This window comes from Sulfitobacter sp. JL08, assembly GCF_003352045.1.
Taxonomy (GTDB): Bacteria; Pseudomonadota; Alphaproteobacteria; order Rhodobacterales; family Rhodobacteraceae; genus JL08.
The window spans coordinates 1,125,530-1,182,244 of the sequence record NZ_CP025815.1 but is presented as its reverse complement, the minus strand read 5'-3'; the positions used below and the strand labels follow the sequence as shown (position 1 = coordinate 1,182,244).

The window sequence follows — 56,715 nt, the reverse complement described above, 5'->3', positions numbered from 1 at the left end:
CCTTTACGCCCAAGATTCTCCGCTTTCATGCCTACGGGCTCTACAAGTGGTTTATAGGTCGTGAGGCACGGCAGATCGGGAAGGCGATTGGAGTAGATGGCAAACCTGATCTCCTCTGGTGCTTTGATTTCAACACCTTCCCCGATCTAAGAGCTTTCGGTGCAACCCGCGTGATCTACCACCCTGTAGACCCACTCAGCGATCATAAACAGGCCAGAATTGGTAAGACGGCTGACCTAATCTTGAGTGTATCTAACCGGATTCTGACTAGTTTCGATGGTATGCTTGACCTGCCCCCACGCCATCTTGTCAACCACGGGATTGGCTCGGCCTTTACCAACCTTGCACGATCGCCAGCATTTCCTCGCAAAGATGGCCCGATCCGCTGTGGCTACTTTGGCAACATGGATCGAGCGGTAATTGACGGCAACCTAATAGCGGCGACAGTCGCAGCCCAAAATGGCGTAGAGTTCCACTTCTGGGGCCCGATCACTAAGATCTCCCCACTGGCTCCTCTCCGCTCCGCTCCGAACTGCATCTTCCATGGCACGGTTCCGAAGGATGCCCTTGCCCGTGCCGCCGCCGATATGGATTGCTTCCTAGTTGCCTACCGCGCCGACGCCCGCGAATCCGATCTCTCCAACGCCCACAAACTTCTCGAATACTTTGCCACAGGCCGTACAGTGATAGCCACACCAATGGACTGCTACCGCGACGATCCAGAGCTTCTAGCGATGTCCTCTAGCAGTGACCTAGAGACTTTCATAACCCACGTTGCAGAAACCTTCGCCAGTCTCAGCACCCTAAACGCTGACACCCCAGCGGCACGCCGCAAAGCCGTCGCGCTTGAGCATACTTATGAACGCAACATTGCCCGCATCGATGCGCTTCTAGCCGTGCGAGATGCATAGGAGCCTACTTGATGAGCCTTGTCCGCATCCTAGCCCGCAGCGTGGACTTGATTCCCTGGCGGCTGCGCAACCGCATCAAATCGATTCCCGGTGTGGCCTCATTCCAGCGTTGTCTGGTAAATCGGGTCATGGTGGATAAGGAGTTTGTCCACACGATCAGCGCCGGTCCCGCGAGCGGTCTCAACTTTCGGGTCCGCCTGCCAGACGACAAGCTGTACTGGACCGGCACCTGGGAACACGACATTACCACCACGATCGCGGCGCAGGTACGCCCCGGCTTGACCTGCCTCGATGTTGGAGCCCATCGCGGTTTCATGGCCGGTGTCATGGCCCGCAACGGCGCGTCTCGCGTGATCTGCTTCGAACCAAACCCCGATAACGCCGCCGCCATCGCAGATCTGGTGTCCCTCAACCCCAACCTCCCGATCGAGGTAATGGCCCTCGCGGTCGGCGCCGAGGACGCGCTGGCACAATTCGAGATCATGCCCGAATCCAGCATGGGCAAGCTCTCTACGTCCACCTTTCAAAACGAGGAAACCGGCGCGCGGACAATCGACGTGACGATCAGAACACTCGACGGTCTCGTGGCCGAGGGTGCCCTCCCGATTCCCGGCTTTCTCAAGATCGACATCGAAGGCGCGGAACTCGATGCGCTTTATGGTGCCGCTGGCCTGATCGAGAGCCACCACCCGACCCTACTGATCGAAGCGCACTCCTATGATCTGCTCCACGGGTGTGCCGATTGGCTGCGCGACCGCGGGTATTCTCTTTCGGTGATCCAAACGCCGCTGGAAGGGATCACACCCGAGACGTTCAAAGTATGCCACCTTCTCGCGCAACCAGCTTGATGCCCATGCACATCGCTATCGTCTCGGGCTTTCAGGTCATCAATAATCCACGTGTCGTCAAAGAGGCGGACGCGCTGGCCGAGATGGGGTACCGTGTGACTGTCTTAGCCGCGATCACCCGCCGCGAGGATGCCCCCCGGATCGAGGCCCTCGTTGCAGGACGCGATTGGACACATGTGCCTGTCATAGATACCACCAGGACCGACGCCCTATCGAAAGCAAAGGGACTCCTAAGGCGCGGCGCGGCGCGCTTCTCCCGCGAGATAGCGCCCCGGCTCAATGTCGAGCATCCCTTCCAACTGGGTCCCGAGGTATATGCTCTACTGGGCGCGGCCCGTCGCACCCGAGCCGACCTTTATAGCCTCCACCTTGAAAAGGCGCTCTGGGTTGGCCTCAAACTCGCCGAGGCTAATCGCCCCTATCGGTTAGATATCGAAGACTGGTATTCCGAGGATGGCCTGGCAAAGGATCGCGCGGCTCGCCCCCAACGGCTGATCCGCGAAGCCGAGCACCGCCTCTTGCACGGCGCGGTCCACACCACGGCGACGAGTGACGCGATGGCCGATGCGCTGATCGAAGCCTATGGCTGCCCCCGCCCGGCGGTGGTGCACAACAGCTTTCCCACGACGGTGCGTGATGCGCCCGATGGCAAGACACTGGATCGCAAACGGCACGATATACCGTCGATCACCTGGTTCTCGCAAACCATCGGACCGGGGCGCGGTCTGGAGGCCTTGATCAAGGCCTACGCGGGGCTCGAGCGCCCCGTGGAACTCCACCTGCGCGGCACTGCACGGTCTGGATTTATAGAGTCGCTGCTCGCCCCGCTGGAACCCGCGCATCGCGCGCGAGTCTATCTGCACGAACAAGTCCCGCAAGACGAACTACTGTCTCGGCTTAGGGAACATGACATTGGCTATTGCGGTGAACTGAGCGACTGTCGGAGCCGCGACGTGACGATAACCAACAAGGCGTTCGAGTACATGCGGGCGGGCCTCGCGATTGTCGCGAGTGATACAACCGGACAACGCGAAATCGCAGCCGCCGCGCCCAACGCGCTTGCCCTCTTCAAACAGGGCGACCCAGCCTCCCTTGCCGCTGCGCTAACCCCACTGATCGAAAACCCCGCAGCGCTCAACGCGGCACGAGATGCCTCTGTCGATGCCTTGCTGGATCATTTCTCATGGGATCGCTCCAAGCGCGTGATTCAGGAACAGGTTGCCAACTACTTTGAAAACTGCACATGAAGCGCGTCCTGTGCATCTCTCCCCATTTTCCGCCCGTCAATGGGCCGGACATGCACCGGTTGCGCCATATGCTGCCCCATTTGCCAGCTCTTGGCTGGGATCCTGTAGTTTTTTCGGTGGCACCCCAGCATGTCGAAGGGGCGCAAGATCCACTGCTGACCAGCACTTTGCCCGATGGTCTGGAACAGCATGTCGTCGGAGCCCTGAGCCCGCGCCTGACCCGCAAGGTTGGTCTTGGGAACATCGGATTTAGGAGTTGGTTTCAATTGCGCCGCGCGGTAGACCACTATTTGAGCGGCCATACAATCGACTTGATCTTTTTCACCACTACAGTCTTTACCGCGATTGCCCATGGCCCGCACTGGCACCGAAGATACGGCGTGCCTTTTGTGGTGGACCTTCAGGACCCGTGGCGAAACGACTACTACCTGTCCCTGCCTAAGCAGGACCGCCCGCGGAAATTCTGGTTTGACCACTGGCAGAAAACCAAGCTCGAAGCTGCGACTATGCCCCATGCCGCGGGTCTCCTCTCGGTGAGTGACGCCTATGTCGAAACCATGCAAGACCGATATCCGGCTCTTCGGAACCGCCCGGCACTGACCCAACCCTTCGGTGCTGCCGCGAGCGATTTCGATGTGGCCGCAACGCTGCCTGCTCCCGCTAAAGCCGTCCCGGGCACCGTCACGCTGCGCTACATTGGACGCGGCGGGCGCGACATGAAAACTGCCCTCACGATCCTTTTTCACGCTGTTCGAAAGGGCCTTGAGACAGAGCCCGACCTCTTTTATTCTCTCCGCCTCAGTTTTCAAGGGACGAGCTACGCAGCCACTGGGAGGGGAGAAAAGACTGTCGAACCCATCGCAGAGGCTTGCGGTGTGGCGGATCTGGTGCAGGAAGAAACTGACCGCCTGCCCTATTTCGAAACGCTGCGCAGCCTGATGGCTGCGGATATCCTCCTCGTTCCGGGCTCCGATGATGCGGGCTACACGGCATCCAAGCTATACCCCTACATTCTCGCCCGCCGCCCCCTTGTCGCGCTGTTCCATGAGCAAAGCAGCGCGGTTGAGGTGCTGATCCGGACTAAGGCGGCGGCCCCGATCACCTTCGATGAAACAGGCGTGACGGACGACGCGATCAGCCGCGCCTGTGACCAACTCCGCGCGCATCTCACCGGCACACGCCCCGCGCCGCAGACCGATTGGGCAGCCTTCGAACCCTACACAGCGAGCGCTACGACGGCCCGGATTGCCGCGCTCTTCAACCGCTCCCTCGCGACCTGACAAGGGACGCCCCCATGCCCCTCTACGTTCAATACGGATGCGGCCACTCCTGCCCCGACAACTGGCACAACTACGATGCGTCCCCGACGTTGCGATATGAACGTTTGCCCGTTGTTGGCAAGCTTTACACCCGAAATGCCTCGCGCTTTCCCGACGGTGTCCGGCATGGCGATATCGTGACAGGCTTGCCCGAACCGCGCGGTGGCGTAGACGGGATTTATTGCTCACATATCCTTGAGCACCTTGCACTGGAGGATTGCCGCCGGGCGCTGCGCAATACTCTGACCCTCCTGCGCCCTGGTGGCGTCTTCCGTATGGTCGTGCCAGACATGGGATTCGAAGCGCGCCGCAACCTCGATGACCCGGCTCCCGACGCGGTGAGCAAGTTCATGGCAGCGACCTATCTCGGTCAACGCACCCGTCCACGGGGGGTCTCGGGCGCAGTAAAAAGCTGGCTGGGAAACTCCGCGCATCTCTGGATGTGGGACTACAAGGGTTTGGCGAGCGAACTGGCAGATGCGAGCTTCACCGATATTCGTCGTGCCAAGGTTGGCGACGCAACCGATCACGGTGAAGCCTTTGCAGCAGTGGAGGACGCTGGCCGCTGGACCAATGCACTCGGGATTGAGTGCCGCCGTCCAGCATGTTGACCAAATTTCCTAACAAAATGCCAGCTATGCGCATTGCAATCCTAGCTACGCACCCAATCCAGTACAATGCGCCCCTCTTTCGAGAACTCGCATCGAGGCAAAGCGTCGACCCAAGAGTATTCTATTCTTGGAAAGGAACAGAAACCAGCATCGATCCGGAATTCGGGCGCACTATCAAGTGGGACATTCCACTTCTTGAGGGATACCCGTGGGAAATGGTTCCGAACGTTTCTAGGGACGAGGGCACTCATCACTTTGGCGGCCTCAACAACCCTGATATGAACCGGCGTGTTGAGGAGTGGAACCCAGACGCTCTGCTTGTATATGGCTGGGCATGGCGCACGCATTTGAAAGCTATGAGGTACTTCAAGGGGCGCGTTCCAGTAATCTTACGAGGCGACTCAACCCTGATGACAAGTAACAAAGCTTGGTGGAAACGGCTCTTTCGAAAGCCGGCGCTTCAATGGGTTTACAGCAATGTCGATTTTGCTCTGTCCCCAGGTCAACAAAATCACGCCTATCTGCGCGCGATGGGAATGCCCGAGAACCGCATTAGATGGATGCCGCACGCGATTGACACCCAACGGTTCTCACCAAACATCGATGTCTATCAAGCAGGCGCAGACCAGATCAGACGCGACAACGGTATAGCAAGCGATGCTCATACTTACCTATTCGCAGGCAAACTGGTATTACGTAAGGATGTGGACACTCTGCTTGTTGCCTTCAGGAAGCTTGTTGCGAAGTATCCGCGCGCACGCTTGCTTATCGCTGGTGACGGTCCGGAACGGCAACGCCTACAGGCGATTACAGCTGATCTTCCTCAAGTCACATTTCTTGGATTTCGGAACCAAGCCGAGATGCCAGCGGTTTACTTGGCCGGCGATACTGTTGTTCTGCCGTCCAGAAACGAAACTTGGGGGTTGGCGGTAAATGAAGCGCTGTCACTCGCGCGCACCGTGGTGGCAAGCGATCGTGTTGGTGCTGCTCCGGATTTACTGGCTGGAAAGCCATATGCCAGAGTATTCGCTTGTGGACAGGCGAGCGGACTAGAGAATGCGCTACAAGAGTTTCTGGTGGACAGAAGCACACTGGTTAAACTTGGCTCCTTGGCGCGTGAAGATAGCGCGGCGTGGTCTATACCAGCAGCCGCGGATTCAGTCCTCGAACTACTCTGGGAGATCGCCGATCTAAGATGCCCTCCCGCTCGCGACGGGTACTCTTCATGACGGTCGCGAGCCGCGCCAATAAAACGAGAACCAATTTCGGCGTTGGTATTGTGGCATCTCTGGGAGCCTTTGTTGCTACGATTTTGCTCGGCGGCAGCGAACTCTCTGCAGTTTCCACTGCTATATTCTTTTACACTCTTGTCTGGTACGTTGACGCGCTTGGAAAAGAGATAGCGATCGTACCAGCAGTTGCGCTTATCGCTTCATCCCAATGGCTACTGGGGCCGGCAATCTACTACACATTTGAAGGTGTGTCTCACTATAAATACGACATGTACGTCCCTGAAGGGCGTTACTTCTCCTACGTCTTACCAGCGACAATTGCTCTCATTTTCGGACTCTGGAAGTTCTCGCCTATCATTTCGACCAATCATCTTCGTGGATATTTTAAACACCAAATCAGACTGAAAACCAAAACTGCCCAGGTAGTGTTCTTTTTTGGCTTAGCCTTTGGTGTATTTGAATCCTATGTACCCACATCTTTCCGATTTTTGTTTTTTATAGGATCGCAGACGGTTTTCATCTCGGTTCTCTATTTCTTTGTCCTGAAATCGCGATGGCGCTGGCTCGCACTTGCTGCCGTTTTCGGCATGCAATTGGCGACGTCTGCTGAACGAGGGCTGTTTCACGATCTTTTACTCTGGTCAGCTCTGACTTTATCCTTTGTTTTTTCCGAGCTTCGTTCTCGGTTTTTCGTAAAGTTAATCGTAATATTGATCGGGGCTCTTTTGATCGCGCAATTGCAACTGGCAAAATCGCATTATCGGACGGAAATCAGACTGAATCCCGAGCAAGCTGGAATTACAACGCTAGTCAATTCAGTTTTGGAACAATCAGTTTTCTCCTCAACTCAACAATCCGACACTGAAAACAATTGGAGCGAGCTCAATGCGCGACTGAACCAAGGATGGATTATTAGCGCGGTAATGAACCACGTGCCCTCGAAACAAGATTTTGAACATGGCGAAACCATTACGCTAGCTGTTCGAGATGCGTTGGTTCCTCGCTTTCTTGTTGCAAAAAGATCTGTCCGTGTATCTGACTACTTCAGAAAATACACAGGGTTGCAGGTAAACCGGAACACATCCTTTGGCATCAGTGTTTTGGGTGAGGCATGGGTAAATTTTGGTTATTTCGGTATAATTTTTATGCTGTTGTTTGGTGCATTCTACGGATTAGTCTTTCGCGCCATTCTGAGACTTCAAAAATTTTTCCCCTCGATAGTTCTCTGGACACCATTAGTGTTTTTCCAGGCAATTAAAGCTGAGACAGAATTCGTTGTTGTTCTGAATCACATCATCAAAACTGGTGTCTTCATTATTTTGTTTTACATATTGGTCCGTCAGTGGCTCCGAATTAAAATATGACAACGAACGTTTAGAAATGAAAATTTTTCTTTGCTCTGCAAGCTTCAAAAGGGACTATGGGGGGCCTGCCTATTCGGTTTCACGCCTCGGTCTCGCACTGGCAGAGAATGGTGCCACGGTAGGGCTTTGGGCACCAGATGGCAGCGCGGAGACAGCACAATTTCTCTGGACTAAGAAGTCGCATGGTCCTGTGCCGCGGACTTTCAACTGCACCCTTGATCCTGCACTGGAAGAGTTTGGCACGGCGGACGTGGTACATGACAGTGGCATTTGGCTGCCCCATAATCACGCGCTGGCTCGTTTGACTAACCGTCGCCGCATAGCTCGTGTCGTCAGCACGCGCGGCATGCTTGACCCATGGGCGCTCAGCCACAAACGGATTAAAAAAGCGATAGCTTGGCGACTGTACCAGCGGTCAGATCTCAGGTCGGCTGACGCGCTGCATGTCACGTCGGACACAGAGGTCACCAGTGTACGCACGCGATCTCTGGACGTACCGGTCTGGCGTATTCCCAATGGTGTCGATTTGCCGCCAAACGAGCAAGTTGCTTTCCAACACAATTCTTTGTCTCCCCGGCGCGCGGTATTTCTCGGACGGCTACATCCCGTGAAAGGGCTTCAAGACTTGCTTGAAGCCTGGGCGCGGGTCCGGCCAACGGATTGGGAACTGATCTTAGCTGGGCCTGATGAGGACGGGCATCGCTCACAATTGGAAGCGAGCGTTGACCAATACCAATTAAAAGACGGGGTACGCTTTATTGGTCAGGTTTCTGGTCCGGAGAAAGTAGACCTCTTCCGTTGCGCTGAACTCTTTGTCCTACCCAGCAAATCTGAAAGTTTCGGCATGGTGGTTGCTGAGGCGCTATCGTACGGCCTTCCTGTTCTGACCACCACAAATGTACCTTGGCCTCAACTTGAAGAGAGCCACTGCGGTTGGCGGGTCGATCCGAACACGACGCAGCTAAGCGAGGCGCTTGCGCGGATCTTAGCACAACCGCGACGGCAGTTGTATGAAGCGGGACTGCGTGGGCGAACGCTCGTTTCCGATGGATTTGGCTGGACGGCCATCGCAAATGAGTTTGTCAAGCGATACGAAGTACTCCTGACGAAAAGGGGCTAGGCGCGACGCCCTCAAAAAAGGTTCGATTACAATGATAAAATCCACGCAATTGTTTCAGCTATTAAAAGTTGAAAGGTAGCCCGCATGGTTGCGCGCCAAAGCTGGTCTTCTAAGCAAACGCGGAAAAATTCATCCATCACATGCTAAACCGCGATTACGAATGGGCTCTACGGAATCGTTCTGAACACAAGCTTCAACGAGAACGAGCCTGTTGTTGACACACCGGAACAGGCGATTGCTTGCTTTGAACGCACTCTTAAGTGTGTGACCTTTTACGGACCCGTACATGGTGTCGCGAAGGACGCGCTGTATCGTGCATCAGATCTTTTTGTTTTACCGACCCATACCGAAAATTTCGGGCTCGTGGTCGCAGAGGCACTAGCGTAGGAAGTGCCGGTGATTACCACCACGAATGCCCCTTGGTCAGGGCTGAACGAAAAGCAGTGCGGTTGGTGGATTCCGCTGGATCAGGCACAATTGACCACGACCATGGAGCTTGCGATGACACGTCCGCGGCTGGATCTTTAGGCAATGGGAGCCCGCGGGCGGGCGTGGATAAAGGCGGATTTTGCTCCGGAACGGATTGCTGCAAGAATGCGCGACGTGTATTTGTGTTGTGCTAAGCGCACAGAAAGGTCTGATCATGTCTACGAATGAACATGAAGTCGACAAAGGCGTTAGGCTCGACCTATTCGCGAATCCAGAATTTGTGCGCGGAGCGTCACGCCTGAAGGAGATTTGCTGGATGGCTGTTTCGGGGCTTCTGGTAGAGAGCTGGCTGCCAGGGTCAGGCTGGAGACGGCAGCTTTTGCGCGCCTTTGGTGCGCAGATTGGGGTGGGAGTGATCATCAAACCACGTGTTCGGGTAAAGTTTCCCTGGCGTTTAGCAGTTGGCGATCATTCCTGGATTGGAGAAGAAGTCTGGATTGACAATCTTTGTGACGTGACGGTGGGTACGCATTGTTGCCTGTCTCAGGGGGCTTATCTTTGCACAGGCAGACATGATTGGACTGATCCAAGCTTCGAGTTGATAACCGCTCCAATCGAACTAGGCCACGGGTGTTGGGTGGGCGCTAAGGCGTCAATTGCCCCCGGGACCAAGGGAGGTCCTGGCGCCGTGGTTACGATGGGCAGCGTCGCAAGTGGGCGTCTCAAGGCTTGGTACGTGCATATTGGCGTCCCGGCAGAAGCCCAAAAACAGCGTCAGCTGCGCATTGGCTAAGAGTTTGGATAGTTAGTATGGCATTTGGTTGCCCCATATTGGTCAATTGGCCCGCGCTCCTGCTATGATGAGGGCAAGCGCTGCGCCGAGACCTTGTTTTTTGACTATCACCGTCAGCACGGGGTGGAGATCAAGGTGGCGCGGATCTTCAACACCTACGGGCCGCGCATGCATCACGCAGATGGCCGCGTTGTGTCGAACTTCATTGTACAGGCGATCTCGGGCCAGCCCATTACGATCTATGGCGAGGGCAACCAGACACGATCTTTCTGCTATGTGGATGATCTGGTGGATGGGTTCATCAAGCTGATGAACTCCGGCACCGATGTCATTGGCCCGATCAATCTCGGCAATCCCGGAGAGTTCACGATCCGGGAACTCGCGGAAAAGATAATCGAGATAACGGGCTCCAAATCTGAGCTGGTGTTCGAAGCCCTGCCCGCAGATGATCCAAAGCAGCGCCAACCCGACATCGCCCGCGCCAAAACGATTTTGGACTGGGAACCGGGCATCCCGCTTTATGACGGCTTGCGCAAAACGGTGGCATATTTCGACAAACTCCTGCCCGAACTGGAGCTTCCCTGAGCCAATGCATGTCGCCTCTCCGATCCAGCGCTGACCATATTCACGCCCAGACATTGTGCTCTGCCATCTCCAGATAGCGCGCCAAAATATTAACCGACTTCCAGCCCCCTGCCCGCATGATGGCAGCCGCGTCGTATCCGGCGCAAAGCAGGTCTTGCGCCGCGCCCACGCGCAGGGAGTGTCCGCTGAAGGCGTCAATGATCTCCTGGTCAAACCCCGCCGTTCTGGCAGCCGTTTTGACCAGGCGCTTGACCGTCGTCGTACTGAGATCCCGGTCCACCGCCCTGCCCTGATAGATCGGGCAGAAGAGGAATGTGATGTCGGGGCCTCTCCACGTCAGCCAGTCACGAACAGCGACCGTTGTTTCCCGCGACGTAAAGGCAATCCTGCCCTGACCGAAGGGGTCCGCCTTGCTGCGCCGGATAATGACCCGCATGGTGCCGTCGCTCAGAAACTCAAGATCATCTGTCGTTAACGCCACCAGTTCGGACCGCCGCGACAGCAACTCATAGCCCAAAGACAGCATGGCGCGGTTGCGCAGCCCCCAAGGACCGTCGGGCTGCACCGCGAGAAACTGGTCGAGGTATTTCCGGGTCAGGCCTTTGGCCTGTTTCGGGCGGGTGTGCTTCGCGCGCCGGATCCGCCGGAACGTGAGATTGATATCTTCATCATACGTCGGGTCGGCAAGACGCAGCAGTCTGTGTGCTTTGCGGATGGCGTAGAGCCGCCTGCGGACCGTCGAAGGGGCGCGATCCGGGGCCTGGTCTTCGAGAAAGCGACACACGGATGTGACGCTTGCCGGGAACGGCGCGATGCCCTGTTCTTCACACCAGCGCACAAAGATTTCCACGTCGGAATAGTAGGACCGCATGGTTGACGGCGCATAGGCCCCCTCAAGACGCTTGAATTCTCTTCGCCAGTCATGGATGCTAGGGAGAGGCATTTTAAATGTCATTATTGGCACTTTAAGTGCCGATTAACGGAGTGTCAATGATTACTGGTGCACAAATTCGTATTGCGCGCACTGCCCTAAGATGGACAGCTGAAGATTTGGCTAAGGACAGTGGTGTAGGCGCACGAACGATAAAGCGAATTGAAATGACTGACGGTTTACCTGACTCAACTATTTCCACGGTTTCTAAATTAAAACTTGCCCTCGAAGCCGCTGGCATCGAATTCATTGGCACGCCCGACGATGGCCCCGGCATTCGCATCTATGACGGGTCGCCAAAATAATGACCAAGACCGCCAACAAAAACCCGGTCGTCGGCATGAACCTGTCCACGCGTCGCACCCTCGCACTGACCGCGACAGCCATTCTAACCTTTGTAATCGCCTATCTGACACTGTCGCCGTCACCACCGCACGTCGGCCTAGAAGAGCTTCTCTCTGATAAAGCCTACCATGTCATCGCGTTTGCGGCTTTGATCTTTCCAAGTGCGCTGCTTTACGCGCGCAGTTTGATCTGGGTGATCCCGGCGGCACTCCTGTTTGGCGGCGCGATTGAGCTCATCCAGCCCTACGTGGGCCGTGAAGCCGAGGTCGCAGATTTTCTGGCGGATGCGGTTGGGCTCAGTGTCGGGATTGTCTCTGGCTTGTTCTTGCGCATGCTCCTGACCAAACTTCTCCCAGCCCCGGCTGTACCCAGCAATTAGGTCAGAGCGGCCTCAATACTGGGTGCGCAGCCTGCCCGCTCCGCCCTGCGCTAAAGAAAAATCCAAAAAAGTGACACGAGTGTGACCTGCTTCACAGTCAGACGGCGCAGCACGGGGTAATGTGAAACGCATCAGGGAGGATATGAGACATGCAGTCCAGTATCAAAACAATCCGCAAGATCAGTGCTGAAGTTGTGAAATTCATCACGATGTGCCACTTCATCCAGACACGCGTGAACGAGTACCACTAGAGAAAGACCAGCACCTCGTAAGACCGCGAGGCACCGGGTGCAAAACTGCACCGGTGCCTTTTTTGTTTCAGGAGGGGCGCACGGACCTGGACGCCGGCATCCGATCCGAACTTCCTGAGAAAGACCGACTGGCGCTGTTCTCCGGTCACAGCTTGCGCGCCGGTCTCGCCAGTTCGGCAGAAGTCGACGAGCGCTATGTCCAGAAGCAGCTTGGCCATGCAAGCGCCGAAATGACCCGCCGTTACCAGCGCCGCCGAGACAGGTTCCGCCTGAACCTGACGAAGGCAGCCGGGTTGTGACGTGGATCAGGAGTTTTCCGACTTCAAAGCCGAAAGTGAGGCAACATGGCGAGGGAGATCGCTGCGGGAATGTAGGATATCCACGATGATGACCTCGTCCGATCGATCCAGAAAGACCAGGAAATGCTCCCCTGCCCTTATGAACCGCAGGTCTTCGACATCATCAACGAGAACTGCGCAACTCCGGCTATGGGCCTGGCCATTCATAATACTTTCACAGCGGTTGAGCAATTCGGCCTCGTAAAGCTCTGCTTGGCGCAGCCCGAAATTTTCGATCGTCCATCTGGCGATTTCAGTGAGGCTGGCTTCCGCACGACGGGTCAGCCGGAAGGATCGGCTCATGAACGCGCGCGCGCAGTCGCAAAGGCCCTACGGATCGCATCTTTGCCACTGCCGTCCGCAATATCACCCGCCTTGGCCTGCGCCAGACCTTCAAGGAGACCCTTCCGGATCCCGGCCAGCTGTGCTTCTTCCTGCTCGAGCAGCCTCAGGCCAGCGCGCATGGCTTCACTCACATTCTGGTAGCGCCCAGACGCCACCAGTGCTTGAACCAGATGGTCTTGGGTCTCGGTCAGGACAACGTTGCGTGTCACCATGGGCCGGGTCTCCTTTATTGGCAATATATGCCAATGCTCAGTTTTGGTCAATGGAAGCTGATCTTGGGCGACGAACAGCCATCATGTGACCTCTCCTCCCGTCGCTATCAATCGGTCGTTTAGTGGCGATACCTTAAATTGCAAACGGCCCGATTTCATGCCCCTGATAGGCTATGCGCGCGTATCAACAGAGGATCAGACCCCCCTGCCCCAGTCTGAGGCCCTTCAATCTGCGGGTTGCGCCGAAATCATCGAAGAACACGCCTCCGGCGGCAACCCGTCAGAGATACTTACGGCCCGTGTTCCCGAAAGCAGACGTTCGCTGTGTACCGCATCAATGACTGAGTTGCGGGACCTTGCAGCCGTTCGCTGCACACGCGAAATCGTTCAGAGGCCAGCGCTCGCGTTACCCGGTCAAGAACTCCGCGAGCGTGTAATTGTAGCTCTCCCAGCATGCGCTGCCGTGCAAGGGAACGTGGTTGGCGGTCTCAAGCACCACCAGTTCGGCCCTCGGAATGCCCGCCGCTAGCTTCTGCGCCTGCGACAAAGGATGCACGGCATCGTCGCGTGCATGCAGGATCAACACCGGGCAGCGCACTTGGTCTAGCAGAGGCGCGACTGTCGCATCGTTGATCACGTCCCGGTCGCGCAGCATAGTCTCGGGCGGGCAAGCGGCTTGCATCTCGCGCAGGACCTCGCGCGCTTCTTCAGCCGGCCCTTCGGGAAAGTAAGACATCGCGAAGGCACTCGCGAAGGCGCTTTCGGGGCGCGCCCAGCCCTCGGCGATCATGCCCTTCAACGCGTCGGGCGACGCATCCGCGCTGCGACGCGACCGCCCATCGACATATCCACCCACGATCGCCAAACGCGTAAGCCGCTCGGGATAGAGCGCCGCGAAGTTGAGCGCTGCAAGGCATCCGCCTGAAAATGACACCGCAGCGAAGCGGTCGAAGCCCGCCGCGTCCGACACCGCGGCCGCATCACGCGCCTCGGTCTCAAAGTCGATTTCTCGCTGGACCCGTTCTGATTGGCCGCTCCCCACATTGTCGAAGCGCAGATATCGGGTGTGGAGTGCCATCGACGAGATGCAAGAGCGATGGAGCCCGTATGCCCATTCCAGTTCCAGGTCGGTGGTTTGCAGTGGACCGAACCGCAGAACGGGCGGCCCCTCGCCGCTGATAGCATAAGCGACTGCACAGCCATCTTCGTTCTTGCAATAGCGGATGCGCTGAGCCGTGGCGGCGGGAGCCTGAGCGGGGACCGAAGGCCTAGCATCCGCCTCCCTCGACACTTTGGCCACCAACATCAATCCCCGCCGCGCCACGGTGCGGATTACCGCCTGTGCCTTGCCATTGTCGCCCACAGCCTTGCGCGCTGCCGCGATGCAAGCGGAAATCGCAGACTCGGACACGATCCGCCCGCCCCAAATCTCTTCCACCATTCGGTCGCGCGTCACCAGGTCTCCAGCATTGCGCAGCAGAAGATGGATCAGGTCGAATACCTTGGGTTCCACGGCCACCGCGCTACCACCACGAGTTAGCGTCAGACGGGCGTCATCCAGCGTGCAATCGGCGAAATGGTGCTCCATGTCCCGCAACTTACACCGATTTTTCCGTCGTGACCCAAAAAATTCAGCCGGCCCCAAGGTTTCCAAAGGCAATCCTAAAGTTTTCCAAGCCTCCCCCTCAAGCAGAGGCGCACGGGATCGGGCACCTTTGGGTCATCAACCAAGGAGACACGCCATGATGACCCCCATGCAGACTGACTTAATTAAGTACAGCACTCCCGCCGCCCCGACCTCGCATGAGCGTCAGGCGCTGCGTGCCCGCCGTCAGGCCCGTCGCGCCACGTTCCTCGCCTTCATCGAAAAGGTCTTCACCCGTAGCGGGCATGGTGACCTGAATATGCGCCGCTGTAGGAAAACATTTCTGTATTGATTGGAATACCCATGCCGCGCAGTTCGTGGACAGTATACTATTGATAGGTCGTGACGGCGGTGGTGCCAGCGAGACAACACCCAAGTTCACTGCTCATGCCCACTGGACTGCCGCGCGTAAAGGCCCCGCTTTCTTTGCGTATTCAGACAATTACCTGATCGACACAGATCACGGGATCATCATGGATGTGGACGCCAGCCGGTCGATCCGGCAGGCAGAGGTCGGCGCGATGCGCAAAATGATTGATCGCACCGAAGACCGCTTTGGCCTAAAGCCTGATTGGGGGGCGGCGGATACGGCTTATGGCTCATCTGACAATCTCGCTTGGCTAACGTTCAAACGGAAAATCCTTCCGTTTATCCCTGTCTTTGATCATTCAAAGCGCAAGGACGGCACCTGGTCGCGATCCGACTTCACTTGGGACGAAGACAGTGATCGATACATTTGCCCGGAAGGAAAAGAGCTGCGTCATACTCGGCGAAATTACTCTGACCCCAAAAGGCACAAAGCCAAGGCCGGCCTAAAGCCGCCGCTGGCCGATGTGTTGAATGCTGCACATCAGTGTTACCATACCGGCTGTTCATGCACTGCGTAGCAATCCTGGCTAGGCAAGACCGTGCACAGCAATCCGCGCCAATGTCGCATATGCGTGATCAAAACTTCGCCCGACAAGTTAACTTGTTTATAGAGACTTCTTTGATTGGAATTAGATGACGTCCATATCGCCCCCTTCCTCAAATGCGGATACCCACAAGCACGGTGTGCTTTTCGTCTTTGCGGCTGGGGTTCTGTGGTCAACGGTCGGTCTTGGTATTCGCTTGATCGACGATGCCGTCGTGTGGCAGATTCTGCTGTATCGGTCGATCAGCATGTCGCTGTTTCTTTATGTGCTTATTCGAATACGGTCGGGCGAAAGCCCCTTTGTTCAAATCCGCCGCATTGGTTCCCCGGTTGTTATCGCAGGACTTTCATTGGTTGCAGCCTATAGCGGTGGGATCTACTCAATTCAGAACACTTCGGTCGCGAATGCGATGCTGCTTTTTGCAACAGCACCTTTTATGGCTGCGGTTCTGGGATGGATTGTTCTGCGTGAACGCGTGCGCTTTGCAACCTGGATTGCGATTGTTGTTGCCATTGGCGGGATCGCGATCATGGTTGCAGACAAGTCCGGCAGCGTCGCTCTTAAGGGCAGTCTTGCGGCCCTTGGATCAGCGTTCGGTTTCGCCGTCTTCACTGTGGCGTTACGTTGGGGTCGAACAGGCGAGATGCTACCGGCGGTCTTCCTTTCGGGTCTCTTCGCAATCGCTATCACCTTGGTGATCTGTCTCGGGCTCGGGCTTCCGCTCGTTCTGAGCTCAAATGACAGCTTCATTTCGATGGGAATGGGGGTTTTCCAAGCCGGTGCCGGTCTGATCCTATACACGTTGGGCTCGCGTAGCCTCCCCGCGGCAGAGCTTGCCTTGCTATCTCTGGCCGAAGTCCTGCTCGGTCCACTTTGGGTCTGGCTCTTTCTGGGCGAAACGGCGAGCGTGAATACTTTGATTGGCGGCGTGGTTCTGCTTGCGGCCATCGCTGGGAATGCGGTGTCAGGTAAGCGACGAAAGCCTCCGCCCATCACCGCACCATAGCGACAACAGCAAGGGCGCCCATTGCAGCCATCTGGAATTACGTTCGCAAAGGTCCGCTTCCGACATCTAATATTCTCAAGCCTTGCCAAAGCGGTCCAGAACGTTTTCGGTGATCTTCTCAACTTGGCAGTCACCTCGCGTCAGACCCACGATCCATTCACATGTTGCAGCGGTGAAAATCTCGCCTTTTCCGCGCTTCCAGGACACGATCATGCCGTTGAAGAGTGGCCCGCCATCAGGACGTGAGAAAATTGCACATTTCGTTTCCTACAGGGTTCTTTCAGAAAGAATACTCTGATCATTATAGCTACGGGCTGTAACCGGGCCTGTGCAAGCTTGAAAGGCTCGATCGGGATGAAGGCCAACGCGCCGCGCGCTTGGACCGCCGCCGGATGTAGTTGACCTAAGTCAAAGTAACATGCGCGTGGGTGTATAGCCTGATCAAAGGGAGATAATCATGACTTGGCCGATAATACCCAAGGACGATGCAACGCGCGCTGCCGCAAATCTGACAGATGCGGTCCGCGCCGGGTTTGGCTGGGACGACGCGCGCGACATGCTGGACGGATTGCCGGGTGGCGGGCTCAACATCACGCATGAGGCGCTTGATCGTCATGTCGCTTCGGGCCATGGCGATCAGGTCGCGATCCGATGGATCAGCAAGGACGGTGGGCGGCGCGATTTCAGCTATGCAGCACTAGTCGGTGAGGCCGCGCGCTTTGCCAATGTGTTGGCTGGACATGGGCTGAAACCCGGCGCGCGGGTCTATTCGCTGATGGGGCGGGTGCCGGAGCTGTATTCCGCGGCCCTTGGCACCCTAAAGGCCGGCATGACATTCACCCCACTTTTTGCCGCATTTGGACCAGAGCCGATCAGATCCCGGATGGAGATCGGCGAAGGCAACGTTCTTGTTACCACCGAGACTTTGTATCGCAAGAAGGTCGCGAGCTGGCGAAAGGAGCTTGGCTCGTTGAAGCTTGTACTGATCCTGAGTGATAATGTCGTGCCCGAGGACTGCGTCGCCTTGCGCCCTGCGATGGATGCCGCCGCCGACACGTTCGTAACGGCGAAAACCACTTCGAATGATATGGCGCTGATCCATTTCACCTCTGGCACCACTGGCAAGCCCAAGGGTGCCGTCCACGTGCACGGTGCGGTCATCGCCCATGCGGCTACGGGGCGCTTTGCGCTGGATCTGAGACCCGGCGATATCTACTGGTGCACGGCTGATCCTGGCTGGGTCACGGGCACTTCGTATGGCATTATTGCGCCGCTGGTGAACCGGGTGACGATGATCGTCGACGAAGCGGAATTCGACCTGGACCGTTGGTACGGCATCCTTCAGGCTGAGAGCGTGCAGGTCTGGTACACCGCACCCACCGCGATCCGCATGCTGATGCGGGCGGGAAAGGACGCCGCAAAGCCCTATGATTTCCGCAAGCTGCGGTTTCTCGCCAGTGTCGGAGAGCCCTTGAACCCCGAAGGCGTGGTCTGGGGGCAAGAGGTGTTAGGCCAGCCGTTCCACGACAATTGGTGGCAGACCGAAACCGGTGGCATCATGATCGCCAATACCGCCGGAATGGACATTCGTCCCGGCTCGATGGGCAAGCCCTTGCCCGGCATTGAGGCTGGAATAGTCAATGTCGAAGACGGCGCCGTGCATGCGTGCAAGCCGGGCGAAATTGGCGAACTGGCGCTGCGCCCCGGCTGGCCGTCGATGATGCGCGCTTATCTCAACGAACAGGCTCGTTATGATAAATGTTTTGTTGGCGGCTGGTATCTGTCGGGCGACCTCGCCATGCGGGACAAGGACGGGTATTTCTGGTTTGTCGGCCGCGCGAATGACCTGATCAAATCCTCTGGTCATCTGGTCGGCCCTTTCGAGGTCGAAAGCGCGCTGATTGAACATCACGCCGTCGCCGAGGCCGCCGTGATCGGCATTCCGGACGAGACCGCAGGCGAAATCGTCAAGGCCTATGTCGCGCTGAACCCTAGATTTGAGCCGTCCGAGGCGCTGGAACGCGAGATCCGGGGCTTTGCGCGCAAACGGCTTGGCGCCGCGGTGGCCCCACGTGAAATTGTGTTTCGCAACCAACTGCCCAAGACGCGATCGGGCAAGATAATGCGCCGTCTTCTCAAGGCGCGCGAACTTGGCCTACCCGAAGGGGATATTTCCACATTGGAGGCGGACGAGAAATGACATCCCAGACAAAACCGCACCTGAACCGCGCTCACGTGCAGGACCTGCTGCGCGGAATGATGCGTATCCGTCGGTTCGAGGACAAATGCGCCGAGCTTTACACGCGCGAAAAGATCCGCGGCTTTCTGCATCTGTACGATGGCGAAGAAGCGGTGGCGATGGGCGTGATCCCGGTGCTTGAGCCAGATGACCGCATCGTCGCCACCTACCGCGAGCACGGGCATGCCTTGGCGCGCGGCGTAGCGATGGGCCCCATTTTGGCGGAGATGTATGGCAAGGCTAACGGATGTTCGGGCGGGCGCGGCGGGTCAATGCATCTGTTCGACGCGAGCACCAATTTCTATGGGGGCAACGCGATTGTCGGCGGTGGCCTGCCGCTTGCGGCGGGTCTGGGCCTGGCGGACCGGATGCGGGGCGAAAAGAACGTCACGGCCTGTTTCTTTGGCGAAGGTGCTGTGGCCGAGGGCGAGTTCCACGAGGCGTTGAACCTGGCCGAGCTTTGGGATCTGCCGGTGCTTTGGATCTGCGAAAACAACGGCTATGCAATGGGGTCCGCCTTGGCGCGCACAGAATCGCAGACCGACATTCATGCAAAGGCCACAGCCTATGGCATCGAAAGCGAAGTGGTCGATGGCATGGATGTGGTCGCCGTCGAAGCCGCCGCGCGCCGTGTGGTCGCGAACATCCGGGAAACCGGCCGCCCGTATCTGCTGGAGGCGCGCACTTACCGCTTTCGTCCACATTCGATGTTCGATGCGCAGTTGTATCGCGATAAAGCTGAAATCGCCGAGTGGCGCGAAAAGGGCCCGATTGTGCGGTTTCAGGGCTGGTTGCTGGAAAACGGCCTGATCCACGAGGCCGATATCGCCAAGATGACCACCGAGATCGACGCTGAGATCGCCGAGGCGGTGGCCTTTGCAGAAGCCGGTGTGTGGGAGCCGGTCGAGACCCTGACCAAACATGTAATGTCCGTTGAGCCCGCGTCTCCGCAAGTCGCAGCCGAACCTGCGGGTGAAAGGATCGAGACCACCTATCGCGAGGCCGTCAAACAGGCGATCCGTGGAGCGATGACAGGGGATGAGCGCGTTTTTCTTATGGGCGAGGACGTTGGTGCCTATGGCGGCTGTTATGCGGTGTCCAAGGGGTTGATGGCGGAGTTCGGAGAAGACCGTATCCGCGACACCCCGCTGTCGGAATCTGGCTTTACCGGTGCGGGCATTGGGGCTGCGGCAGCGGGTATGCGGCCGATTGTCGAACTGATGACCGTGAATTTCTCTATGCTGGCGCTGGATCAGATCCTGAACACGGCCGCCACGATCCGGCACATGTCGGGTGGACAGTTCGGCTGCCCACTGGTGATCCGCATGGCGACCGGTGCCGGCAAGCAACTGGCCGCGCAGCATTCGCATTCGCTGGAAGGCTGGTACGCGCATATCCCGGGACTTAAGGTTCTGGCGCCCGCGACGCTGGAGGATGCGCGGGGCATGTTGCTGACAGCGCTTGAAGATCCTGACCCGGTTCTGATCTTTGAAAATGTCATGCTGTACAACATGTCCGGGCAGATCGCCGCAAACGCGGGCTCTGTCGACATCGATAAGGCCGCGATCCGAAGGCCAGGCAAGGATGTGTCGCTGATCACCTATGGCGGATCTCTGTTCAAGACACTGGAGGCGGCAGAGGAACTGGCCAAAGAGGGGATCAAGGCCGAGGTGATAGACCTGCGCACCTTGCGCCCGCTTGATACTGAAACCATCCTCGCCTCGGTTGCGCGCACGCGCCGCGCAGTGGTCGTGGATGAGGGGTGGCGTACCGGTTCGCTGGCTGCCGAGGTATCGGCGCAGATCACCGAAGGGGCTTTCTGGCGGCTGGATGCACCGGTTGGGCGGGTCTGTTCGGCCGAAGTGCCGATCCCCTACGCCGCACATCTGGAACAGGCGGCGATTCCCCAGGTTGCCGGTATCGTCGCCGCCGCGCGCGCGGCGATGGTCAAGGGGTGATCCGATGGCCGTGTTCGCCATGCCCTCGTTGGGTGCAGACATGGAAGCGGGCACTTTGGTGGAGTGGATGATCAAGCCGGGGGACATCGTTACCCGCGGCGATGTGGTCGCGGTCGTCGAAACCCAGAAGGGTGCAATTGAAATCGAGTGCTTTGAGGAGGGCACTGTCGAAACGCTTGACGCAGAGATCGGGGCCACGCTTGCCGTCGGCACCGCATTGGCCACGATCCGCGCGCCCTGCGAAGATGGTGCAACCGCAGTCAGACCCGCAGTTGATCCCGAGGCGCCCGCCAAACCGGAGGCGGCAGCATCATCGCCTACCCAGCCTGAGAAATCTACCGAAGTCCCCTTAGCGGTGGTCCCTGCGTCATTGCCTATGCCCTCATCGCCACCCGTTATACCCCAGGCTGGTGAAGCGCCAACTGCCTCTCCCGCCGCGCGGGTACGTGCCGCCGAGCGTGGGATCGACCTTGCGGCGCTTTTAGGAACAGGCCCCGGCGGCGCGGTTATTCTGGCGGATGTCGAAGCCGTTGAACCTACCCCGATCAGGGAGGGGCCAGCAAAAACCAGCGCCAAGCCGGGGCTCGATATGGCCGCAATGCGCACTGCGATTGCCAATGCCATGGCCCGCTCCAAACGCGAGATCCCACATTACTACCTAACCCAGACTATTGATCTGCAAGCCGCCACTGACTGGCTTGCCATGACCAATGCGACGCGCCCATCTGATACACGCCTGTTGATGGTCGCACTGTTCATCAAGGCCGCGGCCCTTGCGGTCGCGCAGGTTCCGCAGATCAACGGCCACTTTGATGGCGAGGGGTTTCATCCGGCGCGGGCCGTTCATGCGGGTGTGGCGGTGGCGCTGCGCGGTGGCGGACTTGTGGCACCTGCATTGCACGATGCCGAAACCCTGCCGCTTAACAATCTGATGGCACAGATGCGCGACCTGGTTTTACGGGCCCGCAGCGGGCGGTTGCGCTCTTCGGAAATGACCGATGCTACGATCACCATTTCGGCGATGGGCGACACCGGCGCCGATGCGATGGCGGGCGTGATCTACCCGCCGCAGGTCGCTATCGTCGGCTTTGGCGCACCGGTGGCCCGGCCATGGATCATTGGTGACAAGATCACCCCGCGTATGACCGTTACCGTTACGCTGTCCGCCGACCACCGAGTCAGCGACGGACGTCGCGGTGCCAAGTTTCTGGCCGCGCTCGACGCCGCACTTCAGACTCCGGAGGCCCTATGACCGAAGCCGACATCCGCACAGCCTTTCTGGAAGAGCTTACCCAAATCGCCCCGGACATCGATCCGGACGAGGTTGGCGAAGAGGATCACCTGCAAGATGATCTGGAACTCGACTCGATGGATTTCTTAAACCTTGTTACAGCGCTTCACCAACGGCTCGATATCGATATACCTGAGATCGACTATCCGAAGATCGCAAATCTGGCGCTCGCGGTTGTATACCTGAAAGGGCGGATCGGTTGTCCGACTAGGGCCTGACGCGATCTTGTGGCAGAATGGCGCAAGATCTTGATTGCCCACTCTGCCGACATTCACCCCTCAAAAAGGCTGAGCGGTCCACCCCGTGCCCGACGACACGAACACGCGAAGGATCGAGGCCGTATTCTTTTAGCAATAACCTGCGAACGAGGTCGGACGGGGCAACGATCAGCATTGCGTGAACGCAGACGTGGCATCCTCTCTAACTTGAAAAGCTGAATGGGCAAGCTGACCAGGGACAGAGTCTCCCGACCAGCCGACGCGCTTTATTCAGGCATCATCGCGCCAATTGCATACATGCCGTCGTCGCCCTTGATCAGCATCAACGTGACGGAATCTCCGACTGCGATATCGCCCATCATTTCCGCGCCGGGCATCATCGCCAGATCCATCGTCATGGCAGGCCAGCCGATTTCAGGAATGGGTTCGTGACTGACATTGGCAGTGCCTTCGCTGATGGAATTCACCACCGCCTTGGTATGCACAGCACCTTCCATCATTTCGTCACTCATCGGCATGTTCGAATGGTCCATGTCCGAGTGGTTCATTTGCGCAAACGCCAGTGGCGCGCTCAGAACAAGAACAGAGAGGGCAAGAGAGAGAGTTTTCATGGGTCATCCTTTCAGGTTGAGTTGATTGGCAGGTCCTATTCTGCCGGTACAGGTGCTACGGGTTCTTGGACTGGTTGCAGCAATTCTCTGTTGACCCGTTTCAGGGCCAGCCTTTTCCAGATCACGAAGATCGACGGAATGACAAAGAGCGTCAGAAGGGTCGCGGTCGCCATGCCACCGATCATCGGAGCCGCGATCCGCTGCATGATCTCGGACCCGGTTCCGGTACCATACATGATCGGAATGAGTGCTGCGAAGATGGTTGCGACTGTCATGACTTTGGGGCGCACGCGCAGGAGCGCGCCTTCGAAAACCACCTCTTCCACATCCAGTGGGGTCATTTCACGCCGCTCAGTCGCGGCTTCTTTCTTTCGTTTTTCCCATGCCAGATTGAGATACAGCAGCATCACGATGGCCGTTTCGACCGCCACGCCCGCCAGAGCGATGAAGCCCACAAGCACCGCCACCGAGATATCGAAGCTGAGATACCACAGGAACCAGACTCCGCCCGCCAGAGCGACCGGCAAGGCCGCGAGAATGATTCCCACCTCAATCACCCGATTGAAGGCCATAAACAGCATCAAAGTGATAATCAGCAAGGTCGCCGGAGCCACGAGCTTGAGCCGTTCCTGCATACGCTCGATGTATTCGTATTGCCCTGACCAGGTGATCGAATACCCCGGCGGCAAGGAGACTTGATCAGCCACAACTTGACGCGCCTCTTGCACGTATCCCCCAAGATCGCGCCCAGTGATGTCGATGAAGACAAAACCGGTGCGGCGGGCATTTTCGGATCGGATCATGCCGGGCCCATCGACGACCTTGATCTCGGCAAGAGACCCCAGCGGGATATGTGCACCCGAGGGCGTCACAACCGGCAGATCGCGCAGCCTTTCGGGGCTGTTGCGCCATTCCTGCGGGTAGCGCAGGTTGATCGGGAAACGCTCCAGCCCCTCTACGGATTCCGACACCTGCATGCCGCCAATCGCCGTCTGCACAACATCCTGAATATCGCGCACCGACATCATGTATCGTGCAGCGGCATCGCGATCGACGTTGATCTCGATAAACCGCCCTCCGATGGGGCGCTCGGCATAGGCAGAGGCGGTGCCTTTAATGTCCGCCACCACGCGCTCCACCTCGATCCCGATCTGTTCGATCACGCTAAGGTCTGCTCCGGATATCTTGACGCCGACCGGCGTCTTGATGCCTGTGGCCAACATGTCGATGCGGTTCTTGATCGGTTGAATCCAGACGTTGGTCACACCCGGGATCTGCACCACGCGGTCCAGCTCGTTGCGGATCATTTCCATTGTCATGCCGGGACGCCACTCGGCCTCGGGCTTCAATTGAATGGTCGTTTCGATCATCGTGAGCGGAGCTGGATCGGTGGCTGTGTCCGCGCGGCCCAGTTTGCCATGTACGGTCAAGACCTCAGGCACAGTCGCGATCAGGCGGTCGGTCTGTTGCAAGACCTCGCGCGCCTTGCCGATAGACACACCGGGATAGAGCGATGGCATATAGAGAAAATCGCCCTCGTTCAACTCGGGCATGAATTCGGTTCCGATCCGCTGAAGCGGCCACATCATAGAGGCGACCAGCGCCCCGGCCAGTAGCGTCGTGGCCCATGGCCATGCTACGGCGGCGTCCAGAAACGGGCGGTAGATCCAGATCACGATCCGGTTCAGCGGGTTCTTTCGTTCAGGCAGAATGCGCCCGCGCACGAAGTAAGACATGCAATTGAACACTTGCGAACAGCAGCCGGTACATACATCGGGGCTCGATGCAGTCATTCACCGAAATTTGGTAACTGTCTGCTGTGCAGCGCAAAGCAGTCCTTCATGGCTGCAAATTCGAATTTTTGCTTTTGAACGACTGCTTTCACCGGCAGCGGACGTTCGCTGCAGTCACAACGAATGTCTCAGTTGCGGGACAAAGTGTGAATTCGCTGCACCTGCATAATCTTGGCTTTCTAAAGCGCTTTTATTGATGGTGAGGGTGTAAACCGGCGCATTGATTTAAGAAAATATGAATAACTCAAAATCGGCAATGCGGACTTTCGGCTAGTCCCGTTGTTGGCCGCATCCGCAGAAACGAGGCGCGAATGTAATCCGTTGGCAGCAAAATTACGCCGTCAACTCAGCGAGCAGTTCTCGAGCCATCTTCTGATCTTCGGGGCAGTCGCCATCAGCGATGCTTTGGTGAATAGGTTCGAGAATTGCAATGGCTTCGTCCCGTCGATCCTGTTCCTGCATAAGGCGCGCCAGATCGATGGCCGCACGCAGTTCATATAGCTTTGCACCCTGTTGACGGGCGACGTCGAGAGCCTTGCCCAAGAAGCTTTCAGCCACTTCGCTGTCACCATCGGCCATGGCGATACGCGCCTGCACCCGCTTCAAGTCCGAAAGGGAATAGGTCTCGCCAGTCTGGTCCATCATTTCCTGCGCTAAAGCAGCCAGTTTGGCGGCCTCAAGGCGAAGTCCCAACGCCAACGCGCTTCGTGCCATCCCGATGCGAACCTGAGGAATGAACATTTTCGTGTCCAAAGCGGCAATCGCAGCATCTGCTTTCAGATACTTTTGCACGCAAGCCCTGTCTCCGCTTTTCGCCGCCAGAATTTCACGAATAGCGACTGCAAATTCATACCACACCGGCAGATTGTGCTCGTGAGAGATCGGTATGACCTCGGTCACACAACGCTCAACCACGGCATAGTCTTCTGCATCTAAGGCGAACATCGCCCGGATAACCAGCATGTAACAAATGGTTTGAATGTGCCCGGTCGATCTGGCTATCCGATCGGCTTCGTCTGAATACTTCCAGCCTTGGCGGGTTTTACCTAGAAGCAAGCTACGAGTTGCCGCAAATGTGTAAAGTGAAACGCCAACATCCTGCCCAAAGCGGTTGGCCAAACCGCCGTGTTCGACGGGGTCGTAATTCTTAAATGCAACGTTGAGGTACTTTTCTGCCCCAGCCAGGTCACCCATGAACATTCGCGTGGCGGCGGCGACCCGGTTGGCCACAACCAAGGGCACAATCTCTGACGAACCGGCCGTGGTCTCGACGAGAGCTTCTGCTCGCTGCCAAGCTTCTGAAAACTCTCCCCTGATCGCCTTGCCGATCCACAATCCGTAGAGAACCGAATAACGCATAGGGGTTTCACCGACTATGTCGGCTAGTGTGAGAGCATTTTCGAAGGCGTCAATAGTGTCACTGGCACCGTATCCACGACGAACGAGCAAAGTCATACCAAGCTGAATTTGCAAAGAAAGGGCTCGTTCAGTTGCTGAACCATCCCCTGCGTCCACCTTTGGTTCAATAAGCTCGATGGCTTGCGCCAAATGCGAGATCGCCTCGTCAAACGCTGGTCGTGCGGTGGCCGCTTTACTGGCGGCTTCCCACAGGTCTATTGCGCGGTCAGTAAGTCCGGCCGCCTCGGCGTGTACGGCAAGGACTTCAGGTGCTATTTCGGGGTCTGTCTCCAACGCCGTCAGGATACGCGCATGGATGGCGCGGCGTTTCTCTTTCAGCTGGCTCTCATAGGCCGCGTCGCGCACCAATGCGTGTTTGAAGAGATAGGTTGCTTCGGGAGGCAGGCCCCTGCGGTAGATCAGTTCGGCTGCGATCAGGCCGTCCAGTGCGGCAGTCAGTTCAGCTTTGGGCAAAAGGGATATCTCCGCCAGTAAACCATGGCTGAACTCCCGCCCGATACAGGCGGCCGTCTGCGCCACTTCCTTGATTGGTTGCAACCGGTCCAGTCGCGCCATCAAGCTGTCATGCAGCGTGGTGGGGATGGCGATGGTGCTCAGCGGTCCATTCAGAACCAGCCGGACGCCGTCTTCTTTCAGCGCGCCGGATTCAAGGATGGTCTTGGTCAGTTCCTCAACAAACAGTGGCACGCCATCCGTGCGCTCCGCGATAATTGCCATGATCTCGTCTGGCAGCGCCTTGCCGCCAGTCAACTTGGCGACGATGTCTCCGATCTGATCCTTGCCCAGCCGGTTCAGCGCGAACTTCGTCACGATGGGATGCCCGCCAAAGCCATACTCAAAGCTGGGACGCGCCGTGGCAAGGATCATGATGTTTTGATCCGCAACAGTATCCAGAAGCAGGTCCAGCAACTCCAACGAAGTTGGGTCAATCCAGTGCAAGTCTTCGTAGACCAACAGCACCGGCTTGTCCTGGCTTTGCTCAACCAGCAGCTTGGCCAGTATCTTCATGGTATGCGCCCGTTGCTGGGCTGGTGTCAGATCAAGCGCACCGTACCGAGCCGTTCCGTCCAGACCCATCATCGGCGTGATCAGCTTCAGCGTGTCGGGGTCCTTTCCAAGCAGCGCCTCCAACTTGTCCAGCCGGGCATCCGGCCCGTCTGATGGTGCGAACCCGGCGGCAAACGACAATTGCTGAATGACTGGATAGAACGCGGAATCCGCGTGATAGGGCGAGCATTGATAAGTGATGCGGATGTGATCATCCTTTGCAACCTCGTCGATGACCGCTCTTGTGATACGAGACTTGCCAATACCGGCCTCGCCGCTGACGATCACCATCTGGCCCTGTCCCGAGCGGGCCAAAGCCCAACGCTCCAGCATCAGTTCGATCTCGCGGTCGCGTCCGACGATGGGGGTCAGAGTGCCAGACTGGCGTGCGGCAAAGCGGCTTTCTTGCACTGCCTCGCCGTCAACGACGAAGGCTTCGACCGGCGCACCCACGCCCTTCAAATCTTGTGCGCCGAGTGACGCCAGCTTGTACGTGCTGCCCAGCAGACGGCGTGTTTCGCTGGGCAGAACAAGCTGGTTCGGCCCTGCAACGCCTTGCAGCCGCGCGGCCAGGTTGGGGGTCTCTCCAACCACAGCAGCTTCCTGAGTCGCACCGCTGCCGATCAGGTCTCCAACGATGACAACACCCGTGGCGACCCCGATCCGGGTTGCAAGGGCTGTGCCATCGGGAGCATTTATTGTCCTAATACTGTCGATAATCGCCAGACCCGCGCGCACGGCACGTTCCGCATCATCTTCACCCGCGCGCGGCCAGCCAAAGTAACACATCACGCCGTCGCCCATGAACTTGGCCACGAAACCTTCATAGCGGCCAACAACACCGGCCACCGTGTTCTGATACCCAGTGATGACGGTACGCATGTCCTCAGCGTCAATGCGCGTCGCCATCTCGGTCGAGCCGACAAGATCAACGAACATCACCGTTAGATGGCGGCGTTCCGCGTCGGCGCTCGGGTTGGATGTGAGGTTGGAAGACGTGTCAGAAACCGCGTCTCCTATTGATTGGTTTTGCAATGCCGGGGTATCTGCTTCGGTTTTGTCGGTGAATTTTCTGATCGCCTCGTTGACGCGACGTCGAGGCCCAATTGGTAACCCCATTTCTTTCAAGTCATCTTCAGAAAGATAGGCAAGGTCAGCGAGCTCAATCTCGGCTTCAACAAAAGCCAAAGTGTATTTTTGTAAGCCAAGTTCAGCGAGCCAGCTTTGAACGTCTTTCACGTCTTCCCCCACATCCACGGATTTCAGCAATCCGTAATTACAAAGGAGAGCTTAGCCTGATCTTCGACTATGTCATGCCATTACTTTAGACTTTAACACGCTGTTTGGGGACAAACTTGCCTGTCGTTGGCGACCTGATCTCGGCGGCTCTAGCCACTTGGGTTACCCTTTGACGGCCGGAAAGACCCCGCAGCGAACGTCCGCAATGCGAAATCGCAAAGCAAAAATGCAGGATATCAGTGACGGGCACGTCTGGTCCGGTTGTGAAATTCTGAGTCGTGCTGCAAGTGCCAAATAAATCCATTGCGACACGGCTGGTTTGGGCTCTTTCCAGACCTTAGCCGCACTTAGCTCAAACGGCGGCTGAGCGGACGAAGCAGTCATTTGCTGCATGCTATGTCCGAAGACTAAGCGGTCGAACTACGCGCAAAATTGCGCGAGACCAAGGATCCCGCTTTCACGACTATCATCTATTGGACCTGTTATACTCGAAAACGGTGTCGCAACGTCCATGACATAAATTGACTACTCGATAAACTTTTCGATCTTGGGCAGTTGGTAGTCGCCGCTGAACAGTGCTTCACCTGGGCCGTAAAAGCGAAAGTAGGGAAACCACCCGCCTCCTGTGGCTGTGGGCACATAGTTCGATTCCGAAACGCCGTCTGGTAGTTCGGGACCGAAGACGACGCGTACACTGCCATCTTCGTTGACTTCAAGGTCCTCTGTCGACGCGACCCCATACTTTTCGAAGCCGTCAAGAAAGGTTGCATCCTCGAAATCATAGACCAAAACCGACCAGAACTGGCTTACGGGCACATCAGGTGGCACAACCAGACTGTAGGTCGTTCCTCCATCGAGGCGTTCGTCGTCAGCATCCCTGCTGGTCAGCAAATACATCGTGGGGGGTGCCGTCAGATTGAACTCTTCGGCAGAGGTATAAAATGCAAAGAACGAGCTGCCACGGTCATCAAGTGCAATCGCACCAGAGTCCAAGAGCCAACTAAATGTCGTTTCATAAGAAGACGCTGGGGTTAGAACCGTCCATCCATTCCCCATTTCCTGTTTCTCAGAATGATTGTCGAAGTAGGCTTCTTGCAGAAAAACCTTCGCTTCATTTGCAGCATGATCGAGGATCTCAAGCTCGCGCTCTGTGGGCGTGAACTCTCGCCCCTTTTCAATTCCCAAGCGGCGCAACATTCCAAGTGCAACAGCATCTCGTTCTTCAAGGTTCTCACTCTGAACAAACTCATCAATCAGCACAAATAACGAGCGATCGAACTCAACGACGCCATCAATATCCATTCCCTGTACATCCAAGTACTGGGTTTGCGCGGGTTGCCCAGGGTCGAAGATTTTCAGTTTTTTGGTGAACTCTTCGGCCGCGGCCAACGAATTGGGTGAGGCATCGGGAATAATCGGTCGTAGGAGTGTATAACCGTTTAACGTTGTTTGAGGCAGGACATAATCCGCATCAAACGTGTCCCCGTCGTATCCTTCAGGCACAATGAGGTAGCTAGCACCAGCACCTTTATCCCGTCCTTTCGCACCGACGTCGGCAAGGGGGCGCTGCCAAATGTCCATTAACGTACCCCAAAGCCCGAGGTCACCTTCCGTGGGCGGCACGTCGATCATTACGGGGCCGTCGGCGATGTTCCAAAACGCCATCACATAGGGCGTCGTATTATTTGGAGTTGTCACCGCTGCCCTGTAGTCTTGGATCTTGGAGAAGTAGCAGACAACGTTGTAATCACAGCCCACCTCTGCAAAACCATCCCTCATCGCAAGTGCGTTCGTCAGCGGCATCGCCCAAACAGCGGTTTCCACAGCGCGGCGATGAACCATCTTTTCCTGTGTCGAAAGCTCGGACGTAAGCGCATCGTTCTGCGCAATCGTTTGGGTGGCAAACCAAGTTGTTCCGGCAAGAACTACTGCAAACGCAACTGTAGCTTCTTTCATGGTTTATAGATCTCCGTCAAAGTAATTGAACTGTTTCGGTGGAAAGTAGGGCTGAATTTGGGTTGTCAAAACAAAAAAAGAAAAACGTGTCCCGCTGCAAAATTTCTGTGATGGAACCCAATTGCATTTGCCAAGCCAGGCTTTTTTCGGAAAGAATTGAGCTTCGTAAAGGTTGCAAAACCTGGCCTAAGATCAACGTCGGCTTTGGGCTCGGAACAGACCTTCGCAGGTTCTTGGCGGGTGTCTGCTGTGTCGCGTTTAGCAGACGTTCGCGACTGGAAATTCGAAGTTTTGGTTCTGAACGACTGCTTTCACCGGCACCAGACGTTCGCTGCACTCTGTATTAATGACCGCCTGGCGGACGGAGCGGCCGGTCGCCATAATAAATCCGAAATCTGCATTGTGGAGCAAAGCTGTCATAGCAAGAGGCTTGAGGAGATGATTGAGTAAGCTACCAGTGTCGCCGCAACGATTTCCAAAAAGAACTTCCTGAAATGTGCTATTGATGTCGCGAAGGAGGCTTCAAAATGGCTTTGGACAATAAGGACGACACGGACTTCGTAAAATTCTGGAATACGGTTCTGGAACCGAAATTCACGAAATACCGGCATATATTGCAGGGCGGTCTATCGCGACATTCTGCGGCAGTGATCCCGAATTTGCCGCTTGGTGAGGGCATGTCAGTACTGGATGTAGGGTGTGGCTGGGGAGATATGTCACTCCAAGTAGCTGAGATTGTCGGGTCAAACGGGCGAGTTGTCGGAATTGATTGCGTCGATGCTTTCCTTGAAGAGGGCAGAAAGGACGCCGCTGAAAAAGGGCTGCGAAACGTTACTTTCGCTCGTGGCGATGCGGAAGTTGCTCTGCCAGAAAACGAGTTTGACTACGTGGTTGCGCGTTTTGGTACCATGTTTTTCACGAACCCTGTCGCGGCGTTGCGAAGAATGCGCCTTGCACTTAAACCGGGTGGGCAAATGACCCATATTGTTTGGCGCCGGCGCGAAGACAATCCAGCGTGGCAGAAAGCAAAGGATATTACACTCCGGCACCTTCCTGCGCCCGGCGCGGATGCAGATTCATGCGGGCCGGGCCCGTTTTCCATGGGCAATCAGGAGACGACGGGCCTAATGATGAAGAGCGCCGGATACGAGGATGTCACTTTCACTCGCGTGGACGAAAAAATCCTTGTGGGCAGGAACCCGGAGGAATGCATCGCATTTGCTTTGGCGATCGGTCCGGGAGGGGAGGTTTTCCGCGAGGCTGGCGAGGAGATGGCCGAAGCCAAGCGTCCTGAGATTGAGAGTGAGATGCACGGCTACTTTGAGAGCCAGGAGGTGGATGACGATGGCATTTGGGCGCCAACGTCTTCTTGGGTGATTTCCGCTCGAAATCCCGGCTGATTACTTCTTTACAAGAACAGACGCCTCGCGAACCGCATTTTTATGATTACAGAAAATACTCGGGCTCTGACCAGTCATTAGCCGCAGTCAGCACCAATGACTGAGTTGCGGGGCGGTCTCAATCCGTCGTTCGCCCTAGAACAGCGTCAGCACGCACTCAAAAAGACTACCGAACCAACGTGGTTATGCTTGGCTCCCACTCGGACAAAGCCGCCCGGTAATGCAGCATCCACGGATGACGAGCTTAGCCGCGCATCTTCTTTATAACCATACCAACGACGACCTGCACAATCAAACCCATCACACCACCGCCGACCAAGTTGCTTGCCACAGCGCCGAGGTCCATTCCTGCGCCAGCGTCGCCTCCCGCTGCTCCAAGCAACCCACCCAGCACTTGACCTCCCGCGACGCCACCAACCGCACCCGCTATGAGGTTACCCAGCCCACCCATACTGCTGTTTGCCACCGCTTTGCCGCCTGCTGTCCCGCCAAGCGCACCACCGATAAGTTGTGCAAGTATATTTTCCATCGTCGTTTCCTTAATCTTTATTAATCCGACTAGCTAAGCCGACTGTTTCTCACTTGGCAACACTAATCCGTATGTGCCAGAGCTTAGGTGCGGCTACCAGATCAACGGTAACTGTCCACATTGACCTGAATGCACTGGCACTGGCATTACAAATCACTGAGCACATCCGTGAAATTGTTAAATTCTGTGCAAGCATGATTGGTCCTCCCTGTAGGTCAGTCAGTCATACCGCATCATCATCTATACGACAGTGAACTCGGTCACTTTCATGGAAAACTTCATTTGCGGACATTCCACAAGACGGGCACGACTGTCTGCCAAGCGGACAACCTCGCCGTTCGCTGCTGTGCCGCACCTGTAAGCCGTTTGAACGACCGTTCTACGGAAATACCTTCCGGACAAATGTTCAATTTGACCACTGCAAGAGTATCCAGTTCAAATCACGTTCCACAAAACATAGACCGCCATGAAAATCACTATTAAGGAGCCAATCGAATAGAATGTCGCACGAACCTCGTGGGTCTGTTTTGTGAAATAAGCGACTGCATGTGCCAATCGCGCGAGTGCGAAGCCAAACATTAAAACCTGTGCGGCCAACAAAGTCGGATCAACCGCAACAAAAATCAAACCAATGGCCAGGAATGCTGGGATATTTTCTAGATCATTGCGATGCATGCGTCGCGATCGATCAACATAATCATTGACCTCAAGCTGGTCGGGTCTTGGCGACTTGTTGATTAGACCTTTCTGTAAATCCTCGGGGCTTACCAAACCAGAGTCGCTTTTCAACATCCGGTAGACGGTCATCCAGCCTTGCAGCATTATTTTCAGAACCATAAGTGCCGCAACAAGCGCGTAAGTTTCAAAGACCGGGTTATCGAGCGTCAACAAGTTCATTGCACTTTCCTTTGTTTGGACTGGAATCTCCGAGATGTGGAGATTTTACCGACATCAACGAACAGTTTGATGGGAAGGCGACGACCTTCAAAATAGCATGAATTCCAACAGGAGTCCTTTTTCTCTTACTTCGCAAAGCTGGCGCTATAAAGCATCACTGCGAGACGGATAAGTACCATTGGTGGTGCGGGCTTTATCGAGTTTACGGAGCTGGCCCAACCGTTAGAACCTTTCCGTTGCTCCATAGCAGCGCCTCGTAGCAAACCTCAGCACCTGCGCCGCCACACCACCCGCCGTCACGACCTATCAATAGTATACTGTCGGCTCCCCAATCGATCAGTCTCCACCCGGTGACCTGCCAAGCGCTCACAGTATCACCTATGATGATATTTAGCATGCAGCCGCCTGTTCCGCAGTAAAGTGATGCCGCCGACGAGCAGGCAAACTCGCTTTCGTCAACGAGTTCAGCTTCAACAGTGCCGAACTGAGAGCTCAGTTCAATCGTCGTAAAAGCGTTGCCCGCATCAAACTCACCGTTTTCAAATGCGCTGCAATCTGCTGCGGCACGATCAATCAACTGCTGTGCCTCCGGCGACGTGGCTTGAACTGCACAAGTAAACAAAAGAAACTGAATAAGGGCTGTTATTACCGATCGCATGACCTCCGCCTCCCAACAAAGCTCATTCCTCAATACTGAAGCATATGTGGGACACCGATAATTGAAGCCTGATGATTTGCAGTCCCTCATCGCTGCAAGGAGCCAATCTGCATTCGGTACCAGCCAGAATAGCTTTGAGTAGTCCTATGAATTGAATCGCGGTCAGGCGGCCTTGCTGCTGATTAGCCACATTGCGGCAGGCAGAGGAACTTTCGAACCATCCGCGTGCACCGAAAGTGCCGACTGTAGCGACGATATAGCCGCAGCAACAACGTCGGCTGGCGCGTTTCGCAGCCAGCTGTTTATAGCACCGATCTTGGTTGTCTGTTCCACAGCTTGGTCAAGCCCGCTTCCCGCCGCGATATCCAGGTTTACGTCGAGCTTACTGAACCGCGGCGTTGTCCAGCCTGACTTAGTAAGAACATACGTCACGTACTCGGGATCGCTGAAGGCGAACATCCCAGGTGCATTTGGGACGGCCTTTGGTCTGGGAGGCAGGTGTGGCGCGACCGCCGACATTGGCACATGCATCCACGGGTTCTCAGCAAGCGAGCGCCAGCAAACGATTGCCATTCTCGCGCCCGGTGCCGCGAACTCGCGCATGTTGGTGAATGCTGCAACGGTGTCGCCGAAGAACATCGTCCCGAAGGCCGACGTCAACAAGTCATACTCCTCAAGAGGCGCCGTCGAAGGGTCGTCCTCCTGCCACTCGATGTTCTTTAGATTGGCAGCTTCGGCACGCGCCTTGCCCACGGCCAGCATTGTTGCGGAGATGTCCATTGCCACTATGCGGCCAGAAGGGCCTACGGCACGGGCGAAATCCAGGGTCGACGCTCCACAGCCGCACCCTACGTCTAGAACCCGATCACCGGTGACTGGCCCCGCGAAAGCCAAAAGAGCATCGGTTACCGGTTGCAGGGTCATGTCGGTGTGTGCTTGGCGCTGCGTCCATGTCCGACCACCTTGGCCGTTCCAGAACGAAAGCATATCCGCATTGATTTCTTCAGCTGTGGCCATGGCTTTAATCCTCCAGTGGAAGACTGAAGACTGCGCCTTTCCATCGACCGAAACAAGTCTCAAGAAGCTCAAGGGAGCGCTGCCCGAAAATACCAGCAAGAGTTGGAGCGTTGCAGGGTCTGCTTCCGGCGACGATACTTCATTATGCTCACTCCATCTTTGGTCAAAGATTAATGTGTTGCGTCGACCCGTTGAAACCGCCGCTCGATGCAGTCATTCGCTGCACCATGCCTCAATGACCGCTATGCCAATATTCGAGGTTTTTTTTCAATTTTGCAGGCCCAGAGCCTTGGCGCTAGTGCTTAGGAATGAGCGCAGCAAGCCTGCGATGCTGATCTGAAGCCAACGCGCGATCTCCAGCCCCAGGAAATTGCTGATCTAGGGACACAGCGACGGCCCGACCGAAGGCACGTTCGTGTGCAACCGCTAATAATTTGATCTGTTCCATGGGCGAAAGCCATCCCGCAGGCCCCCAGGCGGCATCATCGTCAAGCAGGTCACCCATTCGTCGCACGGCGACTTCACCACCTGCCCGAAGGGCTTCCCGAACCTCTGGTGACATGACGGGGCGACCTCGCGGGTTGCCCGATTGGCCTTTCTTGAACCGCATGACGATCTCCTGTTACGACCCTGTTAGCAATCCTACGTGCGCGAGGGCGTGGTCTGTGCGTCTATATTGTTCCGCCCCCGCCAATGTAAGCGGCGGAGGGGCGCGTTTCCAGTGTTTAATGTTGTATTACATATACTTAGCGTAACACACTGATGTGAAACCTTAGCGCAACCCAGCCGACAACCTTTCGGACGTCTTGCGTCAACCTTACAGGAAGACCCTCCCATCCCTTTCTTTTAAGGCTTTTCCCGCAATCATATCCTGCACAGCTTTATGGAAAGCCTGCCGAGAGACACGTAGTTCACCCATAACCCTTTCACGCAACTCATCGCGCGGCACACCCTCGCTCTCGTTCAGCAGTTCTTTTACGATGGCTTGGCGGCATGAGTTTGTCCGGGCCTTCTGCATCACCTTCAGCGCCGCCTTCTCGTGTTCACTGGTCATGACGAACGACGTGTTGCTGCCCTCGAAGGTGACATCCAGAGCGGTATCGTCTTTGAAGGACCGTCCCGTGCGCTGTATCAGCCCATGATTGAGGTTTGCCATGGTGTCCTTATCCACATGACGCGACAGGGTCAGGATGCTCTCAGCGGTCCCCATAATCAGGTTCGACCCCGCCGTGCTGGCGATCTGCGTCCGCAGTCCCCCTCGCCCGTCCTGCGCCTTGTTGGTGTGTGCCAGCGCCACGACGCCCACACCCGCCTTCTGGCACCACGACTGGATCGGTTTGAGTTGGGCGTAGTCCCGATCTTGCGCGTTCCCGCCATCGACCTTTGGCGGCGGGCCAGCCATGAAGCGCAGGGTGTCCAGAAATATGACCCCGATTGAGGCGTCTTTCGTAACCTCATCAGTGAGCATCACCAGCAATTCTTCAACGCTGTCCGGTTCCTGTTCGAAGTTCTTGCCTTTGAAGCGCCAGACCACATCCCCATCAAGCCCCATATTCTGGATACGATCCACAGTTTCCTCGTATCCATTCTCCACGGCAAAATACAACGCGCGGCGTTTCTCCGGCACCTCACATCCGAAGATCGTCTCCCCCTTGCTGATGGCGTTTGCGATCTGCATGGCCAGAAAAGATTTGCCCGCCTTGGGGTCGCCGACCAGATATGTCAGATGCGGCGCGATCAGGTTTTCGACCAATGGAGGCGAACGTTGCAGGTGGACCTTGAGCAAGGCCGCCGTGCTGTACTCATCCACCACATCCGAGATCGGACCTTTCGCCTCGGCCACCCGCTCCAGAGAAGCCTCGATCAGCTCCGCGCGGGCGTCGGCCAACTTGTAAATTTTTTTAAGCCCGTGCGCGTGAGAGACAAGGCGATGGCCCGCCCCGTAGATCATCCCCGTGATTGATCCGCCCCGGTAGTCCGGTTCGAGCGGATCGCGGCATTTCACCTCGTTGAACAGGTGTCTATTGGTCACAACCTCCCTGACGCTCACTGTGCGCCCGTCTGACAGCCATAAGAGGTGATCCAGCCCCAACGGGACGCTTTCGCCTGTTGCGACCCTGATAAGATCTCTTTTGCGCTTCTCCTTCTGGGCGCAAAGGGCATCGATGTCATCGGCGTCGGGATTGTCGTGGATGACTTCCTTTCTGATCTGGGCATCGGCCCATGTCTCCCGTATCGCCTGCGCCTCTTTGGCAGTGTCGGCTTTGGCCTTTTTGATCAGTTCCGCGTACCGGACCTCTTCCTCGCTGGTCAGGTCCGGGAAGGCGACCCGCGTATCGATCAGCGCCGACCCTTTGTTGATGAGAAAGGCATCTGGCCGCTTCTGCACCAGACCGTTATTGCAGACAGCCCCGGCGGCAAAATCCAGACGCGAGGCCTGATACATGCAGGGATCGGTCGTGGCGCGGATAAGCTGCCCCCCACTGCCCGAGATCATGATGTACCCATGCCCCGCCAGCCACATGCGCTTGAGCATGACTGTAGCAGCGCGTTCTATGTCGGTGCCATCGGCGGCAGCAAAATACAGGCGCTGCCCTTTGAGGCCGACCACTTCCTCGTCGCCGTTGAAGATGTGCGACGAACTGGACGCGCCCCAAACGACATCGACGCCAGAAAGGGCCGGAAAGGTGCCTGAAAGCTGTTCCCACAGGGCGTCACGGGTCAGGACGTCATGGCCGTCGCGCGGGTCGTAGTCCATCGCGAAGATCGTGGCCCCGTTGGGCCAGCGGAAGTCCTCATTGCTGCGCTGGATCGCGTCTGTGCCGTTCATCTTGTTCGCGGCACGGATCGCAATCCCCTCTTCTGCAACGTCCCTGACCGGGACGCCATAGATCAGCACATCCTGCCCCGGTTGCAGTTTGTCGTTTAGCACTGTGGTGAAGTCGGCCATGTCGTCGGCCGTTTCGACGTAGGCATGCCCCGCATTAATGTAGGGTATGCTGCTCTTTTCGATCCTGCCTTCCGACGTGATTGAGTAGTGCTTGCCGCCCCTTTCGGGGTCGGCAAGTGCGATGCGGGTGTATGTGATCATGGCTTCACCACGCGCATCTCGCCAACATGTTCGGCGAGCAACGGCTCAGGCAAATATCTAATGCACCCGCCGTATTCTAAGTACTTCGGGCCAATGCCCATTTTGAGCCAGCGATATAATGTTTGCCGAGAGACGCCGATTTCGGCGATCTTCTCATCCGTGGTCAACAGTTTCTTTGTCATGTCAGAACCCCATAATGGAGGTCGTTGTGTCTGACTGGCTTCTTCACCCTCCAAGCCGGGTTTCTGCCGTTATACCGTATCCATAACCGTTTTCCGTTGCCCGATATCAGACCCTAGGCGTACTTGGTCGCCGTAGTCTGCCATATACCCTTGTCCATATGCCCAGCCAACACGGCCGAGTTTGCACAACATGTAGCATTTACCCCCAGCTTGGTACACAAGTCAATAGGTTGACAAATTGGTAGACAAAGCGCGAAAAACTTTGGTTTTTTCTATATTTTTAGGGGACTTTGCGTCCCAAGTTGGTGCGGTCGAGAAGACTCGAACTTCCACGGGTGTTACCCCACAGCGACCTCAACGCTGCGCGTCTACCATTCCGCCACGACCGCACAGCCAAGGCTTGGTAAAGGCCGTTTATCGCCCCGCGCACGCATTGTGAAGTGTCTTTTTACGCAAAACCCCGACGCTTTGGACTGCGCCGGGGTTGTGCGTTCTTGTGATTGGGTTTTTTGCGATCAATCGCTGACCGAAAAACTTGGCAGGGCGGCTGTCGGGGTGACAGACGAACCAGCCTGATCCCCTGCACCACCGACCTGCATGGCAGCTTTGTGGATCAGGGCGTTGCGTTCAGGCTGACCCGGCGCAAAGGCAGCTTTCTGGCCGGCATTATGTGCATCCCAGCTTTTCTCGTACCATTGCAGTGCCAGTGTGGGATCCTGCGTTGTGCCATAGCCCTGTGCAAGATGGTGTCCCATCAGTTCGCCATAGACTTTTTCCCCCATCGTATAAAGGATCAGCGCGGACGCCAGCGCGACCTCCATATTATCTGTGCGATAGCCGACACCCAGACAGATGCGTGCGGTGCCTTTCAACTGTGACGGCGACATGCCTGTCGACATGGCAAAAGCACCCACATCACGGGTCACGGTATCCTCAGATTCATAGGACAGAGCATCAACCTGCGCCTGAAGGGCCGGGCCAAAGCCTTCACATTGCTGGGTTATTTCCTGCGATGTGTATCCCGATACCTTGGCGGCAAGGTCCTGCCCTTCGGCAATCGCATATGTGCGCGCCAGACAGAACTGTTCGTTCAGGGCAAAATTCGCGTCGGTCATTTTGGCTTCGGTCGTGAAACCGCCGTTGGTATTCGTCAGCAACGACACCTGATTGCAATGCGCGGCCAGGGATTTCTGCGGTGCTCCGTCGTTCATAAAGCTTGGCAGCGACGGGGCTGTCTGTTCCGGCTCGGCCACTGCGGCCAGCGTTCCGGCCGGTTCCGGTGCGGATGCGGTGGTAGTGCCACCCCCCGCCATTTCATCACGGTAAACGCGCAACAATCCACGCGTGCCATCCGGCAAGGCAGCCGCCTGCTGGGTCGTCGCGTATCCACCCGCCTGCGCCCGGTTGTAAGAACTGATCAGCAGATTCTGTTCAAACGGGCTAAGCACGCCGGTCACGGGGTATCCCAGATAGCCCTGATAGTTTGAAACGGCATTGCGCGATTTGCGGCCCAACTGACCGTCGACCGCACCGGCATCAAACCCGAAATAGTTCAGTGACGCCTGAATTTCGCGCCCTTCCTGCGTGGACGGCAACGTGTTGTAGGTGCGGGTTGTACTTCTTTGAGTGGTTGCCTTCTTGCGCTGGTTTTCCTTGGTCAGCGCGTGGCCGACCACGCCGCCGATCAGGGCACCGGCGACGAAATCACCAGCATCCGCAGACGCTTTGGTGGCGGGTCCGGTGGCCATGGCAGCGGCGATTGCAAATACGGAAATGGATTTTGAAAACACGATGTGCCCTCCTATACAGATAAAACGAACGGCCTCATTATAGCAGCAGAATCGGTTTTCGCCCGCAAAAATCCGTGACAGAGCGCTGGTCCGGACAATTTTCGCCTAAGATGGGCGGTTTACAGCCACGCTGTTCTGCCTGCCGTTCTGCCTGTTCATCTGGACATCCAGTGTTGGGCTGGGCAAAAACAGCGCCATCGTGCCGCTGCCAGCCGCACCCGCAACTAAAGGATATGGCGTGCCCATAGAATGGATCACCTCGGACGATCTGGTTCCCTATCATGACGCCGAAATCTGGATGGAGGCGCGCGCGGCGGCCATTGCCGAGGGGACAGCGCCGGAATGTATCTGGCTGCTGGAACATCCGCCGCTTTACACGGCAGGCACCAGCGCAAAAGCCGCCGATCTGACCGATCCGGACAGGTTTCCCGTGTACCCGACCAAACGTGGCGGACAGTACACCTATCACGGACCGGGGCAGCGGGTGGCTTATGTCATGCTGGATGTCGGCGCGCGGGGGCATGATGTGCGCGCCTTTGTGCAGCAGCTTGAGGCGTGGGTGATTGCGGCGCTGGCGCAATTCAACGTCAGGGGCGAAATCCGGTGCGGGCGCGTCGGTGTCTGGGTGGTCCGCCCGGAAAAGGCACCCCTGCCCGATGGCAGCCCCGCCGAGGACAAGATTGCCGCCATTGGCATCCGGCTGCGCAAATGGATCAGCTTTCACGGCATTTCAATCAATGTCGAACCCGATCTGGACCATTTCAGCGGCATCGTGCCCTGCGGGATCACGGATTATGGCGTCACAAGCCTTGTCGATATGGGTTTGCCCGTCACGATGGACGATGTCGATGTGGCGTTGCGCACAAGTTTCGCGGACGTTTTCGGGGATTAGCCAGTCCGGCCACACTTCAACCCCACTCTGGCGCGTCTGAAACTGGCAGCAAACAATCGTTCTGTTTACAAATCCTTGTTTCTGTAGAGACTGGCCAAACCGGCTGCGTGACGGGCGCACGCCGGAAAAGGGTGGAATTTCGGGATGCGTCACTTTCTAATGGTGCTTGCAGTATTTTTTGTGGCTATCGCGGCTTTGGCACCTGGGGGCGCGCGTGCGCAAACAACCGTTCCGGAAAACCCCTGTGCGCCGCCCACCTATCGAACAGACATAAGGCCGGGGTCGTCCGGGCCGGCCACCGAAATTACCTTTGGTTTGCGGGTCGCCGACCTGCTTGAGATTGACGACGTCAATCAAACGATTTCAATTGATCTAGCAATCCGTATGCGCTGGACAGACCCAAGGCTTGCCGCGTGGGACGGGTGCAAACTGTCTATTGATGACATCTGGTTTCCTGATCTGGTGCTGAAGAATTCAGGGCGCATGTTTTCGCGCTGGCCAGAAACCGTAAGTGTCGAAGAAGGCGGCAAGATCACCTATCTGCAGCGGATTTCTGGATCATTCTCTAGCTATCACAAGCTGACTGATTTCCCTTTCGACAAGCAGACGATTGCGTTGCGGATTTACCCGCTGGATTGGAGCATCGGCAAAGTGGTGTTTCGCAACGACGAGGCGTTTACAGGCATGTCGCCGTTGCTGAACATATCCGACTGGGCCATCACCGGAATACAGGCAGAGCTGGTCGAAGAAACCTTTGAGGCTGTTGATCAGCTCAGGTCAGGATATCTGCTGCAAATCTCGGCAGAGCGCTATCTTAGGGAATCTCTGAAGAACTTCCCCATTTTGGCTTGATTTGGTATGGTTTCTGCGGATGAGAGAGGAGCCCGCCGATGCCCAAACAGCCTGCCATTCCCGGCCTTGGTGATGCGGTGAAGAAGAAGGTGACGCGCCGCGAGAAGTTCCTGTCGGAGATGGATGCGGTGGTGCCTTGGGGTCGTCTGTTGGCGCTGATCGAGCCGCACTATCCGAAGGTTGGGTCAAAGGGTGGTCGGCCACCGATGCCACTGGAGACGATGCTGCGAGTGTATTTCCTTCAGAGCTGGTACGCGCTGAGCGATCCGATGGCCGAAGAGAGCCTGTATGACAGCGAGGCCATGCGCCGGTTTGCCGGTATCGAGCTTGGCGATGACCGCATCCCCGACGAAACAACGATCCTGAACTTCCGGCACCTGCTGGAGAAGCATCAGCTGACCGAGAAGCTGTTTGCCGAGGTGAATGCCTATCTTGCCGACAAGGGCGTCACGCTGCGCTCTGGCACGTTGGTGGATGCGACGATCATCGATGCGCCGTCCTCGACCAAGAATGAAGCCAAGGCCCGCGATCCCGAGATGTCATCCACCAAGAAGGGTAATGACTGGTACTTCGGCATGAAGGCCCATGTTGGCGTCGATGCAGACAGCGGCATCGTCCACAGCCTGGAGACCACCACTGCCAAGACCCACGATAGCCAGGTCTGGGACGAACTGCTGCACGGCAACGAAACATCCGTCTGGGCGGACAAGGGCTACGTGCATTCCGAACGAGAGGCGGCCTTCACCAAGGATGCAGGCCGGTTCTGGGGCGTGATGCGCAAGGCACCCAAAGGTGGCGAACTGGATCCGCTCGACGTGCAGATCAACCGGATCATCGCAAAGGTCCGGGCCAAGGTTGAGCACCCGTTCCGGATCCTGAAGCGCCAGTTCGGCCACGTGAAGACGCGCTACCGTGGGCTGGCCAAGAACCGGGCGCATCTGTTCACGCTCTTCGCCCTCGGCAACCTGTTCATGACCCGGAGAAAGCTGGCAGCATGAGGCAGAGTCTGCCCAAAAACGCCGAAACCGCCACTCAGGCGGCCGAAACAGCGGGAAAATCGCTGGAAATGGGACGTCTGACGCCCCAAACTACCTTCAAGCCGGCACGGCGGCGAAGCCGAAGGCGTTGATCAGACGTTCCTTAGCTACTATTTCTGGAAGATCATGCTGCCGATCAGTCTGATCGTCTTCATGTCCTGGTGTGTATTCTGGATCAATCCCGAACAGTTCGGAACGCAACTCGGGCTGTCCGCAACCTCGGTCCTGACCATGATCGCATTCATTTTTTCCACAACCAGCATGCTGCCCCGGCTGGGTTACTTTACCATGCTGGACAGGTATGTCGCAGGTGCCACTGTCTTTGTCTTTCTGGCTTTGCTGCAATCACTGTGCACGGGATATCTGGCGTCAAAGGACCGGACAGCCATTGCCGGCCGCATAGACCTAATCAGCCGTTTTGCCTTTCCGCTGGCATTTTTCGCGCTTTGTGCGCAGTTTTACGCAGGTATCCAGTAGACGTGCGCAAAACCATTATCTCTCAAACGTCACGATAGCCTTTGCTTTTCAGGCGCACCGCCAATTCCCGCCACCTGCGCCTGATCGGGTTATTCCCCTTCATTTTCAACTACCCGCGTCAATTTATCTTGCGCCAGATCAAAGTCGGGCATTGAAGCAATCGGTCTGGCGTTCTAGAACCATTCGTAATCCTGCACGTGAACGGCAGATTTATGTCTGCCGTTCACGTGTGTAAAACTATACCAGCCAGGAGGCACCCCGCATGGCAGACGCAGCCATTCACGGACATGATCACGAAGACCAGCGCGGATTTTTTACCCGCTGGTTCATGTCTACGAACCACAAAGACATCGGTATTCTTTACCTTATCGTTTCGGCCTTTGTCGGATTTATCTCGGTCGCATTCACCGTTTACATGCGGTTGGAGCTTATGGACCCGGGTGTTCAGTACATGTGCATGGAAGGCGCGCGGATGTTTGCGGATGCGTCGCAAACCTGTACGCCAAACGGGCATTTGTGGAACGTTCTGATCACGGGCCACGGCATCCTGATGATGTTCTTTGTTGTTATTCCGGCGCTTTTTGGCGGATTTGGCAACTATTTCATGCCTTTGCAGATCGGCGCGCCGGATATGGCGTTCCCGCGGATGAACAACCTGTCGTTCTGGCTGTACTGCGCAGGCACAACGCTGGCCGTGTGTTCGGTTCTGGCACCGGGCGGTAATGACCAGCTTGGATCGGGCGTTGGCTGGGTGCTTTATCCGCCGCTGTCCACCACCGAAAGCGGCATGTCGATGGACCTTGCGATTTTCGCGGTTCACGTGTCGGGTGCATCCTCCATTCTGGGTGCGATCAACATGATCACGACATTCCTGAACATGCGCGCTCCGGGCATGACACTGTTCAAGGTGCCGCTGTTTTCATGGTCGATCTTCATCACCTCGTGGCTGATTCTTCTGTCCCTGCCGGTTCTGGCGGGCGCGATCACCATGTTGCTGATGGACCGTAACTTTGGCTTTACCTTCTTTGATCCTGCCGGTGGCGGAGATCCGGTACTGTACCAGCACATCCTGTGGTTCTTTGGCCACCCCGAGGTGTATATCATCATCCTTCCGGGCTTTGGCATCATCAGCCACGTGATCGCAACCTTCAGCCGCAAGCCGGTGTTCGGCTATCTGCCGATGGTCTGGGCGCTGATCGCGATTGGTGTGCTGGGCTTTGTCGTGTGGGCGCACCACATGTACACGGTCGGCATGTCGCTGAACCAGCAAAGCTACTTCATGCTGGCCACAATGGTGATCGCGGTGCCCACCGGGGTTAAGGTGTTCAGTTGGATTGCCACGATGTGGGGCGGTTCGATTGAGTTCAAGACACCTATGTTGTGGGCGTTCGGCTTCCTTTTCCTGTTCACGGTCGGTGGTGTGACCGGTATCGTTCTCAGCCAGGCAGCTGTCGATCGCTACTATCATGACACCTATTATGTCGTGGCTCATTTCCACTATGTGATGAGCCTTGGCGCGGTGTTTGCGATCTTTGCGGGCATCTATTTCTATCTGCCCAAAATGTCGGGCCGGATGTACCCTGAATGGGCGGGCAAGCTGCACTTCTGGGCGATGTTCATCGGCGCGAACCTGACATTCTTCCCCCAGCACTTTCTGGGCCGTCAGGGCATGCCCCGCCGTTACATTGATTACCCCGAGGCGTTCGCCTACTGGAACTGGTGGTCAAGCATCGGCGCCTTCCTCAGCTTTGCGTCCTTCCTGTTCTTCTTTGGCGTTGTTGCCTACACGCTGCTGCGCGGCGCCAAGGTGACGCAAAACAACCCGTGGAACGAATATGCAGATACGCTGGAATGGACCCTGCCCAGCCCGCCGCCCGAGCATACGTTCGAAATCCTGCCAAAACAGGAAGACTGGGACAAAGGCCACGCGCACTGAGCGCCAGCCACACAGACTACGGAAAAGGCCCCCTGCACCGCTTGGGGCCTTTTTCTTTTGTAACGCATGGACCCGCCGAATGCATATGCTATCATCTTGACATGACAAATCCGGCAGGCCGTGCGCGCCGCGTTCCCAACGCCCGACATGCAAATTGGCCCTGCCCATAAGAAACGCCTTCGGCACCCGAATTGAGGCCCAAAATGCTGAAAATCATCAAAGACATCGCCGTTGCCATGATCAACGCGACCCTGATCCTGATTCTGCTGTGCCTGTTCATGGCATGGCGCGTAACCAGCACGGCCAACAACATGGCGGCCAGCTTTGCCAGCAATATCGAAGTGTTGAAACCGGTGCGCAGCAGTATCGACGACATGACCGGCGAACTGGCGGCCTTGCGCGGCGATCTGCAAACCATCCGCACCCAGACCGGCACGTTGAATTCTGCGGTCGCCCAAGGTATCGAGACGCGGATAGACGCCCTGCAAGCCCAGCTTGCCGGGGTTTCAGGCACGTTGGAACCGTATTTGCAGGATCCCGCGATCCTGATCGACAAAGGCTTTCAATCGGCCGCGGATAGCGCTGTATCTGCCTTTGCAGACATGCGCGGATGCGTGCCACCTTCGCAATCGGCAAGTCTGACGCTGCCGACCCCAAAGACCAACGGATAAACCCGATTGCCGGTGCCTACCACCGGCCCCCGTATCCCGCCTCTTTAAAGCACGCTGTGTCATGCCTTATAAATGGAAAACCCCGCCCGCCCCTAAATCGGCCAGTGAACTGCAGCTATGGCCGCATCAGTCCCTGCCGCCCAAAGGGTTCGCGGCATTTATCGGCGCCACATTTGTGCTGATCATGATCCCGTTGTTTCCGCTGATCGGGTCGGTTGTTCTTTGGGGCGTTCTGCCGTTTCTGCTGCTGGCTGTGGGCGGTGTCTGGCTGGCGCTGGAACGCAGCCACCGGAATGCACAAATCCTTGAGGTTCTGACACTGTCGGGTGAAACGGCTCATCTGGTGCGCCACAACCCGCGCGGGCCGGCGCAGGAATGGGATTGCAACATCTACTGGGCGCAGGTCGAAATGCACAAGAAAGACGGGCCTGTGCCGCATTACGTCACACTGCGCGGCGAAGGCCGCGAAGTGGAAATAGGCGCGTTCCTGTCAGAGGAAGAACGCATCAGCCTTTATGATGATTTACTGCGCGGCCTGGCGCAAACGCGCGGCTAGGCGCGTTTCAGCCGCACAACCGGTCCTTGACCATCGGCCCGACACTGCCGAAATCCAGCTGTCCGGTGTATTTCGTCTTTAACACGGCCATCACCTTGCCCATGTCACGGATCGATTCCGCGCCCACCTCTTCTATGGCGTCGCCGACGGCTTTGGCGGTTTCTTCGGCGTTCAACTGGCGCGGCAGGAACTCTTCGATGATTTCGACTTCGGCGCGTTCGCGTTCGGCCAGATCAAGGCGTCCGCCTTCTTCATAGGCGCGTGCGCTTTCAATCCGCTGCTTGGTCATTTTACCAAGGATTGCAAGGATTTCCGCATCACTGGCGCCATCGTCGGCACCGTCCCCGCCATCGCTGCGCAAGGCAATTTCCTTGTCCTTGATCGCCGCATTGATCAGGCGCAATGTCGACAGGCGCGTGGCGGCCTTGTCTTTCATCGCTTGTTTCAACGCATCGTTAATCTGCGTTCGCAAAGTCATGTCATGTCCCATCCCCATGGTCGCACAAGACTTGGACCATACCCAATCGGGCGCGAATGGGCAACCGCGCGTCAATCTATCTAACATATTGATTTCAAACAAAACTGTTTTAGTCACTTTGCTTGACCCGACGTTCACATGCCATTAGTTTCGTCGAAATTTCACAACTGTAGCAAAAGAGTCGCGTTATGGCCCAGACCCAACACGGGAAACCAACCGCCTGCCTAGCCCTTGCGGATGGCACGTTGTTTTACGGCACCGGGTTCGGTGCAACCGGCATGACCGTGGCGGAACTGTGTTTCAATACCGCGATGACGGGATATCAGGAAATCATGACCGATCCGTCTTATGCCGGACAGGTTGTGACATTCACCTTTCCCCATATCGGCAATGTCGGTGTGAACCCCGAAGATGACGAAACCAGCGATCCGGTTGCGGCGGGCATGGTGGTGAAATGGCACCCGACCACGCCCAGCAACTGGCGCGCGGTTCAGGGCCTTTCAGACTGGCTGGCGTCGCGCGGGCGCATTGCGGTCGGCGGCATCGATACCCGCAGGCTGACCCGCGAAATCCGCCAGCAGGGTGCGCCGCATGTAGCGCTGGCCCACAACCCCGACGGGGTGTTCGATATTGATGCCCTGGTTGCCGCAGCGCGCGGTTTCGCCGGATTGGAAGGCATGGATCTGGCCAAGGATGTCACCTGTATACAATCCTACCGCTGGGATGAAGTGCGGTGGGCATGGCCCGACGGATATGCGCGTCAGGCCGAACCCAAACACAAAGTGGTTGCCATCGATTATGGTGCCAAACGCAACATTCTGCGGTGTCTGGCCAGTGCGGGATGTGACGTTACGGTGCTGCCCGCCACCGCCACGGCATCCGATGTTCTGGCGCATAATCCCGATGGTCTGTTTCTGTCCAACGGGCCGGGCGATCCGGCGGCAACGGGCACCTATGCCGTGCCGATGATCCGGGACGTCATGGAAAAATCCGACATTCCCATATTCGGGATTTGTCTGGGCCATCAGATGCTTGCGCTCGCGCTTGGCGCGAAGACAATCAAAATGAACCACGGGCACCACGGCGCCAACCATCCCGTAAAAGATCTGGAAACCGGCAAGGTCGAGATCACGTCGATGAATCACGGCTTTGCCGTTGATGCACAAACCCTGCCCGACAATGTGATCGAAACGCATACATCGCTGTTTGACGGGTCCAATTGCGGCATCCGCATGAACAACCGCCCGATCTATTCGGTGCAGTATCACCCCGAAGCCAGCCCCGGCCCGCAAGACAGTTTTTACCTGTTTGAACGGTTTGCATCGGCAATGGCGGCGCAAGAGACTGTGTAAGCCCCTTAAATCAAGGCTCCTGATCGCCTGTTAAGACCTTTTTAACCGCTTTTCCCGCACCATCGCACGGCGTTTTGGCAGGGTTGACGGATATGAGTGATTTGCGCTTACGGCTTGGGCACAGCCCGCTGGCATACCGTACAAAAGCGCGTAGCGCCCGCGTTCCTCTGGGGCAAATTCTGGTCAATGCGGGGGTCATTTCACATCGCCAGCTGATCCATGCCCTGAACCAGCAATTGCATCTTGGGGCGCCGCTGGGCGCGGTGCTGGCCGCCGAAGGGCTGGTGGATGAAAAGCTGATACTGGATTGCGTTGCGCTGCAACATGATGCCCGCCGGGTTGATCTGGCGCTTGATCCACCGGACTACCGCCTGTTCGGTCTAAGACCATGCGCATTCTGGGCCAGGCATCAGGTCGTGCCATGGCTTCGGCTGGGTGACACTCTTTTCGTCGCGACCTCGCGGCCAGACAGCCTCAAATCTCTGCGTCTGGCGCTGGAGCCTGAGATCGGGGCCATCCTTCCGGTGGTGGCCGCACCGCAGGACATTGCGACCTGCCTGTCGGCCACCATCGGGCCCGCACTGGCGCGGCGCGCGGAAACCCTTGTCAAGGAAACCGAAAGCTGTCGCACGTGGAACTGGCGCACCCATCCACGCCGCAACTGGATCGGGGCGGCTGGCGTGGCCTGTCTGACGCTGGCCCTTCTTGCGCCGCTTTATGCGCTGACCGTTATTACAGGCATTGCCGTTTTTACGTTGCTGTTGTCGACAGGGCTGAAACTGGCGACTTTTCTCCGGCAGACCAAACCGCATACTGCAGCTTATTCACCCCCAACACTGGCCGACAGCACGCGCTTGAAACTGCCATGCGTGTCGGTCATGGTGCCGCTGTTGCGCGAACACGAGATTACCAACGCGCTGATTGCCCGCTTGTCCCGGCTGACCTATCCCAAGGCATTGCTGGACGTGGTTCTGGTTCTGGAAGCCGATGATAATGTAACCCGCGATACACTGGCCCACACCGTTTTGCCGGCGTGGATGCGGGTGATCGAAGTGCCCTCTACCGGCACGTTAACCACCAAACCCCGTGCGCTGAACTATGCGCTTGATTTCTGCCGTGGCAGCATCATTGGGATCTGGGATGCGGAAGACGCGCCGGCACCGGATCAAATCGAAACCGTCGTGCACTATCTGGACGAAGCCCCGCCCGAAGTCGCCTGTGTGCAGGGCGTGCTGGATTACTACAACGCGCGCGACAACTGGATGTCACGCTGTTTCGCCATCGAATACGCGACATGGTGGCGGGTGATCATGCCCGGTATTGCGCGATTGGGCCTGATCATTCCGCTGGGCGGGACCACCGTGTTTTTCCGCCGCGACGTGTTGGAAAAATTGCGCGGCTGGGACGCCCATAATGTGACCGAAGATGCCGATCTTGGCTTTCGGCTTGCGCGCTACGGATACCGCACAGACCTGATCCGGACTGTCACCCGGGAAGAGGCAACCTGCCGCCCCTGGCCATGGATCCGCCAGCGGTCGCGCTGGCTCAAGGGGTTCATGGTCACCTATGCGGTGCACATGCGTCAGCCGCGGGTTCTGTTGTCCGAAATCGGCGCCTACAAATTCTGGGGGTTCCAGGTTTTCTTCATCTGCGCCTTGTCGCAATTCCTGCTGGCACCGGTTCTGTGGTCTTTCTGGCTTGTGCCGTTCGGGGTGTCGCACCCTGTCGCCACCGTGCTGGGAACCAGCGCAACCACGGTTTTGGCGGTTCTGTTTATCCTGTGCGAAGTCAGCGCCATGATCATTGCGGGCTATGCCGTTCGAGGGCGGGCGCACCGGCATCTGATGGCATGGGTCCCGACCCTTGCGCTTTATTTTCCGATGGCCACGCTGGCGGCCTACAAAGCTGTCTATGAACTGATCCGCAAGCCGTTCTTCTGGGACAAAACCCAGCATGGTCATTCGCTGAACGGCGGTGGTGGTGACTAGGACCGCTTGACGCGCCCGGCCGCGTCCTGTTTCAGGCGGGTCATGAAGGCCACCGAGATGTGTTCCTTCAGCGCCTGATAGGCGGCATCTTCGTCGCCGGCGGCGATGGCATCCACGATCGCACCATGTTCGCCCAACGCAATTTCGCCCCGGCCCTGCGCCGCCAGCGACGTGGTCGCCATAAGCGCCATCGTGCGGTGGACCAGATCAAGCTGTTGCACCAGATACCGGTTGTGCGAAGCCAGATGGATCTGGGTATGAAAGCGGCGGTTGGCGCGGGCCAAGGCGGTTGGATCATTGATCAGCGCCTGATCTTCTTCGACCATTTCGCGCAGAACGCGCACCTCTTCGGCGGTGGCATGGCGGGCGGCAAGGCGGGCGGCCAGCCCTTCCAGTTCGCGGCGCACCACGTATAGTTCGGCCATCTGGTTGTGGTCCAGCGACGCCACGATCAGGCTGCGCCCGTCTCGCGCCAGAAGGGATTGCGTTTCCAGCCGCTGCAGCGCCTCGCGGATCGGCGTGCGCGACACACCGAACCGGTCCGCCAGATCGCTTTCCACAAGCCGGTCGCCCGGTTTGAATATCCCGACATCGATCGCTTCCAGAATTAGGCTGTAGGCATCGGTCTGGGCGGCTTTGGGTTCGGCCATCTCGGTTACGCTCTCCTGCATGTGGGGCGACCATAGCGGCGCAGGATAAAGGCAACAAGCCTTGGCGCTTGCAGGGGCAAATCGCGCCCCCTAGGGTGGCGGACATGGTAAAAGCGTCTTTTTCTCATGTGCGGCACTGGGTGTTCGATCTGGACAATACACTTTATCCGCCCAGTGTGCGCCTGTTTGACCAGATCGAGGTGAAGATGACCCGCTTTGTGATGGATGCGCTGGGGGTGGATCACCCGACGGCCAACACCTTGCGGGCAAAGTACTGGCGCAAATACGGGACCACGCTGGCTGGCCTGATGCGCGAACATGATGTCGATCCGGCCCCTTATCTGACGGATGTGCACGATATTTCAATGCACGCGCTAACACCCGATCCCGATCTGGCCACCTATATTGCCGCTTTGCCCGGGCGTCGCATTGTCTATACCAACGGATCGGCCCCCTATGCCGAACGGGTGCTGGCCGCGCGCGGCCTGTCGGGGTTGTTTGATGCGGTTTACGGCGTGGAACATGCCGGATTTCGCCCCAAACCGGAACGCGCCGCGTTTCAGGCCGTGTTTGACCGCGATGGCGTTGACCCGCGCACCGCCGCCATGTTCGAAGACGATGTGCGCAACCTTTCGGCTCCGCATCAAATGGGCATGCGCACTGTTCACGTCGCGCCCGAACCGCACAAGGCCGATTACATCCACCATCACACCGATGATCTGACCGCATTTCTGGGATTTCTGACATAAACGGTCAGGATGCGGCGTAATGTCCCTTTTGATTTAACAACCCCCGCTTACCTCCTGTTCATAAACGCGAACAGGAGACTTTCATGAGTGTTGCAGACACCCCCCGCAGCCAGCCGTTCTGGCTGCGCGCCTTTCTTGCGATCCCCGTTCTGGGCTGGATCGCCCGCGATCTTATTTTCGGCGACAAGGACAACATCTGGTACGCCCTGATCACCTTTGTCAGCCTGTGGCTGTCGGCGATCCTGATCTTCGGCATTCCGGGCCTTTATCTTCCGGCGCTGGCGCTAGTTCCCGTGATATTCGTGGTTTTGCTTGTCATCACCTGGGCGTAAACACCGACCCGTGGCAGGATGCCGCTTGGCCCGGACCGAGTGGCTGACCTATCCTTGCGTCAAAGGGAACGTGACATGACAGATCAATCCACAGACATTCTGATCTCGGGCGGCGGCATTGCGGGTATGACGGCCGCCGCGGTGTTTGCCAGCGCAGGCTTTGATGTGGTGTGCGTTGATCCCGCCCCCCCCGTGACGGAACGGGATGCCGCCGGGTCCGATCTGCGCAGCACCGCGTTTTTGCAACCCGCACGCGATCTGCTGGATGATGCGGGATTGTGGAACCGGCTGGCCCCGTATGCCGCCCCGTTGCAGATCATGCGCATTGTCGATGCCGGCGGGGTTGATCCGGAACCCCGCGTGACCCGCGATTTCAATGCCGCCGATCTGTCGGACCTGCCGTTTGGCTGGAACCTGCCCAACTGGCTGCTGCGCCGCGAAATGGTCGCGCGCCTTGGCGAATTGCCCAATGTCGAATTCCGCCCCGGAACGGCCACAACATCCCTGTTCACCCGCCAGACAGAGGCACGTGTCGGATTAAGTGACGGCAGCCGGATCGCCACCAAACTGGTGATCGCCGCAGACGGGCGTGGCTCTCCCATGCGCGAGGCGGCAGGCATTGCGGTGCACACGCTCCGCTATGGGCAAAAAGCATTGGCCTTTGCCGTCACGCACCCCGTGCCGCACAACAATGTCAGCACCGAAATCCACCGCACCGGCGGGCCTTTCACGCTTGTACCGCTGCCCGATTACGATGGTCTGCCGTCCTCTGCCGTGGTCTGGATGGAACAGGGGCCCAAGGCCAAAGCCTTGTCAGAAATGGATATTCCCGCCTTTGAGCAGGCAATGTCGGACCGGTCGTGCCATCTTTTCGGCCCGCTGACTCTGGCCTCGCGGCGCACGATCTGGCCGATCATCAGCCAAAAAGCGGATCGGTTGAACGGCGAACGGATCGCGCTGATCGCAGAGGCGGCCCATGTGGTGCCGCCGATCGGTGCGCAGGGCCTGAACATGAGCCTGAACGATATGCGCACCCTGCGCGATCTGGCTCTGGCCCGACCCGAAGGGCTGGGCGATGCCCGGATGCTGGACAGCTATCACCGCGCGCGCCACAACGACATAGCGGTGCGGGTCAAGGGCATCGACCTGCTAAACCGCGCCTCGATGATCAGCGCGCAACCGCTGCGCGATGCCCGTGCGGCCGGGCTCAGCGCGCTTTACGCACTGGCGCCGGTGCGCAAGATGCTGATGCAGATGGGCCTTGGGGCGCGTCAGATCACCTGATCGATCACGGTTTTCAACCGCGCCACGGTGCCGTCCACATCATAAAGCTTGTCCAGACCGAACAGGCCAAGGCGAAAGGTGCGGAAATCAGCCGGTTCATCACATTGCAGCGGCACACCAGCTGCGATCTGCATACCTTTGGCGGCGAATTTACTGCCATTCTGGATTTCGGGGTCCGTGGTATAGCTGACAACCACGCCGGGCGCGCCGAACCCGTCTGCGGCGACCGACTGAAAGCCTTTTTCCGCCAGCAAGGCACGCACCGCATGGCCCAGTGCCCATTGCGCATCCCGCAATTTCTCGAACCCGTAGTCGCGGGTTTCGATCATCGTATCGCGAAAGGTGCGCAGGCTGTCTGTCGGCATGGTCGCGTGATAGGCGTGCCCGCCGTTTTCATAGGCCGCCATGATCTGGCGCCATTTCTTCAGATCAATGGCGAAACTGTCCGACTGGGTTGTCTCCAGCCGTGCCACAGCACGTTCTGACAGCATTACCAACCCCGCGCAGGGCGAGGCCGACCAGCCCTTTTGCGGGGCAGAGATCAGTACATCCACACCGGTGGCCTTCATATCCACCCAGGCACAGCCCGATGCGATACAATCCAGAACCATCAACGCGCCCACGGCATGGGCCGCCGCCGCCATTTCTGTAATATAATCATCCGGCAGGATCACACCGGCCGAGGTTTCAACATGCGGCGCAAACACAATATCTGGCTGGATTTCGTGAATTTTCGCAACAACTTCGGCAATCGGTGCCGGCGCAAAAGGCGCCTGCGGGCTGTTACCGGTCTGGCGCGCCTTTAATACCGTGGTTTGCGCGGTGAAATCGCCGGCTTCGAAAATCTGGCTCCAGCGGTAGGAAAACCAACCGTTGCGCACGACCAGCACATTGGCCCCTTTGCCGAACTGGCGCGCCACGGCCTCCATGCCGAACGTGCCGCCTCCGGGGATCACCGCAACCGCATCCGCATTGTAAACCTGTTTCAGCATGTCCGAAATGTCGCGCATCACCTGCTGGAACGCGCCCGACATCGAATTGAGCGACCGGTCGGTGAAAACAACCGAAAATTCTTCCAACCCGTCCGGATCGATATGTTCAAGCAAAGCAGCCATGGTCTTCTCCCGATATGTTCTACGCCCACGCTTAACGGGTCGCCGGCGCGCTGGCAAAGTCTACTTCGGTATACAGCCCCCTAACGCAACCGAGCGCGCGCTTATGCGAAACAGAGGGCGCCGATCCTGTCAAATCGGGCCGGGGCGGCGCTCTTCACTCAGCAGGACATTGGCCTCAACCGCGCCAGCGCCCGGCAACATCATGATCCGGCGGCGCAGCACCCGTTCAAAATCGGCGATATCACGCGCCACGACCCGCAGCCTGTAATCATAAAGACCCAGCACATGCTCTACCGTCTGCACTTCGGGTATGGCGCAGGCCGCGCGTTCGAAATCTTCCAGGCTGACACGTCCCTTGGTGGCCAGTTTCACCCCCAGAAACACCGTCACGCCATAGCCCAGCGCCTCGGCATCCACAAACAGGCGACGCCCCGCGATCACGCCGCCCTCTTCCAGCCGCCGGATACGCCGCCAGGTGGCCGGTTGCGACAGGCCCAGCATCCGCCCCAACGCGCCCGCGCTCTGGTTGGCCTGTGCACTCAGCGCGCGCAGCAACTGACGGTCTGTATCGTCCAGCATGATCATACCGGCACCCTGTCATCGGCCTTGATCCGTGCAATCTGCATCAGCGCCTCGATATCGGCGATATGGGGCAGGGTCAGAATCTGGCTGCGATAGATTTGCTGATAATGCGCCATATCCCGCGCGATCACTGAAAGACGCGCATCGACACTGCCCAGAAAGGTCTGGATTTCCAGAACTTCCGGCACCTCGCGCGCGGCGGCAATGAAATCGTCAAAGGCGCGCGGCTGAGTCTTGTCCAGCGTGATCCGCAGGCTGACCTCGACAGTAAAGCCCAGTGCGGCCCAGTTGATCCTGATCCCCTGCCCCTGCAACACGCCATTGGCCTGCAACCGCTCCAACCGGCGCGCACAGGTGCCCGGCGTCAGGCCGCACCGTTCGGCCAGTTCGGACGTGGCAAGGCTGGGTTCCGCCTGCAACTGGCGCAACAGGCGACGATCACTGTCGTCAAGCATGAAAAAACCGCATATTTCCATTTGTCCGAATAAGAATATTCATTTGTCCAAAAATACTCGAAAATCCGACATTCACAACCCGTGAAACGCTGCTAGGGTCGCGCTCAATCTGAACCTTCCGAACCAAAGGACATACCATGCGCGTTTATTATGACCGTGACTGCGACATCAACCTGATCAAAGACAAGAAAGTGGCCATTCTGGGCTACGGCTCCCAGGGGCACGCCCATGCGCTGAACCTGCGCGACAGCGGTGCGAAAAACCTGTGTGTCGCCCTGCGCGAAGGCTCGGCCTCTGCGGCCAAGGCCGAAGGCGAAGGGCTCAAGGTAATGGGTATTGCAGAAGCCGCGGCCTGGGCCGATCTGATCATGTTCACGATGCCCGATGAATTGCAGGCGGAAACCTACAAGAAATACGTGCATGACAACATCCGCGAAGGTGCCGCGATTGCCTTTGCCCACGGTCTGAACGTGCATTTCGGCCTGATCGAACCCAAAGACGGCATCGACGTGATCATGATGGCCCCCAAAGGCCCCGGCCACACGGTGCGCGGCGAATACACCAAAGGCGGCGGCGTGCCCTGCCTTGTCGCGGTCGACAAGGACGCGTCGGGCAAGGCGCTGGAAATCGGCCTGTCCTACTGCTCGGCCATCGGCGGCGGACGGTCCGGCATCATCGAAACCAATTTCCGCGAAGAATGCGAAACCGATCTGTTCGGCGAACAGGCCGTGCTTTGCGGCGGTCTGGTTGAATTGATCCGCATGGGCTTTGAAACACTGGTCGAGGCCGGTTACGCGCCGGAAATGGCCTATTTCGAATGCCTGCACGAAGTGAAGCTGATCGTCGATCTGATCTACGAAGGCGGCATTGCCAACATGAACTATTCGATCTCGAATACGGCTGAATACGGCGAATACGTCTCTGGCCCGCGGGTCCTGCCCTATGATGAAACCAAGGCGCGGATGAAGGCGATCCTGACCGATATCCAGACCGGCAAGTTCGTACGCGATTTCATGCTGGAAAACGCCGTTGGCCAGCCGTTCTTCAAAGGCACGCGCCGGATCAACGACGAACACCAGATCGAAGCCACAGGCGAAACACTGCGCGGCATGATGCCGTGGATTTCCGCCGGCAAGATGGTCGACAAAG

General features: G+C 57.3%; 53 protein-coding genes, 1 tRNA gene and 5 pseudogenes (2 of these 59 only partly in view). 36 read left to right on the top strand and 23 right to left on the bottom strand.

The genetic code is table 11. The features are described 5' to 3' along the window. The 12 genes and pseudogenes from C1J05_RS06020 to C1J05_RS05965 form a co-directional block, all read left to right on the top strand. A protein-coding gene (locus C1J05_RS06020; protein ID WP_114869456.1) for a glycosyltransferase family protein crosses the window boundary here: on the top strand, positions 1 to 911 show its 3' portion. Its footprint begins 229 nt before the window's first position; only the last 911 of its 1,140 coding nucleotides appear in the window; its start codon lies beyond the left edge, outside the window; it ends in the stop codon at positions 909 to 911. Positions 912 to 922: 11 nt separating this feature from the next. After that, a complete protein-coding gene (locus tag C1J05_RS06015; RefSeq protein WP_114869455.1) occupies positions 923 to 1,759 on the top strand; it encodes an FkbM family methyltransferase in 837 nt (278 codons plus the stop codon). Between the two features lie 5 nt (positions 1,760 to 1,764). Beyond that, the gene (locus C1J05_RS06010) at positions 1,765 to 3,006 is read left to right on the top strand and encodes a glycosyltransferase (protein WP_162797932.1); all 1,242 of its coding nucleotides are present in this window, start codon (positions 1,765 to 1,767) and stop codon (positions 3,004 to 3,006) included. Continuing rightward, positions 3,003 to 4,286: a glycosyltransferase family 4 protein gene (locus C1J05_RS06000; protein ID WP_162797931.1), complete on the top strand. Its 1,284-nt coding sequence runs from the start codon at positions 3,003 to 3,005 to the stop codon at positions 4,284 to 4,286. Before C1J05_RS06010 ends, C1J05_RS06000 begins: the two co-directional genes overlap by 4 nt. 14 nt (positions 4,287 to 4,300) lie before the next feature. Beyond that, on the top strand, positions 4,301 to 4,936 hold the full coding sequence (locus C1J05_RS05995) for a class I SAM-dependent methyltransferase (RefSeq protein ID WP_114869451.1): 636 nt from the start codon (positions 4,301 to 4,303) through the stop codon (positions 4,934 to 4,936). Then, a complete protein-coding gene (locus tag C1J05_RS05990) occupies positions 4,930 to 6,165 on the top strand; it encodes a glycosyltransferase family 4 protein (protein WP_114869450.1) in 1,236 nt (411 codons plus the stop codon). The genes C1J05_RS05995 and C1J05_RS05990 overlap by 7 nt, the downstream gene beginning before the upstream one ends. Then, entirely contained in the window at positions 6,162 to 7,532 is a 1,371-nt protein-coding gene (locus C1J05_RS05985; protein WP_114869449.1) for a hypothetical protein, read from the top strand. Before C1J05_RS05990 ends, C1J05_RS05985 begins: the two co-directional genes overlap by 4 nt. Then, positions 7,474 to 8,652 carry a glycosyltransferase gene (locus C1J05_RS05980; protein WP_162797930.1) on the top strand — a complete coding sequence of 393 codons (1,179 nt, stop codon included), beginning with the start codon at positions 7,474 to 7,476 and terminating at the stop codon, positions 8,650 to 8,652. The genes C1J05_RS05985 and C1J05_RS05980 overlap by 59 nt, the downstream gene beginning before the upstream one ends. Positions 8,653 to 8,805: 153 nt before the next feature. Next, entirely contained in the window at positions 8,806 to 9,039 is a 234-nt protein-coding gene (locus C1J05_RS22090; RefSeq protein WP_114869447.1) for a glycosyltransferase, read from the top strand. A 9-nt stretch (positions 9,040 to 9,048) separates the two neighbouring features. After that, positions 9,049 to 9,180, top strand: coding sequence for a hypothetical protein (locus C1J05_RS21980; RefSeq protein WP_302622790.1), 132 nt, complete (start codon positions 9,049 to 9,051; stop codon positions 9,178 to 9,180). A gap of 115 nt (positions 9,181 to 9,295) precedes the next feature. After that, positions 9,296 to 9,874, top strand: a complete 579-nt coding sequence (locus tag C1J05_RS05970) for a WcaF family extracellular polysaccharide biosynthesis acetyltransferase (protein WP_114869446.1) — start codon at positions 9,296 to 9,298, stop codon at positions 9,872 to 9,874. Between the two features lie 45 nt (positions 9,875 to 9,919). After that, a pseudogene (locus tag C1J05_RS05965) lies at positions 9,920 to 10,459 on the top strand (NAD-dependent epimerase/dehydratase family protein); the annotation flags it as partial. Between the two features lie 40 nt (positions 10,460 to 10,499). Here C1J05_RS05965 and C1J05_RS05960 read toward each other — a convergent pair. Continuing rightward, the gene (locus C1J05_RS05960; protein ID WP_114869444.1) at positions 10,500 to 11,414 is read right to left on the bottom strand and encodes a tyrosine-type recombinase/integrase; all 915 of its coding nucleotides are present in this window, start codon (positions 11,412 to 11,414) and stop codon (positions 10,500 to 10,502) included. A gap of 35 nt (positions 11,415 to 11,449) precedes the next feature. On the opposite strand from C1J05_RS05960, the gene C1J05_RS05955 reads away from it, so the two are divergent. The 3 genes and pseudogenes from C1J05_RS05955 to C1J05_RS05945 form a co-directional block, all read left to right on the top strand. Further along, a complete protein-coding gene (locus C1J05_RS05955; protein WP_205389087.1) occupies positions 11,450 to 11,695 on the top strand; it encodes a helix-turn-helix domain-containing protein in 246 nt (81 codons plus the stop codon). Beyond that, the gene (locus C1J05_RS05950) at positions 11,695 to 12,114 is read left to right on the top strand and encodes a VanZ family protein (protein ID WP_114869443.1); all 420 of its coding nucleotides are present in this window, start codon (positions 11,695 to 11,697) and stop codon (positions 12,112 to 12,114) included. The genes C1J05_RS05955 and C1J05_RS05950 overlap by 1 nt, the downstream gene beginning before the upstream one ends. A 328-nt stretch (positions 12,115 to 12,442) precedes the next feature. Continuing rightward, positions 12,443 to 12,664, top strand: a pseudogene (locus C1J05_RS05945) (tyrosine-type recombinase/integrase); the annotation flags it as partial. 6 nt (positions 12,665 to 12,670) lie between these two features. On the opposite strand, the gene C1J05_RS05940 reads toward C1J05_RS05945, so the two are convergent. Beyond that, the gene (locus C1J05_RS05940) at positions 12,671 to 13,006 is read right to left on the bottom strand and encodes a type II toxin-antitoxin system RelE/ParE family toxin (RefSeq protein WP_114869442.1); all 336 of its coding nucleotides are present in this window, start codon (positions 13,004 to 13,006) and stop codon (positions 12,671 to 12,673) included. Continuing rightward, positions 13,003 to 13,260, bottom strand: a complete 258-nt coding sequence (locus C1J05_RS05935) for a type II toxin-antitoxin system ParD family antitoxin (protein ID WP_114869441.1) — start codon at positions 13,258 to 13,260, stop codon at positions 13,003 to 13,005. Before C1J05_RS05935 ends, C1J05_RS05940 begins: the two co-directional genes overlap by 4 nt. Before the next feature lie 157 nt (positions 13,261 to 13,417). Here C1J05_RS05935 and C1J05_RS21805 point away from each other — a divergent pair. Beyond that, positions 13,418 to 13,570: pseudogene (locus C1J05_RS21805) on the top strand (recombinase family protein); the annotation flags it as partial. 96 nt (positions 13,571 to 13,666) lie between these two features. Here the strand turns inward: C1J05_RS21805 and C1J05_RS05925 are convergent. Both C1J05_RS05925 and C1J05_RS22235 read right to left on the bottom strand, forming a co-directional pair. Beyond that, positions 13,667 to 14,848: an alpha/beta fold hydrolase gene (locus C1J05_RS05925; protein ID WP_114869440.1), complete on the bottom strand. Its 1,182-nt coding sequence runs from the start codon at positions 14,846 to 14,848 to the stop codon at positions 13,667 to 13,669. 287 nt (positions 14,849 to 15,135) lie between these two features. After that, entirely contained in the window at positions 15,136 to 15,210 is a 75-nt protein-coding gene (locus C1J05_RS22235; RefSeq protein ID WP_441351687.1) for a winged helix domain-containing protein, read from the bottom strand. Between the two features lie 45 nt (positions 15,211 to 15,255). Between C1J05_RS22235 and C1J05_RS05915 the strand changes: the two are divergent. The 6 genes and pseudogenes from C1J05_RS05915 to C1J05_RS05890 all read left to right on the top strand — a co-directional run. Next, positions 15,256 to 15,699 (top strand): annotated as a pseudogene (locus tag C1J05_RS05915) (IS5/IS1182 family transposase); the annotation flags it as partial. Between the two features lie 208 nt (positions 15,700 to 15,907). After that, complete coding sequence (locus C1J05_RS05910) at positions 15,908 to 16,825, top strand: DMT family transporter (protein WP_114869438.1); 918 nt, start codon at positions 15,908 to 15,910, stop codon at positions 16,823 to 16,825. A gap of 457 nt (positions 16,826 to 17,282) precedes the next feature. After that, entirely contained in the window at positions 17,283 to 19,025 is a 1,743-nt protein-coding gene (acsA, locus tag C1J05_RS05905) for an acetate--CoA ligase (RefSeq protein WP_114869437.1), read from the top strand. Further along, complete coding sequence (gene pdhA, locus C1J05_RS05900; protein WP_114869436.1) at positions 19,022 to 21,022, top strand: pyruvate dehydrogenase (acetyl-transferring) E1 component subunit alpha; 2,001 nt, start codon at positions 19,022 to 19,024, stop codon at positions 21,020 to 21,022. The genes acsA and pdhA overlap by 4 nt, the downstream gene beginning before the upstream one ends. Before the next feature lie 4 nt (positions 21,023 to 21,026). Beyond that, on the top strand, positions 21,027 to 22,274 hold the full coding sequence (locus tag C1J05_RS05895; protein ID WP_114869435.1) for a dihydrolipoamide acetyltransferase family protein: 1,248 nt from the start codon (positions 21,027 to 21,029) through the stop codon (positions 22,272 to 22,274). Beyond that, on the top strand, positions 22,271 to 22,531 hold the full coding sequence (locus C1J05_RS05890; protein WP_114869434.1) for an acyl carrier protein: 261 nt from the start codon (positions 22,271 to 22,273) through the stop codon (positions 22,529 to 22,531). The genes C1J05_RS05895 and C1J05_RS05890 overlap by 4 nt, the downstream gene beginning before the upstream one ends. Before the next feature lie 266 nt (positions 22,532 to 22,797). Here C1J05_RS05890 and C1J05_RS05880 read toward each other — a convergent pair whose 3' ends face one another. The 4 genes and pseudogenes from C1J05_RS05880 to C1J05_RS05865 all read right to left on the bottom strand — a co-directional run bounded on the left by C1J05_RS05880 (position 22,798) and on the right by C1J05_RS05865 (position 30,596). Continuing rightward, positions 22,798 to 23,142 carry a copper-binding protein gene (locus tag C1J05_RS05880; protein WP_114869432.1) on the bottom strand — a complete coding sequence of 115 codons (345 nt, stop codon included), beginning with the start codon at positions 23,140 to 23,142 and terminating at the stop codon, positions 22,798 to 22,800. A gap of 35 nt (positions 23,143 to 23,177) precedes the next feature. Then, positions 23,178 to 24,878: pseudogene (locus C1J05_RS05875) on the bottom strand (efflux RND transporter permease subunit); the annotation flags it as partial. A gap of 390 nt (positions 24,879 to 25,268) precedes the next feature. Then, positions 25,269 to 28,640, bottom strand: coding sequence for an AAA family ATPase (locus C1J05_RS05870; RefSeq protein WP_162797929.1), 3,372 nt, complete (start codon positions 28,638 to 28,640; stop codon positions 25,269 to 25,271). A 525-nt stretch (positions 28,641 to 29,165) separates the two neighbouring features. Continuing rightward, positions 29,166 to 30,596 (bottom strand): DUF1214 domain-containing protein, encoded by a 1,431-nt coding sequence (locus C1J05_RS05865; protein WP_114869430.1) that lies wholly within the window; start codon positions 30,594 to 30,596, stop codon positions 29,166 to 29,168. 527 nt (positions 30,597 to 31,123) lie between these two features. On the opposite strand from C1J05_RS05865, the gene C1J05_RS05855 reads away from it, so the two are divergent. Further along, positions 31,124 to 31,996: a class I SAM-dependent methyltransferase gene (locus C1J05_RS05855; protein WP_114869428.1), complete on the top strand. Its 873-nt coding sequence runs from the start codon at positions 31,124 to 31,126 to the stop codon at positions 31,994 to 31,996. A 244-nt stretch (positions 31,997 to 32,240) separates the two neighbouring features. Here the strand turns inward: C1J05_RS05855 and C1J05_RS05850 are convergent, their stop codons facing one another. From C1J05_RS05850 to C1J05_RS05810, 9 genes are all read right to left on the bottom strand, one after another. Next, entirely contained in the window at positions 32,241 to 32,525 is a 285-nt protein-coding gene (locus C1J05_RS05850) for a hypothetical protein (protein ID WP_114869427.1), read from the bottom strand. A gap of 435 nt (positions 32,526 to 32,960) precedes the next feature. Then, complete coding sequence (locus C1J05_RS05845; RefSeq protein WP_114869426.1) at positions 32,961 to 33,422, bottom strand: MAPEG family protein; 462 nt, start codon at positions 33,420 to 33,422, stop codon at positions 32,961 to 32,963. Between the two features lie 202 nt (positions 33,423 to 33,624). Further along, positions 33,625 to 34,080, bottom strand: coding sequence for a hypothetical protein (locus tag C1J05_RS05840; protein ID WP_162797928.1), 456 nt, complete (start codon positions 34,078 to 34,080; stop codon positions 33,625 to 33,627). A 162-nt stretch (positions 34,081 to 34,242) separates the two neighbouring features. Beyond that, positions 34,243 to 35,097, bottom strand: a complete 855-nt coding sequence (locus C1J05_RS05835; RefSeq protein ID WP_162797927.1) for a class I SAM-dependent methyltransferase — start codon at positions 35,095 to 35,097, stop codon at positions 34,243 to 34,245. Positions 35,098 to 35,392: 295 nt separating this feature from the next. Next, positions 35,393 to 35,707, bottom strand: a complete 315-nt coding sequence (locus C1J05_RS22085; protein ID WP_114869423.1) for a DUF5681 domain-containing protein — start codon at positions 35,705 to 35,707, stop codon at positions 35,393 to 35,395. A 207-nt stretch (positions 35,708 to 35,914) separates the two neighbouring features. Next, on the bottom strand, positions 35,915 to 38,188 hold the full coding sequence (locus C1J05_RS05825; RefSeq protein WP_114869422.1) for an AAA family ATPase: 2,274 nt from the start codon (positions 38,186 to 38,188) through the stop codon (positions 35,915 to 35,917). Continuing rightward, a complete protein-coding gene (locus tag C1J05_RS05820) occupies positions 38,185 to 38,370 on the bottom strand; it encodes a helix-turn-helix transcriptional regulator (RefSeq protein WP_114869421.1) in 186 nt (61 codons plus the stop codon). Before C1J05_RS05820 ends, C1J05_RS05825 begins: the two co-directional genes overlap by 4 nt. Before the next feature lie 303 nt (positions 38,371 to 38,673). Then, positions 38,674 to 38,759, bottom strand: a tRNA-Leu gene (locus C1J05_RS05815). Between the two features lie 126 nt (positions 38,760 to 38,885). Then, entirely contained in the window at positions 38,886 to 40,160 is a 1,275-nt protein-coding gene (locus tag C1J05_RS05810) for a peptidoglycan-binding domain-containing protein (protein WP_254684712.1), read from the bottom strand. A gap of 298 nt (positions 40,161 to 40,458) precedes the next feature. On the opposite strand from C1J05_RS05810, the gene lipB reads away from it, so the two are divergent. The 7 genes from lipB to C1J05_RS05775 all read left to right on the top strand — a co-directional run bounded on the left by lipB (position 40,459) and on the right by C1J05_RS05775 (position 46,581). After that, positions 40,459 to 41,052, top strand: a complete 594-nt coding sequence (gene lipB / locus C1J05_RS05805) for a lipoyl(octanoyl) transferase LipB (protein ID WP_254684781.1) — start codon at positions 40,459 to 40,461, stop codon at positions 41,050 to 41,052. A 144-nt stretch (positions 41,053 to 41,196) separates the two neighbouring features. Then, on the top strand, positions 41,197 to 41,904 hold the full coding sequence (locus C1J05_RS05800; RefSeq protein WP_114869420.1) for a hypothetical protein: 708 nt from the start codon (positions 41,197 to 41,199) through the stop codon (positions 41,902 to 41,904). A gap of 38 nt (positions 41,905 to 41,942) precedes the next feature. After that, positions 41,943 to 42,902 carry an IS5 family transposase gene (locus tag C1J05_RS05795; protein WP_114868636.1) on the top strand — a complete coding sequence of 320 codons (960 nt, stop codon included), beginning with the start codon at positions 41,943 to 41,945 and terminating at the stop codon, positions 42,900 to 42,902. Positions 42,903 to 43,067: 165 nt separating this feature from the next. Further along, positions 43,068 to 43,418 (top strand): hypothetical protein, encoded by a 351-nt coding sequence (locus tag C1J05_RS05790; RefSeq protein ID WP_114869419.1) that lies wholly within the window; start codon positions 43,068 to 43,070, stop codon positions 43,416 to 43,418. 262 nt (positions 43,419 to 43,680) lie between these two features. Beyond that, positions 43,681 to 45,354, top strand: coding sequence for a cytochrome c oxidase subunit I (gene ctaD, locus C1J05_RS05785; RefSeq protein ID WP_114869418.1), 1,674 nt, complete (start codon positions 43,681 to 43,683; stop codon positions 45,352 to 45,354). Positions 45,355 to 45,557: 203 nt separating this feature from the next. Continuing rightward, on the top strand, positions 45,558 to 46,025 hold the full coding sequence (locus C1J05_RS05780) for a hypothetical protein (protein ID WP_114869417.1): 468 nt from the start codon (positions 45,558 to 45,560) through the stop codon (positions 46,023 to 46,025). Positions 46,026 to 46,086: 61 nt separating this feature from the next. Continuing rightward, positions 46,087 to 46,581: a DUF2244 domain-containing protein gene (locus C1J05_RS05775; RefSeq protein WP_114869416.1), complete on the top strand. Its 495-nt coding sequence runs from the start codon at positions 46,087 to 46,089 to the stop codon at positions 46,579 to 46,581. 7 nt (positions 46,582 to 46,588) lie between these two features. Here C1J05_RS05775 and C1J05_RS05770 read toward each other — a convergent pair whose 3' ends face one another. Continuing rightward, positions 46,589 to 47,059, bottom strand: coding sequence for a GatB/YqeY domain-containing protein (locus tag C1J05_RS05770; protein WP_114872148.1), 471 nt, complete (start codon positions 47,057 to 47,059; stop codon positions 46,589 to 46,591). Between the two features lie 188 nt (positions 47,060 to 47,247). Between C1J05_RS05770 and carA the strand changes: the two genes are divergently transcribed. Further along, a complete protein-coding gene (gene carA / locus C1J05_RS05765) occupies positions 47,248 to 48,411 on the top strand; it encodes a glutamine-hydrolyzing carbamoyl-phosphate synthase small subunit (RefSeq protein WP_114869415.1) in 1,164 nt (387 codons plus the stop codon). Positions 48,412 to 48,503: 92 nt separating this feature from the next. Continuing rightward, positions 48,504 to 50,399, top strand: a complete 1,896-nt coding sequence (locus C1J05_RS05760; RefSeq protein ID WP_114869414.1) for a glycosyltransferase — start codon at positions 48,504 to 48,506, stop codon at positions 50,397 to 50,399. Here the strand turns inward: C1J05_RS05760 and C1J05_RS05755 are convergent. Next, positions 50,396 to 51,070 (bottom strand): GntR family transcriptional regulator, encoded by a 675-nt coding sequence (locus tag C1J05_RS05755; RefSeq protein ID WP_433989502.1) that lies wholly within the window; start codon positions 51,068 to 51,070, stop codon positions 50,396 to 50,398. The genes C1J05_RS05760 and C1J05_RS05755 overlap by 4 nt on opposite strands. A gap of 83 nt (positions 51,071 to 51,153) precedes the next feature. Here C1J05_RS05755 and C1J05_RS05750 point away from each other — a divergent pair, with 83 nt between their 5' ends. From C1J05_RS05750 to C1J05_RS05740, 3 genes are all read left to right on the top strand, one after another. Further along, positions 51,154 to 51,798, top strand: coding sequence for a pyrimidine 5'-nucleotidase (locus C1J05_RS05750; protein ID WP_114869413.1), 645 nt, complete (start codon positions 51,154 to 51,156; stop codon positions 51,796 to 51,798). A gap of 83 nt (positions 51,799 to 51,881) precedes the next feature. Further along, positions 51,882 to 52,130, top strand: coding sequence for a hypothetical protein (locus tag C1J05_RS05745; RefSeq protein WP_114869412.1), 249 nt, complete (start codon positions 51,882 to 51,884; stop codon positions 52,128 to 52,130). A 75-nt stretch (positions 52,131 to 52,205) separates the two neighbouring features. Next, complete coding sequence (locus C1J05_RS05740; RefSeq protein ID WP_114869411.1) at positions 52,206 to 53,414, top strand: UbiH/UbiF family hydroxylase; 1,209 nt, start codon at positions 52,206 to 52,208, stop codon at positions 53,412 to 53,414. Here C1J05_RS05740 and C1J05_RS05735 read toward each other — a convergent pair. The 3 genes from C1J05_RS05735 to C1J05_RS05725 form a co-directional block, all read right to left on the bottom strand. Continuing rightward, entirely contained in the window at positions 53,402 to 54,529 is a 1,128-nt protein-coding gene (locus C1J05_RS05735) for an aminotransferase class V-fold PLP-dependent enzyme (RefSeq protein ID WP_114869410.1), read from the bottom strand. The two genes, C1J05_RS05740 and C1J05_RS05735, sit on opposite strands and share 13 nt — an antisense overlap. 129 nt (positions 54,530 to 54,658) lie before the next feature. Next, a complete protein-coding gene (locus tag C1J05_RS05730) occupies positions 54,659 to 55,114 on the bottom strand; it encodes an Lrp/AsnC family transcriptional regulator (protein ID WP_114869409.1) in 456 nt (151 codons plus the stop codon). After that, a complete protein-coding gene (locus tag C1J05_RS05725) occupies positions 55,111 to 55,566 on the bottom strand; it encodes an Lrp/AsnC family transcriptional regulator (RefSeq protein ID WP_114872146.1) in 456 nt (151 codons plus the stop codon). Before C1J05_RS05725 ends, C1J05_RS05730 begins: the two co-directional genes overlap by 4 nt. 137 nt (positions 55,567 to 55,703) lie before the next feature. Between C1J05_RS05725 and ilvC the strand changes: the two genes are divergently transcribed. Next, positions 55,704 to 56,715: the 5' portion of a ketol-acid reductoisomerase gene (gene ilvC, locus C1J05_RS05720; RefSeq protein ID WP_114869408.1), read on the top strand. 11 nt of this gene lie beyond the right edge of the window; only the first 1,012 of its 1,023 coding nucleotides appear in the window; the start codon lies at positions 55,704 to 55,706; its stop codon lies beyond the right edge, outside the window.

What these genes read in the sequence shown, in the direction of transcription:
- C1J05_RS06015 (WP_114869455.1), top strand. Translation starts at nt 923, where the DNA reads ATGAGCCTTGTCCGCATCCTAGCCCGCAGCGTGGACTTGATTCCCTGG.
- C1J05_RS06010 (WP_162797932.1), top strand. Translation starts at nt 1,765, where the DNA reads ATGCACATCGCTATCGTCTCGGGCTTTCAGGTCATCAATAATCCACGT.
- C1J05_RS06000 (WP_162797931.1), top strand. Translation starts at nt 3,003, where the DNA reads ATGAAGCGCGTCCTGTGCATCTCTCCCCATTTTCCGCCCGTCAATGGG.
- C1J05_RS05995 (WP_114869451.1), top strand. Translation starts at nt 4,301, where the DNA reads ATGCCCCTCTACGTTCAATACGGATGCGGCCACTCCTGCCCCGACAAC.
- C1J05_RS05990 (WP_114869450.1), top strand. Translation starts at nt 4,930, where the DNA reads ATGTTGACCAAATTTCCTAACAAAATGCCAGCTATGCGCATTGCAATC.
- C1J05_RS05985 (WP_114869449.1), top strand. Translation starts at nt 6,162, where the DNA reads ATGACGGTCGCGAGCCGCGCCAATAAAACGAGAACCAATTTCGGCGTT.
- C1J05_RS05970 (WP_114869446.1), top strand. Translation starts at nt 9,296, where the DNA reads ATGTCTACGAATGAACATGAAGTCGACAAAGGCGTTAGGCTCGACCTA.
- C1J05_RS05960 (WP_114869444.1), bottom strand. Translation starts at nt 11,414, where the DNA reads ATGACATTTAAAATGCCTCTCCCTAGCATCCATGACTGGCGAAGAGAA.
- C1J05_RS05955 (WP_205389087.1), top strand. Translation starts at nt 11,450, where the DNA reads ATGATTACTGGTGCACAAATTCGTATTGCGCGCACTGCCCTAAGATGG.
- C1J05_RS05950 (WP_114869443.1), top strand. Translation starts at nt 11,695, where the DNA reads ATGACCAAGACCGCCAACAAAAACCCGGTCGTCGGCATGAACCTGTCC.
- C1J05_RS05940 (WP_114869442.1), bottom strand. Translation starts at nt 13,006, where the DNA reads ATGAGCCGATCCTTCCGGCTGACCCGTCGTGCGGAAGCCAGCCTCACT.
- C1J05_RS05935 (WP_114869441.1), bottom strand. Translation starts at nt 13,260, where the DNA reads ATGGTGACACGCAACGTTGTCCTGACCGAGACCCAAGACCATCTGGTT.
- C1J05_RS05925 (WP_114869440.1), bottom strand. Translation starts at nt 14,848, where the DNA reads ATGGAGCACCATTTCGCCGATTGCACGCTGGATGACGCCCGTCTGACG.
- C1J05_RS05910 (WP_114869438.1), top strand. Translation starts at nt 15,908, where the DNA reads ATGACGTCCATATCGCCCCCTTCCTCAAATGCGGATACCCACAAGCAC.
- acsA (WP_114869437.1), top strand. Translation starts at nt 17,283, where the DNA reads ATGACTTGGCCGATAATACCCAAGGACGATGCAACGCGCGCTGCCGCA.
- pdhA (WP_114869436.1), top strand. Translation starts at nt 19,022, where the DNA reads ATGACATCCCAGACAAAACCGCACCTGAACCGCGCTCACGTGCAGGAC.
- C1J05_RS05895 (WP_114869435.1), top strand. Translation starts at nt 21,027, where the DNA reads ATGGCCGTGTTCGCCATGCCCTCGTTGGGTGCAGACATGGAAGCGGGC.
- C1J05_RS05890 (WP_114869434.1), top strand. Translation starts at nt 22,271, where the DNA reads ATGACCGAAGCCGACATCCGCACAGCCTTTCTGGAAGAGCTTACCCAA.
- C1J05_RS05880 (WP_114869432.1), bottom strand. Translation starts at nt 23,142, where the DNA reads ATGAAAACTCTCTCTCTTGCCCTCTCTGTTCTTGTTCTGAGCGCGCCA.
- C1J05_RS05865 (WP_114869430.1), bottom strand. Translation starts at nt 30,596, where the DNA reads ATGAAAGAAGCTACAGTTGCGTTTGCAGTAGTTCTTGCCGGAACAACT.
- C1J05_RS05855 (WP_114869428.1), top strand. Translation starts at nt 31,124, where the DNA reads ATGGCTTTGGACAATAAGGACGACACGGACTTCGTAAAATTCTGGAAT.
- C1J05_RS05850 (WP_114869427.1), bottom strand. Translation starts at nt 32,525, where the DNA reads ATGGAAAATATACTTGCACAACTTATCGGTGGTGCGCTTGGCGGGACA.
- C1J05_RS05845 (WP_114869426.1), bottom strand. Translation starts at nt 33,422, where the DNA reads ATGAACTTGTTGACGCTCGATAACCCGGTCTTTGAAACTTACGCGCTT.
- C1J05_RS05840 (WP_162797928.1), bottom strand. Translation starts at nt 34,080, where the DNA reads ATGCGATCGGTAATAACAGCCCTTATTCAGTTTCTTTTGTTTACTTGT.
- C1J05_RS05835 (WP_162797927.1), bottom strand. Translation starts at nt 35,097, where the DNA reads ATGGCCACAGCTGAAGAAATCAATGCGGATATGCTTTCGTTCTGGAAC.
- C1J05_RS22085 (WP_114869423.1), bottom strand. Translation starts at nt 35,707, where the DNA reads ATGCGGTTCAAGAAAGGCCAATCGGGCAACCCGCGAGGTCGCCCCGTC.
- C1J05_RS05825 (WP_114869422.1), bottom strand. Translation starts at nt 38,188, where the DNA reads ATGATCACATACACCCGCATCGCACTTGCCGACCCCGAAAGGGGCGGC.
- C1J05_RS05820 (WP_114869421.1), bottom strand. Translation starts at nt 38,370, where the DNA reads ATGACAAAGAAACTGTTGACCACGGATGAGAAGATCGCCGAAATCGGC.
- lipB (WP_254684781.1), top strand. Translation starts at nt 40,459, where the DNA reads ATGGAGGCGCGCGCGGCGGCCATTGCCGAGGGGACAGCGCCGGAATGT.
- C1J05_RS05800 (WP_114869420.1), top strand. Translation starts at nt 41,197, where the DNA reads ATGCGTCACTTTCTAATGGTGCTTGCAGTATTTTTTGTGGCTATCGCG.
- C1J05_RS05795 (WP_114868636.1), top strand. Translation starts at nt 41,943, where the DNA reads ATGCCCAAACAGCCTGCCATTCCCGGCCTTGGTGATGCGGTGAAGAAG.
- C1J05_RS05790 (WP_114869419.1), top strand. Translation starts at nt 43,068, where the DNA reads ATGCTGCCGATCAGTCTGATCGTCTTCATGTCCTGGTGTGTATTCTGG.
- ctaD (WP_114869418.1), top strand. Translation starts at nt 43,681, where the DNA reads ATGGCAGACGCAGCCATTCACGGACATGATCACGAAGACCAGCGCGGA.
- C1J05_RS05780 (WP_114869417.1), top strand. Translation starts at nt 45,558, where the DNA reads ATGCTGAAAATCATCAAAGACATCGCCGTTGCCATGATCAACGCGACC.
- C1J05_RS05775 (WP_114869416.1), top strand. Translation starts at nt 46,087, where the DNA reads ATGCCTTATAAATGGAAAACCCCGCCCGCCCCTAAATCGGCCAGTGAA.
- C1J05_RS05770 (WP_114872148.1), bottom strand. Translation starts at nt 47,059, where the DNA reads ATGACTTTGCGAACGCAGATTAACGATGCGTTGAAACAAGCGATGAAA.
- carA (WP_114869415.1), top strand. Translation starts at nt 47,248, where the DNA reads ATGGCCCAGACCCAACACGGGAAACCAACCGCCTGCCTAGCCCTTGCG.
- C1J05_RS05760 (WP_114869414.1), top strand. Translation starts at nt 48,504, where the DNA reads ATGAGTGATTTGCGCTTACGGCTTGGGCACAGCCCGCTGGCATACCGT.
- C1J05_RS05755 (WP_433989502.1), bottom strand. Translation starts at nt 51,070, where the DNA reads ATGCAGGAGAGCGTAACCGAGATGGCCGAACCCAAAGCCGCCCAGACC.
- C1J05_RS05750 (WP_114869413.1), top strand. Translation starts at nt 51,154, where the DNA reads ATGGTAAAAGCGTCTTTTTCTCATGTGCGGCACTGGGTGTTCGATCTG.
- C1J05_RS05745 (WP_114869412.1), top strand. Translation starts at nt 51,882, where the DNA reads ATGAGTGTTGCAGACACCCCCCGCAGCCAGCCGTTCTGGCTGCGCGCC.
- C1J05_RS05740 (WP_114869411.1), top strand. Translation starts at nt 52,206, where the DNA reads ATGACAGATCAATCCACAGACATTCTGATCTCGGGCGGCGGCATTGCG.
- C1J05_RS05735 (WP_114869410.1), bottom strand. Translation starts at nt 54,529, where the DNA reads ATGGCTGCTTTGCTTGAACATATCGATCCGGACGGGTTGGAAGAATTT.
- C1J05_RS05730 (WP_114869409.1), bottom strand. Translation starts at nt 55,114, where the DNA reads ATGATCATGCTGGACGATACAGACCGTCAGTTGCTGCGCGCGCTGAGT.
- C1J05_RS05725 (WP_114872146.1), bottom strand. Translation starts at nt 55,566, where the DNA reads ATGCTTGACGACAGTGATCGTCGCCTGTTGCGCCAGTTGCAGGCGGAA.